At 71.5% G+C, this 43,895-nt stretch carries 49 protein-coding genes and 2 pseudogenes (1 of these 51 cut by a window edge); 16 read left to right on the top strand and 35 right to left on the bottom strand.

Annotation, left to right across the window (positions count from 1 at the left end; all coding sequences use genetic code 11):
* Positions 1-438 (bottom strand): annotated as a pseudogene (locus tag MKK49_RS19545) (hypothetical protein); the annotation flags it as partial.
* Positions 439-728: 290 nt separating this feature from the next.
* Between MKK49_RS19545 and MKK49_RS19540 the strand changes: the two are divergent.
* The 7 genes from MKK49_RS19540 to MKK49_RS19510 all read left to right on the top strand — a co-directional run bounded on the left by MKK49_RS19540 (position 729) and on the right by MKK49_RS19510 (position 6,575).
* A complete protein-coding gene (locus tag MKK49_RS19540; protein WP_244031412.1) occupies positions 729-1,283 on the top strand; it encodes a gluconokinase in 555 nt (184 codons plus the stop codon).
* Positions 1,284-1,290: 7 nt separating this feature from the next.
* Positions 1,291-2,115: a Cof-type HAD-IIB family hydrolase gene (locus MKK49_RS19535; protein WP_244031410.1), complete on the top strand. Its 825-nt coding sequence runs from the start codon at positions 1,291-1,293 to the stop codon at positions 2,113-2,115.
* Positions 2,116-2,328: 213 nt separating this feature from the next.
* Complete coding sequence (locus MKK49_RS19530) at positions 2,329-3,249, top strand: lytic transglycosylase domain-containing protein (RefSeq protein WP_244031408.1); 921 nt, start codon at positions 2,329-2,331, stop codon at positions 3,247-3,249.
* A gap of 464 nt (positions 3,250-3,713) precedes the next feature.
* A complete protein-coding gene (locus MKK49_RS19525) occupies positions 3,714-4,604 on the top strand; it encodes a helix-turn-helix transcriptional regulator (protein ID WP_244031405.1) in 891 nt (296 codons plus the stop codon).
* Between the two features lie 286 nt (positions 4,605-4,890).
* Positions 4,891-5,748, top strand: coding sequence for a serine O-acetyltransferase (gene cysE, locus MKK49_RS19520; RefSeq protein WP_056096482.1), 858 nt, complete (start codon positions 4,891-4,893; stop codon positions 5,746-5,748).
* A gap of 150 nt (positions 5,749-5,898) precedes the next feature.
* Entirely contained in the window at positions 5,899-6,111 is a 213-nt protein-coding gene (locus MKK49_RS19515) for a DUF3126 family protein (protein WP_056096383.1), read from the top strand.
* 134 nt (positions 6,112-6,245) lie between these two features.
* Positions 6,246-6,575 carry a DUF6949 family protein gene (locus MKK49_RS19510; protein WP_244031434.1) on the top strand — a complete coding sequence of 110 codons (330 nt, stop codon included), beginning with the start codon at positions 6,246-6,248 and terminating at the stop codon, positions 6,573-6,575.
* A 3-nt stretch (positions 6,576-6,578) separates the two neighbouring features.
* Here MKK49_RS19510 and MKK49_RS19505 read toward each other — a convergent pair whose 3' ends face one another.
* The 4 genes from MKK49_RS19505 to MKK49_RS19490 all read right to left on the bottom strand — a co-directional run bounded on the left by MKK49_RS19505 (position 6,579) and on the right by MKK49_RS19490 (position 10,022).
* On the bottom strand, positions 6,579-7,280 hold the full coding sequence (locus tag MKK49_RS19505; RefSeq protein WP_244031404.1) for a transglutaminase-like cysteine peptidase: 702 nt from the start codon (positions 7,278-7,280) through the stop codon (positions 6,579-6,581).
* Positions 7,281-7,645: 365 nt separating this feature from the next.
* Positions 7,646-8,293, bottom strand: coding sequence for a transglutaminase-like cysteine peptidase (locus MKK49_RS19500; protein ID WP_244031403.1), 648 nt, complete (start codon positions 8,291-8,293; stop codon positions 7,646-7,648).
* Between the two features lie 218 nt (positions 8,294-8,511).
* A complete protein-coding gene (locus MKK49_RS19495; RefSeq protein ID WP_244031402.1) occupies positions 8,512-9,138 on the bottom strand; it encodes a PilZ domain-containing protein in 627 nt (208 codons plus the stop codon).
* 278 nt (positions 9,139-9,416) lie between these two features.
* Positions 9,417-10,022, bottom strand: coding sequence for a PAS domain-containing protein (locus tag MKK49_RS19490; RefSeq protein WP_244031401.1), 606 nt, complete (start codon positions 10,020-10,022; stop codon positions 9,417-9,419).
* A gap of 303 nt (positions 10,023-10,325) precedes the next feature.
* On the opposite strand from MKK49_RS19490, the gene MKK49_RS19485 reads away from it, so the two are divergent.
* Positions 10,326-11,141: a rhomboid family intramembrane serine protease gene (locus tag MKK49_RS19485; protein WP_244031400.1), complete on the top strand. Its 816-nt coding sequence runs from the start codon at positions 10,326-10,328 to the stop codon at positions 11,139-11,141.
* Between the two features lie 189 nt (positions 11,142-11,330).
* On the top strand, positions 11,331-11,762 hold the full coding sequence (locus tag MKK49_RS19480) for a CBS domain-containing protein (protein WP_244031398.1): 432 nt from the start codon (positions 11,331-11,333) through the stop codon (positions 11,760-11,762).
* A 49-nt stretch (positions 11,763-11,811) separates the two neighbouring features.
* Here the strand turns inward: MKK49_RS19480 and MKK49_RS19475 are convergent, their stop codons facing one another.
* The 3 genes from MKK49_RS19475 to folE are packed head-to-tail and all read right to left on the bottom strand — an operon-like array spanning position 11,812 to position 14,149.
* A complete protein-coding gene (locus tag MKK49_RS19475; RefSeq protein ID WP_244031433.1) occupies positions 11,812-12,816 on the bottom strand; it encodes a patatin-like phospholipase family protein in 1,005 nt (334 codons plus the stop codon).
* A gap of 11 nt (positions 12,817-12,827) precedes the next feature.
* Positions 12,828-13,277 carry a phosphoribosyl-AMP cyclohydrolase gene (hisI, locus tag MKK49_RS19470; protein WP_244031396.1) on the bottom strand — a complete coding sequence of 150 codons (450 nt, stop codon included), beginning with the start codon at positions 13,275-13,277 and terminating at the stop codon, positions 12,828-12,830.
* A gap of 8 nt (positions 13,278-13,285) precedes the next feature.
* On the bottom strand, positions 13,286-14,149 hold the full coding sequence (gene folE / locus MKK49_RS19465; protein WP_244031394.1) for a GTP cyclohydrolase I FolE: 864 nt from the start codon (positions 14,147-14,149) through the stop codon (positions 13,286-13,288).
* A gap of 244 nt (positions 14,150-14,393) precedes the next feature.
* Between folE and MKK49_RS19460 the strand changes: the two genes are divergently transcribed.
* Positions 14,394-14,852, top strand: a complete 459-nt coding sequence (locus tag MKK49_RS19460) for an iron-sulfur cluster assembly scaffold protein (protein ID WP_244031392.1) — start codon at positions 14,394-14,396, stop codon at positions 14,850-14,852.
* A 2-nt stretch (positions 14,853-14,854) separates the two neighbouring features.
* Complete coding sequence (gene yidD, locus MKK49_RS19455) at positions 14,855-15,232, top strand: membrane protein insertion efficiency factor YidD (RefSeq protein ID WP_244031390.1); 378 nt, start codon at positions 14,855-14,857, stop codon at positions 15,230-15,232.
* Here yidD and MKK49_RS19450 read toward each other — a convergent pair.
* On the bottom strand, positions 15,192-16,505 hold the full coding sequence (locus MKK49_RS19450) for a 2-hydroxycarboxylate transporter family protein (RefSeq protein WP_244031388.1): 1,314 nt from the start codon (positions 16,503-16,505) through the stop codon (positions 15,192-15,194). The two genes, yidD and MKK49_RS19450, sit on opposite strands and share 41 nt — an antisense overlap.
* Before the next feature lie 432 nt (positions 16,506-16,937).
* Here MKK49_RS19450 and thrS point away from each other — a divergent pair, with 432 nt between their 5' ends.
* On the top strand, positions 16,938-18,950 hold the full coding sequence (gene thrS, locus MKK49_RS19445) for a threonine--tRNA ligase (RefSeq protein ID WP_244031386.1): 2,013 nt from the start codon (positions 16,938-16,940) through the stop codon (positions 18,948-18,950).
* 117 nt (positions 18,951-19,067) lie between these two features.
* Here the strand turns inward: thrS and cysC are convergent, their stop codons facing one another.
* Genes cysC through MKK49_RS19430 form a run of 3 tightly spaced genes read right to left on the bottom strand, consistent with a single transcriptional unit; the run spans position 19,068 to position 20,954 of the window.
* On the bottom strand, positions 19,068-19,586 hold the full coding sequence (gene cysC / locus MKK49_RS19440) for an adenylyl-sulfate kinase (RefSeq protein WP_244031384.1): 519 nt from the start codon (positions 19,584-19,586) through the stop codon (positions 19,068-19,070).
* Between the two features lie 28 nt (positions 19,587-19,614).
* Positions 19,615-20,016 carry a hypothetical protein gene (locus MKK49_RS19435; RefSeq protein ID WP_244031382.1) on the bottom strand — a complete coding sequence of 134 codons (402 nt, stop codon included), beginning with the start codon at positions 20,014-20,016 and terminating at the stop codon, positions 19,615-19,617.
* A 26-nt stretch (positions 20,017-20,042) separates the two neighbouring features.
* Positions 20,043-20,954, bottom strand: a complete 912-nt coding sequence (locus MKK49_RS19430; RefSeq protein WP_409565108.1) for a hypothetical protein — start codon at positions 20,952-20,954, stop codon at positions 20,043-20,045.
* Between the two features lie 170 nt (positions 20,955-21,124).
* Here MKK49_RS19430 and MKK49_RS19425 point away from each other — a divergent pair, with 170 nt between their 5' ends.
* Both MKK49_RS19425 and MKK49_RS19420 read left to right on the top strand, forming a co-directional pair.
* Positions 21,125-21,688 (top strand): nitroreductase, encoded by a 564-nt coding sequence (locus MKK49_RS19425; protein ID WP_244031381.1) that lies wholly within the window; start codon positions 21,125-21,127, stop codon positions 21,686-21,688.
* Between the two features lie 107 nt (positions 21,689-21,795).
* The gene (locus tag MKK49_RS19420) at positions 21,796-22,410 is read left to right on the top strand and encodes a flavin reductase family protein (protein ID WP_244031431.1); all 615 of its coding nucleotides are present in this window, start codon (positions 21,796-21,798) and stop codon (positions 22,408-22,410) included.
* 10 nt (positions 22,411-22,420) lie between these two features.
* Here MKK49_RS19420 and MKK49_RS19415 read toward each other — a convergent pair whose 3' ends face one another.
* The 14 genes from MKK49_RS19415 to MKK49_RS19350 form a co-directional block, all read right to left on the bottom strand.
* Positions 22,421-23,062, bottom strand: a complete 642-nt coding sequence (locus tag MKK49_RS19415) for a response regulator (RefSeq protein WP_244031379.1) — start codon at positions 23,060-23,062, stop codon at positions 22,421-22,423.
* Complete coding sequence (locus MKK49_RS19410) at positions 23,059-23,664, bottom strand: hypothetical protein (protein WP_244031378.1); 606 nt, start codon at positions 23,662-23,664, stop codon at positions 23,059-23,061. The genes MKK49_RS19415 and MKK49_RS19410 overlap by 4 nt, the downstream gene beginning before the upstream one ends.
* Positions 23,661-24,596 carry a YncE family protein gene (locus MKK49_RS19405; protein WP_244031377.1) on the bottom strand — a complete coding sequence of 312 codons (936 nt, stop codon included), beginning with the start codon at positions 24,594-24,596 and terminating at the stop codon, positions 23,661-23,663. The genes MKK49_RS19410 and MKK49_RS19405 overlap by 4 nt, the downstream gene beginning before the upstream one ends.
* A gap of 181 nt (positions 24,597-24,777) precedes the next feature.
* Positions 24,778-25,341 carry an SRPBCC family protein gene (locus tag MKK49_RS19400; protein ID WP_244031376.1) on the bottom strand — a complete coding sequence of 188 codons (564 nt, stop codon included), beginning with the start codon at positions 25,339-25,341 and terminating at the stop codon, positions 24,778-24,780.
* 5 nt (positions 25,342-25,346) lie between these two features.
* Complete coding sequence (locus MKK49_RS19395; protein WP_244031375.1) at positions 25,347-26,339, bottom strand: vWA domain-containing protein; 993 nt, start codon at positions 26,337-26,339, stop codon at positions 25,347-25,349.
* A gap of 10 nt (positions 26,340-26,349) precedes the next feature.
* Positions 26,350-26,970 carry an MxaK protein gene (locus MKK49_RS19390; RefSeq protein ID WP_244031374.1) on the bottom strand — a complete coding sequence of 207 codons (621 nt, stop codon included), beginning with the start codon at positions 26,968-26,970 and terminating at the stop codon, positions 26,350-26,352.
* 268 nt (positions 26,971-27,238) lie between these two features.
* Positions 27,239-28,303, bottom strand: coding sequence for a vWA domain-containing protein (locus MKK49_RS19385; protein ID WP_244031430.1), 1,065 nt, complete (start codon positions 28,301-28,303; stop codon positions 27,239-27,241).
* Between the two features lie 14 nt (positions 28,304-28,317).
* Positions 28,318-29,256 (bottom strand): nonribosomal peptide synthetase MxaA, encoded by a 939-nt coding sequence (locus MKK49_RS19380; RefSeq protein WP_244031373.1) that lies wholly within the window; start codon positions 29,254-29,256, stop codon positions 28,318-28,320.
* A complete protein-coding gene (locus tag MKK49_RS19375; RefSeq protein WP_244031372.1) occupies positions 29,256-30,116 on the bottom strand; it encodes a DUF58 domain-containing protein in 861 nt (286 codons plus the stop codon). Before MKK49_RS19375 ends, MKK49_RS19380 begins: the two co-directional genes overlap by 1 nt.
* On the bottom strand, positions 30,113-31,144 hold the full coding sequence (locus tag MKK49_RS19370; protein WP_244031370.1) for an AAA family ATPase: 1,032 nt from the start codon (positions 31,142-31,144) through the stop codon (positions 30,113-30,115). The genes MKK49_RS19375 and MKK49_RS19370 overlap by 4 nt, the downstream gene beginning before the upstream one ends.
* A gap of 223 nt (positions 31,145-31,367) precedes the next feature.
* The gene (locus MKK49_RS19365) at positions 31,368-31,673 is read right to left on the bottom strand and encodes a methanol dehydrogenase [cytochrome c] subunit (protein WP_244031368.1); all 306 of its coding nucleotides are present in this window, start codon (positions 31,671-31,673) and stop codon (positions 31,368-31,370) included.
* A 90-nt stretch (positions 31,674-31,763) separates the two neighbouring features.
* Complete coding sequence (moxG, locus tag MKK49_RS19360) at positions 31,764-32,369, bottom strand: cytochrome c(L), periplasmic (protein WP_244031366.1); 606 nt, start codon at positions 32,367-32,369, stop codon at positions 31,764-31,766.
* An 83-nt stretch (positions 32,370-32,452) separates the two neighbouring features.
* Positions 32,453-33,340, bottom strand: a complete 888-nt coding sequence (gene moxJ / locus MKK49_RS19355; protein ID WP_244031364.1) for a methanol oxidation system protein MoxJ — start codon at positions 33,338-33,340, stop codon at positions 32,453-32,455.
* Between the two features lie 161 nt (positions 33,341-33,501).
* Positions 33,502-35,385 (bottom strand): methanol/ethanol family PQQ-dependent dehydrogenase, encoded by a 1,884-nt coding sequence (locus tag MKK49_RS19350; RefSeq protein WP_244031362.1) that lies wholly within the window; start codon positions 35,383-35,385, stop codon positions 33,502-33,504.
* Positions 35,386-35,741: 356 nt separating this feature from the next.
* Between MKK49_RS19350 and MKK49_RS19345 the strand changes: the two genes are divergently transcribed.
* On the top strand, positions 35,742-36,629 hold the full coding sequence (locus tag MKK49_RS19345; protein WP_244031361.1) for a trypsin-like peptidase domain-containing protein: 888 nt from the start codon (positions 35,742-35,744) through the stop codon (positions 36,627-36,629).
* Between the two features lie 13 nt (positions 36,630-36,642).
* On the opposite strand, the gene MKK49_RS19340 is transcribed toward MKK49_RS19345, so the two are convergent.
* The 4 genes from MKK49_RS19340 to MKK49_RS19325 form a co-directional block, all read right to left on the bottom strand.
* A complete protein-coding gene (locus MKK49_RS19340; protein WP_409565107.1) occupies positions 36,643-37,575 on the bottom strand; it encodes a DMT family transporter in 933 nt (310 codons plus the stop codon).
* A gap of 112 nt (positions 37,576-37,687) precedes the next feature.
* Positions 37,688-38,806, bottom strand: a complete 1,119-nt coding sequence (gene ada / locus MKK49_RS19335; protein WP_244031360.1) for a bifunctional DNA-binding transcriptional regulator/O6-methylguanine-DNA methyltransferase Ada — start codon at positions 38,804-38,806, stop codon at positions 37,688-37,690.
* A 5-nt stretch (positions 38,807-38,811) separates the two neighbouring features.
* Positions 38,812-39,741 (bottom strand): DNA-3-methyladenine glycosylase family protein, encoded by a 930-nt coding sequence (locus MKK49_RS19330; protein ID WP_244031359.1) that lies wholly within the window; start codon positions 39,739-39,741, stop codon positions 38,812-38,814.
* 82 nt (positions 39,742-39,823) lie between these two features.
* Positions 39,824-40,123 (bottom strand): hypothetical protein, encoded by a 300-nt coding sequence (locus tag MKK49_RS19325; RefSeq protein ID WP_244031358.1) that lies wholly within the window; start codon positions 40,121-40,123, stop codon positions 39,824-39,826.
* A 405-nt stretch (positions 40,124-40,528) separates the two neighbouring features.
* Between MKK49_RS19325 and MKK49_RS19320 the strand changes: the two genes are divergently transcribed.
* Positions 40,529-41,389 carry an SGNH/GDSL hydrolase family protein gene (locus MKK49_RS19320; RefSeq protein ID WP_244031357.1) on the top strand — a complete coding sequence of 287 codons (861 nt, stop codon included), beginning with the start codon at positions 40,529-40,531 and terminating at the stop codon, positions 41,387-41,389.
* A 56-nt stretch (positions 41,390-41,445) separates the two neighbouring features.
* Here MKK49_RS19320 and MKK49_RS19315 read toward each other — a convergent pair whose 3' ends face one another.
* The 5 genes and pseudogenes from MKK49_RS19315 to metG all read right to left on the bottom strand — a co-directional run.
* Positions 41,446-42,249, bottom strand: a complete 804-nt coding sequence (locus MKK49_RS19315; protein ID WP_244031356.1) for an MBL fold metallo-hydrolase — start codon at positions 42,247-42,249, stop codon at positions 41,446-41,448.
* 43 nt (positions 42,250-42,292) lie between these two features.
* Positions 42,293-43,090: a TatD family hydrolase gene (locus MKK49_RS19310; protein WP_244031354.1), complete on the bottom strand. Its 798-nt coding sequence runs from the start codon at positions 43,088-43,090 to the stop codon at positions 42,293-42,295.
* A 75-nt stretch (positions 43,091-43,165) separates the two neighbouring features.
* Complete coding sequence (locus MKK49_RS19305) at positions 43,166-43,459, bottom strand: BrnA antitoxin family protein (RefSeq protein WP_244031352.1); 294 nt, start codon at positions 43,457-43,459, stop codon at positions 43,166-43,168.
* Positions 43,449-43,703 (bottom strand): annotated as a pseudogene (locus MKK49_RS19300) (BrnT family toxin); the annotation flags it as partial. The pseudogene MKK49_RS19300 and the gene MKK49_RS19305, both read right to left, overlap by 11 nt.
* An 89-nt stretch (positions 43,704-43,792) precedes the next feature.
* Positions 43,793-43,895 carry the end of a methionine--tRNA ligase gene (metG, locus tag MKK49_RS19295; RefSeq protein WP_244031350.1) on the bottom strand. Its footprint extends 1,466 nt past the window's final position, so only the last 103 of its 1,569 coding nucleotides appear in the window; the start codon falls outside the window, past its right edge; it ends in the stop codon at positions 43,793-43,795.

Genomic DNA, 43,895 nt, shown 5'->3' with positions numbered 1-43,895 from the left:
GACGATGGTGGTGAGCGGCACCGTGGCGGTGAGGTTGCCGCGCGAGAGCCGGACGAAGGTCTCGTTGACGGGCGCCTTCACGCCGCCGGCGGTGGCGACGACGTCGAGGAGGCGGTCGCCCTTGCCGGACAGGGGCACGCGCGCACCGCTCACGGCCTCGCCCGAGACGGTGACGAAAGCGGCGGCCCCGATGAACGGCGCCAGGGAGGGCCGGTGTTCGCCGGAGGAGGCCAGCAGGATGTCCCGCGGCCGTCCGCGCAGAGCCGCGACGGGGGCGGGGGGGAGATCGACGATCTCGTAGCGCGCGACGGTGCCCTCGCTCGTCGAGACGTCGGCCCCGGCCACGATGGCGCCCGTCGTCGGACCCGCACCGGGGAGGATCGAGGAGCAGCCCGACACCGCCAGGGCGGTGCAGAGGGCCAGGGGCAGAACGCGCATGCAGGATCGCCTGTCGGTTTCTCTCATCCGCTGCCTAGACCATCGCCACCGCCCTGTCCGTGGCGGGGGGGTCACAGTCCCACCAGGACCGGCCCGGCGCCGGAATCGTCCCCGCTGTGCACCGGGGTCGCGATGCCCGCATGTGCCTCCCGGCGCCACCACCGTCCATCCCCTCGATCGGCGGCGTGGACCATTCCCCGTGGGCGGGCCACACTCCACCGGCTCCCGCCGCTTCCCCGCCCACGCCCTTTCCGCCCGCCCCTTTCCCCGACTTCGGACCCGAGATCACCATGCAGGCAGGCCCCCTCCCTTCCCTCGACCGGGGACCCGGCGTGATCGTGGTGATGGGCGTCTCGGGCTCGGGCAAGAGCACCGTGGCGGCCTGCCTGGCGGAGCGCCTCGGCTGGGCCTTCGTCGACGGGGACGATTTCCACAGCGCCGCGCACGTCGCCAAGATGCGCGCAGGTCATCCCCTGGACGACGACGACCGGACGCCCTGGCTCGCCGCCATCGGCGCCTGGATCGACACCCGGCTCCAGACCCGCGAGCCCGGAATCGTGGTCTGCTCGGCCCTGCGGCGGGCCTATCGCGACGCCCTCGTGCGCGGACGCCCCGAGGTCAGGATCGCCTATCTGGCGGGTGACCGCGACCTCATCGAGGGGCGGCTCGCCCATCGCCGGGGGCACTTCATGCCGGCCGCCCTCCTCGACACCCAGTTCGCCATCCTGGAACCGCCGGCAGCGGAGGAGAACGCGGTCGTGGTCGGCATCGACGCGCCCGCCGACGCCATCGCCGCAACGATCGCGGTCCGTTTGGGATTGGAGGAGGGCCAACAGGAGACATAGACCGCCCATGGACGCATCCGCCCCGCCCATCGCCCTCGTCATCTCCGACGTGGACGGCACCCTGGTGACCACGGACAAGCGCCTGACGCCGGCCACCCGCGCGGCGGTGCGGCGCCTCGGAGAGGCCGGCATCGGCTTCACCGTCGCGTCGAGCCGGCCGCCCATGGGCCTCGCCGCCCTGGTGGCGGATCTCGACCTGCGCCTGCCGCTCGGCGCGTTCAACGGCAGCACCGTCGTCGCCCCCGATTTCGGCGTCCTGTCGGAGACCCTGATCCCGGCCGCCATCGCGCGGGACGCCGTCGCACGGCTGGCGCGGGACGGCCTCGACATCTGGGTGTTCGCGCACGGGACCTGGAACCTGCGCGACCCGCGGGGCCCCTACACCGACCTCGAACGGCGCACCCTCGGGGCGGAGCCGACCGTGGTGGCCAGCCTCGACCCGCTCCTCGAGCACGCCGCCAAGATCGTCGGGGTCAGCGCGGATACGGCGCACCTCGCCACCTGCGAGACCCGTCTGGCCGCCGCCCTGGGGGAGGGGGCCGACGTCCACCGCTCCCAGCCCTACTACCTCGACGTGACGCCGGCCGGCGCCGGGAAGGGGGGCTTCGTCGACGCCATGAGCCGGCGCCTCGGGATCGACCGCGCCCGCATCGCCACCCTGGGGGATGCCGGCAACGACGTGCCGATGTTCGCCCGCAGCGGCCTGTCCATCGCCATGGGCAACGCCGCCCCGGCCGTGCGGGCGGCGGCCCGTGCCGTGACCGCGGACAACGACAGCGATGGTTTTTCCCGCGCCATCGACGAATTCGTTTTGCACCGCCTTCCGGCCTGAGGTCCCCGGCGGGCCGCCGTCGCGCCAGACCCTTGCGCGGACTGCGAAATTCGACGCGGGCGCGCCGCGCATGTTTCCAGAGCGTGTATCATGTGCGCCACAGCACACGGGGAAAGCCCGGGCCTGCCGCCGCAATCGGGGCAGGGAGCCGCTTTCCAGCCTCATTTGGCCCCGACCTTGACCGTTCAGAACAAGGACGATCCGGGTCACCGCATGAACCAGCGCCTCCTGCTCCTCGCCGTCGCCGCGTTGGCCATCCCGGTCCAGATCCTGCCCGCTCCGGCCCTCGCCCAGGGCAAGGCCGCACGGGACAACATCGACGCGCTGATCGAGGAGCAGGCCCGCGCCGCCGGCGTTCCGGCGAGCTTCGTCCACGCGGTCGTGAAGCGCGAGAGCAACTACAACCCGAACGCCAAGGGCGGCAGCGCGCTCGGCCTGATGCAGATCAAGCCCGCCACGGCCCGCGGCCTCGGCTATCAGGGCGACGCGGCCGGGCTGTTCGATCCGGCGGTGAACCTGCGCTACGGCATCGCCTACCTCGCCGGCGCCTACAAGACCGCCAAGGGCGACCTCGCCCGGGCCTACGGCTACTACAACCGCGGCTACTACTACGCCGCCAAGCGCCTCGGCATCGAGGCGGACGTGCCCGAGGGCGTGACGACCGTCGCCTCCGGGGCCAAATCCGGCGCCGCCTTCACCAGCGCCTTCGACCGCACGGCATCGGTCGGCTCCAATCCCGTCGATCCCAATCTCGCCGCCGCCAACACCGCCCTGGCCTACGCGCCGAGCCCGACGGCCAACGCCATCCCGACGGAGCGCGTCGAGGTTCCGCTGCCGCCGCGCCGGCCGGCCGGCCTCTCGGGTTCGGTCGCACCCACGGCGATGGCGAGCCTCGACCCGGCGCCGGCCGCCATCGCGCCCCTCGCGCCCGCCCCGGCCCCCATGGCTTCACAAGCGCCGGCGGCCTCGCAAGCGCTAGCGACGGAGACGGCGCCGAGCGAGCGCGTCGAGGTGCCCCTGCCGCCGCGCCGGCCCTCGGCCGTCCTGCTCGCCTCGGCAGGGCGACCGATTGTCGCGAAGAAGGCCGCCGCCGCGCCGGTCCTCGAAGCCTCGGCGCTGCCCGCCGACCAGTAGGGCGGCACTTTCCGCGCCGCGAAACCGGCCGGGCACACCTGCCCGACGAACTTTCCCTCGCGATTCGACACGGCTCGAGTCTTTCGCGCCGCCCCTGCGGGGCCATTCCCGCTTCCCGGCGGAACAGGCCGCGCTGCGCCTTGTCCCGTTGGGCCCGGATTTTCCCTTCGCGTGCGGAGGCCGGACCGCTTGCACTCGCCCGTCCCACGCCTCACATGCTGCACCGCACAGGATTTTTGGCCCAAGCGGTTTTCGGTACGCCGCCGCAGGCTTATTAATCCTGTTTCGTACAGTGCCGCATCGACATAATTTTTCCGGATCTGGACCTGATAGAGATATCGATCCTTCCGCCGAAGCATTATCGCTCCGACCTACCACTTTATGGTGTCGGAGAGCGGTGGGCCTGAGATCAAGAGTTGCGCAGGCCCCCGGCCTGTCCGCCAATCGAGAAGACGAACGACGGCATGGCCGGCGCGGCAGAACAAGAATCGACCTTCCTGGCAGAGCTGGGCCGGCGCGTCCGGCACGCCCGCACCGTCCGCGGACTCTCGCGCAAGCTCCTGTCGCAGACGTCCGGCCTGTCCGAGCGCTACATCGCGCAGCTCGAGAGCGGGCAGGGCAACGTCTCGATCATCCTCCTGCGCCGGGTCGCCAACGCCATGGGCGTGCGCCTCGACGACCTCATCGCCGGCCAGGACACGACGCCGGACTGGCACGTGGTCCGCGATCTCCTCGGCCAGGCGTCGAGCGAGCAGATCGCCCTGGCCAAGGGCATCCTGTCGGGGCAGGCCCCGGCCGGCGGTGACGCGCCGCAGCCCCGGGTCGCCGTGATCGGCCTGCGGGGTGCGGGCAAATCGACCCTCGGGCGGCGAGTCGCCGAGCGCCTGGGCTGGGCGTTCATCGAGCTGAACGCCGAGATCGAGCGCGAGAACGCCCTGTCGGTCAAGGAGATCTTCGCGATCTATGGCCAGGAGGGCTACCGCCGCCTGGAGCAGGCGGCCCTGCGCCGCCTCACCGAGCATCCCGGGCCCCTCATCCTGGCGACCAGCGGCGGCATCGTCGCCGAGCCCCTGACCTACGATCTCCTGCTGCAGGCGTTCTTCACGATCTGGCTGCGGGCACGGCCCGAGGAGCACATGCAGCGCGTGCGCGAGCAGGGCGACCTCGCGACCACGGGCGACCACCCGTCGGCCATGCAGGAGCTCAGGGCGGTGCTCGCCAGCCGCGAGCCGCTCTACGCGCGTGCGCCCTCCGTGGTCGACACCTCCGACGTTCCCGTCGAGACCATGGTCGATCGCCTCGCCGCCGCCATCGAGGCGCGTTTCGGTGCCGTGGACCAGTCCCGCAACCCCTGAGACGGGCCGCCTCGGCGGGGTGCGTCACCCGCCGCCCTTGATCGGCGCCTCCCGGCACCACACGCTATGGATGATCGCCGCGTCGAGCCGTGGCGGCCAAGGATGCCTCCCGAACTCGAGGGTACTTCCCGAACTCGGTACTTCCCGAACTGAAGGGAGCTCCCCTGGAACATCCGGCCGCGCGGGGCCGTCTGCCGCCGGCGGTGCCCCCGCGGCACCGGCGGCGATCCCGCAAGTTGTGTCACCGTCACGGCATCGGCCGAGTCCCGGCCTCGAGGAGGAGCCCATGTCCGCCCGTTCTTCCCTGACCAGGCCCGCCGACCGGGAGACGGTCGCGACCCTCGATCCGATCTGGACCCGCGTGCGCGCCGAGGCCGAGGCCCTCGTGCGCGAGGAGCCCCAGCTCGCCTCCTTCATCGTCGCGACCATCCTCAACCATCCGAGCCTCGAGGCGGCGGTCGCGCACCGGGTCGCCGCGCGCCTCGGCCACCAGTCGCTCCCGGCCGAGCTCGTGGCCCACGGCTTCCACGAGGCCATCGCCGACGATCCGCGCCTGGGCGAGATCTTCCGCGCCGATATCGGTGCCGTCCTCGACCGCGACCCGGCCACCACCCGCGCCATCGAGCCGGTGCTGTACTTCAAGGGCTTCCACGCCCTCCAGGCCCACCGCCTCGCGCACTGGTACTGGACGCACAAGCGCCGCGACCTCGCCCTCTACCTGCAGAGCCGCTCCTCAGAGGTGTTCCAGACGGACATCCACCCGGCGGCGCGGATCGGGCGCGGGGTGTTCCTCGACCATGCCACCGGCCTCGTGGTCGGCTCCACGGCGGTGATCGACGACGACGTCTCGATCCTGCACGCGGTGACGCTCGGCGGTACGGGCAAGCAGGGCGGCGACCGCCACCCCAAGATCCGCCGCGGCGTGATGATCGGCGCCGGCGCCAAGATCCTCGGCAACATCGAGGTCGGGGAATGCGCCCGCGTCGCCGCCGGCTCGGTGGTGCTGCGCGCCGTGCCGCCCCACACCACGGTGGTGGGCGTGCCCGCCCGCGTCGTCGGCACCGCCGGCTGCGCCGAGCCCGCCCGCGCCATGGACCAGCTGCTCGGCCTCGAAACCTTCATTCACATGGCCGAGGGCATCTGACGCGCGGCCGCTCCCCCGCTTGACCGGACTCGGCTCGCCCGTACTCGGCTTGCCCATGCCCCGGCGGCGTGGCAAGCGGTCCGGGACTCGAGCGCCGCGACCGCCACCGGGCGCGGGCCGATCCGACCCCGAATGCGAGAGGCGATCAGCGTGACCAAGACCGACATCACCAAGGTACAGGACTTCCTCCGCCGGACCTTCGCCAACGCCAACATCCGCCTCGTGCCCCGCCCGAAGAAGGACGATTCGGCCGAGGTCTATATCGGCGAGGAGTTCCTGGGCGTGGTCTCCGTGGACGACGAGGACGGCGACCGCTCGTTCAACTTCGCCATGGCGATCCTCGACATCGACCTCGAGGACTGACGTCTCCAACGCGTCGGGTCATCGGCCGATGGCCTGTGCGCGGGCTTAACCCTGAGGTGAAGAAAGCCTTAACGTTTCGTAAACAGCAGGGCAGAGTGGGCTTCACTATTCTTTAAGCGTGGAGCGTTCGCGTGATGTCCCTCAGCCCCTCGGCCCTCGACTCGATCCAGACCCTGTGCGTCGGCCTCGCCCTGTCCGGGCTGCTCGCCAGTGCGTTCGAATTGTTCACCGAGCGGCGGGCAAGCTTCAGCCTGCTCGAGCGCGGCGGCGTCACCGCCGTGGCGGCCCTGCCGATGCTGGCCTTCGGCGCCCCCTTCATCATCCTGCGCAACACCGTGCGGGGCCGGCGCCTGGAGCGCCGGCCGATCCCGTTCGTGATGATCGCCACGATGATCGCCTGCGGCTGGAGCCTGATGTCGGGCCGCGTCGCCCTCGATCTGGCCCATCTCATCGCGGGCGTGTGACGCTCAGCGGTTGGCCGTCGCCACGGGCGAGGCGCCGCCGTTGAGGGTGACCCAGGCCAGGCCGTCCTGGCCCTCGCGCTTGATGAAGGTGTAGCCCGTGCGCGGGCCGGACAGGATCGCGTTGGTCTTGTTGTCGAGGATGAGGTCGCCGCGATCCGTGCGCACCATGAGGACCGCGTGGCCCTCGCCGATGTCGTCGATCACCACGGTCATCCGCAGGGCGCGCCGGGGCAGGCCGCGCTCCACCAGCATCCGCCGCTTGAGGAGCTGGAAATCCTCGCAATCGCCCGACCCGTCGTCGGGGAAGTCCCAGCGGTCGACGACGCCCCAATGGGCCATGTCGGTGATCGGCCGGATGCGCTCGTTGACCCGGCGGTTGACGCTGTCGAGGGTCGCCCGGACCGCCGGCGTCAGGGTGATGCGGGTCGGCTCCGTGACGTTGACGGCGCACTCGCCGGGATAGCGCGCGCAGAAGGCGTTCCAGGCCGCCACCGGACGGGCCTCGGTGCCCGCGCCGAGGGCGGGCGCGTCGGGCAGGGCGGCCACGGGACGGGCCGTGACGGGCTGCGCTTGCGTACCGGCGCCGCCGAGGAGCAGGATCGACCCGACGAGGGACAGGCGGGCGGCGCGGGCGAGGCGCTCGCGAAGGGTGCCCCTCGTGCCCCTCGCCGGTTCGCCGAGGCTGTGCAGAATCGCGTGCCGCATCCGGTTCGCCCTGCCGTCCATTGCTGATACGGCAAAGTTGGCACGGCGGCGCCCGGCGCTCAATCGTAAAGTTAAACCCCCGTTAACCGCCGAGGGCGCGTCCGGTTCCATTCCGGCACATGATGCATTCGCGCAACCGTGCTGGCACCGGTCCGCCCCCCGTCCGCGTGGCCCATGGTCGGGATCGACGCGGTCAGGCGGGCGACCGCCGCGCGCCGATGCATCGGGCTCATCGCGGCCTGATCCGGCCTCCTCGATCGGAGCGGTGGCTGGATCGCACAAGCCTGCGTGGCGTCCGGGCGAAGCCCGGATCCGCCATCCCCCAATCCGCCGTTCCGAAGGGATCGGCCGGATTTGGTACGATCTCAGCGGTTGGCCGTGGTGGTGGGCGAGGTCACGCCGCCCAGCGACACCCAGGCCACGGCGTCGGTGCCCTCGCGCTTGATGAAGACGTATCCGGTCCGGTGCCAGGGCAGGACGGCACCCGTCTTGTTGTCGAGGACGAAGTCGCCCCGGTCGGTGATGAGGGTGAGGACCGCGTGACCCTCGCCCTTCTCGTCGATGACCACGGTCATCCGCATGGCCCGGCGCGGCAGGCCGGCCTCGGCGAGCAGCTTGCGCTTCAAGAGCTGGAAATCCTCGCAATCGCCCGAGCCGTCCTCGGCGAGATCCCAGCGGTCCGGGGTGCCCCAATGGTCGAGGTCGGTCACGGGGCGGATCGCGGCGTTGATCCGGCGGTTCACCGTCGTGATGGTGGTCCAGGCCGTCGGCGTCAGGGTGATGCGGGCCGGCTCGTTCGCGTCGATGGCGCATTCGGCGGCGTAGCGCTCGCAGAAGGCGACCCAGGCGGCGATGGGACGGGCGGCCCCGACGGGCGCCGCGAGGGTCGCGGGGGCGGGCAGGGCGGCGAGAAGCGTCGGGGAGGTCTGCGCGCGGGAGGCGGTCGTGCCGAGGGCCGTCACGGCCAGGATCAGGGCCCCGAGAACAAAGCCCCCCCGAGCGATCGACTTCATCCCGCGCATCGCAACCCCCGTCGTCAACAGGGTCAGGATGCGGGGACGGCTCCTCCGCCGCGCTGAAGCCGATCCGCGCAATTTTATCGAATCGGCCCGGCCCCCCGGCTCTCGCGCGACAGGACCAACCCGCCGCTTCCACGATCGTTAGCAGTTGCGCGGCGGATTTCAGGAAACGGAAACCATCGTGCTGGCCCGTGGCGGGACCGGAACGATGGTCAGAGCCGAAGGCCCTCGTGGAAGCGGTCCGGGGAGATCGGCAGGAGGAAGTTCACGCCGACGCCCCCCTCGAAATGGCGCACCACGCGCCCGGGGGTCCGCCCGACGACGACGCTGCTGCCCAAAGCCGGGGCGATGCCGGCGCTGAGGGCGACGCCGGACATGGAGACGTCGATGATCCGGGCCGGAATCTCGCGCCCCGTCTCGAGGCGCAGGGTCACGCCGGGCGTATCGGGCTTGAGGCGCTCGTGGGTGCGGCCCTCGGGCAGGCCGAGGCTCTCGCGGTTGGCGAGCCAGGTCAGCTGGGACGCGATCTTCTCGCGCTTGCGCGGGGTGGCGCTGAGGCGCACGGCGAAGCCCTCGGGCATCAGGCGGGCGACGACGCCTTCCAGGCGGCCGATCTCCTCCAGGTACAGCACCACGCGCTCGTCGATGAGACCCGGCTCCGCACAGGTCATGCGGACGCCGCCCGGCGACATGTCCACGGTCTGGCACGGGAATTCCCTGCGATCCGACAGCATGTAACGACCGAGCAGGGCGACCTTGACCCGCTGATGGCGGCGCAGATCCGACGCACGGACACCGCGCGTCAGTTTCACTTCGGGTCGTACGAGGGCCTCAAGCATGATGGACCAAGGTCTCGGTTTCGTAACGGTAACGGACCCTAGGCGGTGCTGGTTACGAAACTCTTCCGCGATCCGATCGGGATCACGCCCTACGTGTATTTTCGCGCCGACGGGTCCCGGCTCGACAACACCTGCGCCGAGCGGACTCTACTCGCCCGGCGGTCTTGGAATCGGACAAGTCGAAGTCGTGAGGACTTGCCTGTGAGGCCATCGGCCGTCGCATCGGACGATCGCGATGGATGACGATCGCGATGAATCGAGCACATCCGGCTCCGTTCTCACCCCCGTCCGCCGGGATGGACGAGGAGGTGCCCGCGGCGGAAGGGCAGGGCGTCGTTGGCGGGGGTCGGCAGGTTGCGCAGGGCCGCCTCGGCATCGTCCGCGCGCCTGGGATGGGGGTCGAGCACCCGCAGGGAGCTGGTGCGCAGGCGCGTGACCGGACGCAGGCCGAGCCAGTGCGGCACGCAATGCGGGCTGAGGGCGCCGAGGATGCGCGTCTGGGTCTGGCCCCGGTGGCGCAGGGGCAGGAGGATGAGTTCGAGGTCGATGGTCTCGTTGCGCACCGTGGTTCCCGTCAGGCCGGCCACGACCCCGAGGGTGTCCACCGCGACGGTCTCCACGAGGCGCCAGGGGTCGGCGTCGGGCGCGCCCCACAGGTCCGAGAAGGCGTTGGTGCGCAGCTCGCGCCCGAACAGCGCGCAGACGCGGGTCCCGGCGAGGCGAATCGCGGCGGCGCTGCCCGGCACGTCGACCTCGAGGATCAGGCTGTCGGCCAGCAGGTGGCGGATCGCGCCGGGCTCGATCTCGCTGCGCTCGGGGGCGGCCCGCTCCCGGCGAAGGCCGTCCCAGTAACTGTGGAGCAGGCGACTCGTCGGATGCTTCATGGTGTCCTGCGATGGCACGGCCCTGGGGGCGTCTGCGGGGCGAGTTCCATTTCGGGACACGGCGGGCCGTACCACGAAGGAATTCTTCACCCTGGCGCATACACTATGCCGCCTCCCCGAAGACCGCCCGCTTAACTGTTATTTAAGGTTAATACCTTTAAGGTTAACGACCACGGCATTCCGCGGCGCCGGAACGCTCGCACGGCCGGAACGCTCGCAGTCGCGGGGGGACTTTCGCACGTGGGGGGCTTTCTCACGCGGGGGGGGCTTGCCGCCTCCGTGAAAGCCCGGACAAGGTGGCGCATGGATGCCATGCCCGACCTGCCGCGCCAGAGCCGCGTTCCGATCTTCAACATGCCGGGCGTGGTCACCGCCTCCATCGCCGTCCTGCTGGCGGTCCACGCCCTGCGCGAATTCGTGCTGCCCGATGCCTGGGACGTCTGGGCGCTCATCCACCTCGCCCTGATCCCGGGACGCTGGAGCGTGGCCATCGACCCGTCGCGGATCGAGGACCTCCTGAAGGCGGCGGCCGGCGCCGTCGGCGACGCGGACGTGGTGGACGCGCGCCAGGCCTTCGCCCGCTACATCGCCGCGGAGCCGTCGGCCAGCCCCTGGACCTTCGCGACCTACGCGCTCCTGCACGGCTCGTGGACGCACGTGATCTTCAACAGCGTCTGGCTCGCCGCCTTCGGCTCGCCCGTGGCCCGCCGCTACGGCGTTCTGCGCTACGGCCTCATCGCCCTGGCCGGCGCCGTGGCCGGCGGCGCCCTGCACGTCCTCCTCGATCCCCTGAGCACGGCGCCCCTCATCGGTGCCTCGGCGGGCGTCTCGGCCCTGATGGCGGCCGCCGCCCGCTTCGTGTTCCAGCCGCCCCCGGCCTACACGGCGGCCCAGCCCTGGCAATTGCCGCCGCGCCAGCGCCTCCAGACCATTCCCGAGCTCATGCGCAACCGCACGGCGGTGATGTTCCTCGGCATCTGGCTCGTGACCAACTTCCTGTTCGGCGTCATCGCCCTGCCGATGGGGGCCGAGGCGACGGCGGTCGCCTGGGACGCCCACCTCGGCGGCTTCCTCGTCGGGTTCTTCATGCTGCCCCTCGTCGACCGCCATCGCGGCTGAGCGTCCCTCGCGAAACCCGCGCGCGGACAGGGTTTCACCCCCCGGGCCCGCTTGCCAGAACGTGATGCTGGCCACACAATCGCCACAGAGGGTCACGGCGTCCGCGGGCGCCGCGGCGCCTCGACCCAAAACCGCGAGCCGGGGCGAACCCGGCCGCAAGGGGCCGTGTGAACCAGGAAGGAAACATCCATGACCGTTGCCCGCATCCTCGCCGAGAAAGGCCGCTCCGTCGTCACGGTGGAGCCGCAGCGGACCCTCGACGAGGCGATCCATCTGCTCGCCGAGAAGCGCATCGGCGCCGTCGTCGTCAGCGATGTCGAGGGCGCGGTTCTCGGCATCCTGTCCGAGCGCGACATCATGCGGGCGCTCGCCCGCCAGGGGGCCGGGGCGCTCGACGCCCTCGTCTCTGAGCACATGACCGCCACCGTCGTCACCTGCGCCCGCGACACCAGCGTCGAGGACGTGATGCACCTCATGACCGACGGCCGCTTCCGCCACGTCCCCGTGCTGGAGGAGGGGCGGCTCGCCGGCCTCATCTCCATCGGCGACGTGGTCAAGCGCCGGATCGCGGCGGTGGAGGCCGAGCATCAGGCCATGCGCGACTACATCACCATGGCGTGATCCGCCCGGACCGCGATGAGCCCGCCCCATCGAGGGCCGCGTCCGACGATCAGACCCTGGCGGCGGCCGACGCGAGGGTCGCGCGGATGGCCGGCAGGGCGGCGCGGGCGGCGTCTCGCCCGAGGGCGATCCCTTCCGCCGCGCGGTGGAACTCGAACAGGCCCATCCCGGCCAAGCGCGGCGAGATGGTCACATCGGGCGGGTCGCCGGCCAGACGCGCCCGCGAGATCTTGTCCTGGGTGATGTTGAAGGCGTCGAGCATCACCCGGGCCATGCCGGGGCTCGGCATGTCCGGCGACGGCCGGCGCCGCCCCCCCAGGAGGTGCCACGGCCGGCGCCGCCGCCGGATCGGCGCGGGCGGCGCCTCGCCCGCGGGATCGACGGGCTCGAGGATCACGGGTCCGCCGGCCTCGCGCGGGTCGCCGTTGAGGTTGATGCAGATCACCACATCCGCTCCGAGGGCGCGGGCGAGGCCGACGGGGACGGGATTGACCAGGGTCCCGTCCATGAGGAGGCGACCGCCGAGCCGCACGGGCGGAAACACGCCCGGCAGGGCGTAGGAGGCCCGCAACGCTTCGACGAGGTTGCCGCGGGTGAGCCAGACCTCCTGGCCGGTCCCGAGATCGGTGGCGACGCTGGCGAACCGGACAGCCAGATGCTCGACGCGGCGGTCGGCGAGGTCCCGCTCCAGGCGCTGACGCAGGCGCGCGCCCGCGATGAGGCCGGAGCCGAGGCGCAGGTCGAGGAGGCCGACGACGCGGCGCTTGGTCAGGGACAGGGCGAAGGCCTTGAGCAGGCCGAGCTGGCCCGCCGCGTAGCAGCCGCCGACGACGGCGCCGATGGAGCAGCCCGTCACCACGCCGGGGTGGATGCCGGCTTCCTCCAGCACCTCGATGGCGCCGATATGCGACCAGCCCCGGGCCGAGCCGCCGCCGAGCGCGAGGCCGATGCGGGGACCGCGCGGGGCCGGGGCCGCGACGGGCTCGACGGCGCCCGCGCCGATTCGCCCGGCGTCGGACGCCGACCCGTCCCAGCTTATCCCGTCCCAGGTCATGCCGCCCCAGGTCATGCGGGATCGTTCACCCGTGACACGACGGGCTGCAGGCGCACCGGCGCGGCCGTTCCGTCGCCGGCGACGGGCCCGAGTTCGACGCGGCGGTAGAAGCAGTCGCGCCGGCCCGTATGGCAGCAGCCGCCGTCGCCCCCGACCGCGACGCGGATGAGGACGGCGTCCTGGTCGCAATCGACCCGCATCTCGACGACGCGCTGGATCTGCCCGGAGGTGGCGCCCTTGTGCCAGAGTTCCGCGCGGGAGCGCGACCAGTACCAGGCTTCGCCCGTCTCCAGGGTGCGGGCGAGGGACTCGGCGTTCATGTGGGCGAGCATGAGCACCTGCCCGTCCACGGCGTCGACGGCGATGCAGGCGATCAGGCCGTTCGCGTCGAAGCGGGGGGTGAGGACGGCCCCCTCCTCGACCTCGGCCTTCGTGCCCGGTGCCGCGAAGGGAATCGTCATCGGGAGGCTCAGGGCTTGTTGCGCACGAGGGTCAGGAAGCGGACCTGCTCGTTGGGGTCGTTCCGGAACGCGCCGCGGAACTGGGTGGTGATGGTCGAGACCCCGGCCTTCTGCACGCCGCGCATGGCCATGCAGAGGTGCTCGGCCTCCACCATCACGGCGATGCCGCGCGGCTTGAGGATGCTCTCGATCACGTCCGCGATCTGCGCCGTCATGGTCTCCTGCGTCTGCAGGCGGCGGGCGAAGGTATCGACCACGCGGGCGAGCTTCGACAGACCGACCACACCCTTGGTCGGATAGTAGGCGATGTGGGCGAGCCCCATGAACGGCACCATGTGGTGCTCGCAGTGCGAGTAGAACGGGATGTCGCGCACGAGGACGATGTCGGAATAGCCTTCGACCTCCTCGAACACCCGCTCCAGGAGCTTGTCGGCATCCTGCTCGTAGCCGCCGAAGAGCTGGCCGTAGGCCTTGACCACCCGGGCGGGGGTGTCGCGCAGGCCCTCGCGGTTCGGATCGTCCCCGGCCCAGCGCAGGAGGGTGCGCACGGCGGCCTCGGCCTCCTCGCGGCTCGGGCGGCCGGTGGCGATGGCCTCGGGCGTGCGCTTGGCGGAAGACGGCAAGGGGGCGATTTCGGGGGCGATTTCCGGGGCAGGCACCGGGACCGGCGCCAAAGTTGGTGCGTTGTCGTTGCGCATGCCGTTGAGGGACGCGGCGCCGTTCGGGCGCGGCGCATCCGGGGTCTTGGGTGTCATCCGCGAATCCTCCGTCTCGGTCAGGCGGTAGGACAGGGACTTGAGCGCGGCATCCATGGCATCTTCCGCCCGAGCGATCCGGGTCGTCATCGTGTTGCTGTCGGGCTTGGCGTACATCGTCGAACCACTGGCCGTCTGAGGCATCGGCCGGCGGGGACGCCCTGGCCGCAGGCGCGACCCCGGCCGTGGGCGCGGCCCGGATCGACGATCCGCCTCCTCGCGAAACGGTGCGTTGGCGCCTATATCGTCGTTATCGCGCCGCCGCGCAATGCGGCCGGCGCGGATCAGACAACCGGGACCGGAAGCCGGCTTCGCCCGAGGCCGTTCCTCCCCTGTGGATCCTGCCGAGAGGACGCCGCCCATGCTCGACGACATCTACAACCGTCGCATCCTCGAACTCGCCGCCGACATTCCCCGCCTCGGGCGCCTGCCCGCCCCCGACGCCAGCGCCACCGCCCACTCGAAGCTGTGCGGCTCCACCGTCACGGTGGACCTCTGCGTCGCGGACGGGGTCGTCACGGACTTCGCCCACGCGGTGAAGGCGTGTGCGCTGGGCCAGGCCTCGTCCTCCCTCATGGCCCGCCACGTCGTCGGCGCCACGACACAGGATCTGCGCGCGGTCCGCGAGGCCATGCGAACCATGCTGAAGGAGAACGGCCCGGTGCCGGAGGGCGTCTGGGCGGATCTCGCCGTGCTGGAGCCCGTGCGCGACTACAAGGCCCGCCACGCCTCGACGCTTCTCACCTTCGACGCGGTGGTCGATGCCCTCGATCAGGCCGCCGCCAGGTCCCAGGCTTCCGAACCCCAGGCCGCCGCCTGACCGTGGTCCGGCGCGCCGCCCACGTCGCGATCCGCGCCTACCAGCTCACCCTGTCGGGCCTGATCGGCCGCCAGTGCCGGCACTGGCCGTCCTGCTCGACCTACACGGACGAAGCGATCGGGCGGCACGGCCTCTGGGCCGGCGGCTGGATCGGGTTTTCGCGGGTCTGCCGCTGCGGGCCGCTGGGGACGCACGGCATCGACCTCGTGCCGCAGGCGCTCGCACCCCGCGCCCGGTGGTTCACGCCCTGGCGCTACGGGCGCTGGCGCGGCGTCAACGCCCCGGTCTCGCCGTTCGCATGCGAGGCGGGCGAGGCGGGCGAGGCGGGCGCCGCCCCGCTCACACCCCCATCCACCGCATCAGCACCAGGGTCCCCGTGACCGTCAGCGCGCCGCCGATGCGGGTGGCGATCTGGGCGAACGGCATCAGGCTCATACGGTTGGCGGCCGTCAGGATGGCGACGTCGCCGGTGCCGCCCTGGCCGCTGTGGCAGGCGTTCACGATGGCGGTCTCGATGGGGTACATGCCGAGCCGGCGCCCGACCACGAAGCCCGTGGCCATGAGTGTCACCACGGTGGCCACGATGGTGATGAGGTTCGGGATCGTGAAGGCGGCGACGAGCTTGTCCCAAGGGGTCAGCGACACGCCCACCGCGAAGAGCAGCGGGTAGGTCATGCTGATCTGCACGAACTTGTAGGCGACGAAGCCGCCGGCCTGGAGGCGCGGCGACACGGCGCTGGCGAGCTTGGCCATCACCGCGAGGAACAGCATCGCCACGGGGGCGGGCAGGCCGGTGAGGTGGTGCATCATCACGCCGAGCAGGTAGAGCGTCACCGCCGTCAGCGCCGCCGCCCCCACGGTGGCGGCGTCGACGGGGATGTCCTCCGCCTTGACCGCGGCGACGTCGTTCTCCCGGTCGGGCTGCAGCCGGCCCTCGCCGGTGAGGTGGGGCAGGCGCTTGCCCACCGCGTTGAGGGTGCCGGCGAGGATGATGGCGGTGAGGCTGCCGAGCATCACCGGCGGCAGCACCTGGGCGAACACGTCGCCCTGGCCCTGGCCGAGGATCGCGGCATAGCCGATGGAGAGCGGGATCGCGCCCTCGCCGACGCCGCCGGCCATGATCGGCACCACGAGGAAGAAGAAGGTGTTGTAGGCGCCGAGCCCCAGCAGGGTGCCCACCAGGGTGCCGACGATCCCGGCCGCCACGGAGCCCACGGCCAGGGGCACGAAGATCTTGAGGAAGCCCTTGATCAGGACGTCGCGGTCCATCCCGAGGATGCTGCCGACGATGATGGTCGCGATGTAGAGGTAGAGGAAGTTGGTAAACTTGGTGAAATCCACGATCGCCTTGAAGATCTGCGGCGGGATCAGTCCGTAGAAGACCAGGGCCGACGGGATGAAGGTCGCGAAGATCGCCCCCGCGCCGATGCTGCGCAGGACCGGCAGGCGCTTGCCGATCTCGGCGCAGGTGAAGCCGCCGAGCACGAGGACGGCGATCATCGTCGGCGCATCCGGCTTGATCTCGCCCTCCTGCGTCAGGATCGCCAGGAGGACCACGAGGATCGCGTAGACCGGCAACGGGATGATGCCGATCTTGACGTCGACGATCCGCCACCAGCCCTGCGGCCAGAATTTTTTCGCGGGCAACCGCATCGCTTGCGACGGCGCGATACGCTCGGGGTGCGTGCCTCCTTCGGGGGTGGCCGCGGGAACTCGGCTCGGCATCGTCGTCCTCCGGCGTTACGCCCGTTTCCCTCGCGGGTTGGGCTTCTTGTTCGGGATCGGGTGCGTGGCACCGGTCCGTCTCCCAGCTTCGCCGGGTTCACGCCGAGGTTGTCAATTCATGCCCGATTGCCGTGCGACACACGAAGTGACGTCCTCCCGCGATTGTCAGGGATGGGGACGCCGTGTCGGACGTGAGGGAGAGTGACGGTCCGGACGGCGCGGGCGTTTGCGCCGGGGCCGATTCCTTTGACAGGCAAATGGGTCTAAACGGCCGGGCGCGGCGCGTGTCGCGCCCGAGCCCAACCCCACCCGGCTTACCTGCTGCGTTCGCAGGAGTGAGCCACCGCGAGAGTGATCCCGATGCCCATCCTGACCTTCCCCGACGGCAACACCCGCAGCTTCGAGAGCGCCGTCACCGGCCGCGCCGTCGTCGAGGGCATCGCCAAGTCGCTCGCCAAGCGCACCGTCGCCATGGCGCTGGACGGCCGGGTCCGCGATCTGTCCGACCTCATCGCGCACGACGCCCGCATCGAGTTCCTCGACCGCGCCGACCCGCGCAGCCTCGAGCTCATCCGGCACGACTGCGCCCACGTGCTGGCGGAAGCCGTCCAGGCCCTGTGGCCGGAGACGCAGGTCACCATCGGTCCCGTCATCGAGAACGGATTCTACTACGACTTTTCCCGCAACCAGCCGTTCACGCCCGACGACTTCCCGGCCATCGAGGCCAAGATGCGCGAGATCATTTCGCGCGATGCCGCCTTCACGAAGGAAGTCTGGACGCGGGACGACGTGCGCACGCTCTTTTCGGACAAGGGCGAGGCCTACAAGGTCGAGCTCGTCGATGCGATCCCGCCCGGCGAGGACCTCAACATCTACCGCCAGGGCGACTGGTTCGACCTGTGCCGCGGCCCGCACATGACCTCGACGGGCAAGGTCGGCACCGCCTTCAAGCTCATGAAGGTCGCCGGTGCCTACTGGCGCGGCGATTCCAACAACCCGATGCTGACCCGCATCTACGGCACCGCCTGGGCCACCAAGGAGGAGCTCGACGCCTACCTGCACCGCCTGGAGGAGGCCGAGCGCCGCGACCACCGGCGCCTGGGCCGCGAGATGGACCTGTTCCACTTCCAGGAGGAGGGACCGGGCGTGGTGTTCTGGCACGCCAAGGGCTGGACGGTGTTCCAGGAGCTCATCGCCTACATGCGCCGGCGCCTGAAGGGCGACTACCAGGAGGTCAACGCGCCCCAGATCCTCGACAAGGCCCTGTGGGAGACCTCCGGCCACTGGGAGTGGTACCGGGACAACATGTTCGTCACGAAGACCGAGGACGAGCGCGTCTTCGCCATCAAGCCGATGAACTGCCCCGGCCACGTGCTCATCTTCAAGCACGGCCTCAAATCCTACCGCGACCTGCCCCTGCGCATGGCCGAGTTCGGCGCGGTCTCGCGCTACGAGCCGTCGGGCGCGCTGCACGGGCTCATGCGGGTGCGCGCCTTCACGCAGGACGACGCGCACGTGTTCTGCACCGAGGATCAGCTCGCCGCCGAGTGCCTCAAGATCAACGACCTCATCCTCTCGACCTACGCCGATTTCGGCTTCGGCGACATCGTGGTGAAGCTCTCGACGCGGCCCGAGAAGCGCGTCGGCTCGGATGCCCTGTGGGACCATGCCGAAGACGTGATGACCCGCGTTCTGGCGCAGATCGAGGAGCAGTCCGGCGGCCGGATCAGGACGGCGATCAACCCGGGGGAGGGCGCGTTCTACGGGCCGAAATTCGAGTACGTGCTCCGCGACGCCATCGGCCGCGACTGGCAGTGCGGCACGACGCAGGTGGACTTCAACCTGCCGGAGCGCTTCGGCGCGTTCTACGTCGATGCCGACAGCGGGAAGAAGCCGCCGGTCATGGTCCACCGCGCCATCTGCGGCTCCCTCGAGCGCTTCACCGGCATCCTCATCGAGCATTTCGCCGGGCATTTCCCGCTCTGGCTTGCCCCCGTGCAGGTCGTCGTGGCGACCATCACGGGGGACGCCGATCCGTATGCCCGCGAGGTGGTGGCCGCCGCCGACCGCCTCGGCCTTCGCGTCGAGTCGGATCTTCGCAACGAGAAGATCAACTACAAGGTCCGCGAGCACTCGCTCGCCAAGGTGCCGGTGATGCTCGTCGTCGGCCGCAAGGAGGGCGAGGAGCGCACGGTCTCGGTCCGGCGGCTGGGCAGCCAGCACACGCGCACGGGCGGCCTCGACGAGACCCTCGCCGCCCTGGTGGCCGAGGCGACCGCCCCCGACCGCATCCGCGCCGACAGCATCGCGGCGAGCGTGCCGAGTGCGGAGGTCAGCCTCGACGCCCAGCACGCGGAAGCGCAGACGCCCTGAGGGGAAGGCCCCTTCCGATCCGCGTGACCGGAAGGGGCCTCATCCGAGTCGAGTAGACCTCTCTCCCTCGACCTCATTCTGAGGTCGAAGATCAGACTTCGAGGAGTGGACGGTCGTTCAGAGCTCACCCAAAGCCGCGGCGACGCGGGCGGCGCCGTCCTGCGGCGTGCCCGCATCCGTGTGCAGGTGGATGTCCGGCTCGGCGGGCGCCTCGTAGACGGAATCGATGCCGGTGAAGTTCGGGATCAGGCCGGCGCGGGCGCGGCGATAGAGGCCCTTGGGGTCGCGCTCCTCGCACACGGCGAGCGGCGCATCGATATAGACCTCGAGGAACGGGATCTCCCCCGCGATGGCGCGGGCGTGGGCGCGCTCCTTGCGGAACGGCGAGATCAGCGAGACGATGGTGACGATGCCCGAGCGCGCCAGGATGCGCGCCACCTCGGCCGCGCGGCGGATGTTCTCGATGCGGGCGGCGTCGCCGAAGCCGAGGTCGCGGCTCAGGCCCTGGCGCAGCTCGTCGCCGTCGAGGATCGTGGCCTGGTGTCCCCGCACGGCCAGCAGGTCCTGCAGCGCTTCGGCCGTGGCCGACTTGCCGGCGCCGGACAAGCCCGTGAGCCAGACGATGGCGGGTTTCATGCGGGACTCCTTCATGCCGCGCGGCCTATCAGGCCGCGCAGTTGGCGGCAAACAGCGCGAGCGCCCGCTGCATCGCCGCGTAGTGCGCCAGGCCGGCGGGGTTGCGGAGCTCGGCGCCGTCCGGGACGATGGCGGCGAAGCCCGCCCCCAGATCGGCGACGAAGCCGCGCGGCCCGACGTGTTGGCCCATCCGGTTGGTCGTGTCCACCTCGCCGCAGACGGCCCCGGCCCGGCCCATGCGCAGCCGGCCGTAGCGGGCTGCGTCCGGCATCTTCAGGCCCTTTCCGAGGAGCGCGACGACGGCCTGCGCGGTCTCGGGCGGGAGAGCGGATTCCTCGACGGGGGCCTGTGCGTGCACGGCCGGCCCCGCCAGCGTCACGGCGGCCAGGGCCAGGGCCAGGGCAACAAGACTCCATCGGTGACGCGTCATGGGACGATCTCGTTTGTGCGGACGGATCAGGACGCCTTGGCGACCACCTCGATGTCCCGGTCCATCCCGCTCTCGACCTTGAACTCGCGGGTGTAGACCTGCCCGTCGTGACGGGCGATGAGGACGTAGTCGCCCTCCGCCAGGATCACCTGCGGGAACGCGCCGATGGCCTCACGGATGGTGTCGCCGCCCGGCGTCAGCACGCTGAAGGCGGTGCCGGCGAAGGCCTCGGCCCCGGCGGCGGCGACGAGCTTCAGGGTCACGGTGGCGGCGTGGTGGCTCAGGGTGGCGTCGGTGACCTTGCCGTTCTCGACCTTGAGGTCGGCGCGCTGGATCGCGTTCGATTCCCCGTAGGTCGAGACCACGTGATAGGTGCCCTCGGGCAGGCGCAGCAGCTCTCCGGCCTTGACGTCGCTGCGCACGAGGCGCCCCTCCGAATTGGTGCCGATGGGCACGAACACCGCGAAGGCCACCTGGGCAGGCGCGATCTTCAGATCGCCGATGGCGCCCGAGAGCTTGAGCGCCCCGGCATTGACCTTGAGCCCGTCGGAGACCGGATTCCCCGCCATGGTGAGGCGCTTCGAGGCGCTGGCGAAACCGTACGTCACCGTGGCGATGTAGGCGCCGGGCGCCAGGGTGAAGCTCGGCTCCGCGGCCTCCGAGCGCGCGACGATGTTGGGCTTCACGCCGTCGGTGCGGTCCTCGTAGATGCGCCAGGCCAGCCCCGAGCGCAGGGGCTTGTCGCTGCCCGCGAACACCGCCTTCAGGCTCAAGGGCGCGTCGGCCTGGGGCGCGGGCGGGGGCAGGTCCGGCCCGGTGACGGAAGGGGTCGGGAGGTTCGGCCCGATCCGGTTGTGGAAGCCGCCCTCCTGCGCGCGGCCGGGGGCCGCGAGCCCCACCACCATCAGCGCGGCGCCGAGCGTCAGGCCCCTCGTCATGCGACCACTCCCTTGCGCGCCGGCCCGTCCGGCGCATCCGCGCCGCGTGCTCTGGAACCGGACCGTGGCGACGGCATGACGGGCGTTCTTGCCTGCGATCCATGCTAGATCGCGGACGACGCCGCAATGCTCAACCCGACTTCGCCTCGATCCGATTCCAAAAGGTCTCGATGAACGCCACCCTCGATCTCCTGCGCACCCGCCGCTCGGTTCCCCCCATGCGCCTCGACGGGCCGGGCCCGACACCGGCCGAACTCGATACGCTCCTGACGCTGGCCGCCCGGGTGCCGGACCACGGCAAACTCGCGCCCTGGCGCTTCCTCGTCATCGCGGGCGAAGCGCGGGCGCGCGTCGGCGGGATCATCGCCGAGGCTTACGCCGCCGACCACCCGGAGGCGGATAGCGCCCGCCTCGACCTCGAGCGCGCCCGCCTCGCCCACGCCCCCGTGGTGGTGGCGGTGGTCTCCCGCGCCGGCCCGCACATCAAGATCCCCGAATGGGAGCAGGTGCTGTCGGCGGGCGCCGCGTGCATGAACCTCGTGGTCGCGGCCAACGCGGCGGGCTACGCCACGTCCTGGCTCACGGAATGGTTCGCCTACGACCGCCGCATCCTCGACGCCCTCGGGCTCGCGCCGCGCGAGAAGCTCGCCGGCTTCATCCATATCGGCCATCCGCAGGAGGTTCCGGGCGACCGGCCCCGGCCGGACCTCGCCGACATCGTCACACGGATCTAGGCAGGTTCGCGGTGGCGAGCCGCCGCTTTCCTCGACTTCGATCTTTTGTATGTCGCAGGTTTTCGACGCAAAACCGGTGACCACTCTTGCGGACCCTGCTGAGCGCCATGCATTACGATTCCGAGACCAGGGGCCTGCCGCACAACCCCCTGAAGGCCCTCGTCGCCCCCCGCCCCATCGGCTGGATCAGCGCGATGAACAAGGCGGGCCAGGTGAATCTGGCGCCCTATTCCTACTTCAACGCCGTGGCGGCGGGCCCCGACATGGTGATGTTCTCGTCCTCGGGCCGCAAGGACGCCATGACCTTCGCGGAGGAGGGCGGCGAGTTCGTGTGCAACCTCGCGACCTATGCCCTCCGGGAGGCGGTGAACGCCACCTCGGCTCCGCTGCCGCGCGGGCAGAGCGAGTTCGGTTTCGCCGGCCTGACCCCGGTCCCCTCGCGAAAGGTGCGGCCGCCGCGGGTGGGGGAATCGCCCGCCGCCATCGAGTGCAAATGGGTGCAGACGGTGCCGCTGACGCCCCTCGACGGCAGCGACGCGACCCACTTCCTGGTGATCGGGCAGGTGGTCTCGATCTACATCGACGACGCCTTCCTCGTGGACGGCGTCGTCGACACCGGGGCGATGCGACCGATCCTGCGCGCGGGCGCCTTCGACTATTTCACCGCCGAGCCGGAGACGCGCTTCTCCCTCGAGCGGCCGGCGGGCGCCGGAGGACGTTAGGGACGCGCCGTCAGCGGGTCGGGCCGCCCTCGCCCTGAGAGACGGCGACGTGGATGAGTTCGGCGAGCGTCCGCACCCCGAGCTTGTGCCGCAGGCTGGCGCTGGCGCCGATCACCGTGCGGTAGCTCACCGCCAGGGCGTCGGCGATGGCTTGGTAGGATTGGCCCCGGCCGAGCAGGGACAGGATCTGGAGCTCGCGGGCCGTGAGGTCGGCGAGCGGCGCCGGCCGGCCGGCGAGGCCGAGCACGGCGACCCGGGTGGCCAGCGCGTGGTCGAGGTAGCTCCGGCCCGCCCGCACCGTCTCGAACGCCTCGTGGAACCGCGCCGCCGGGACGTCCTTCAGCACGTAGCCCGTGGCCCCGCTCTCCAGGGCGCGCGCGACGATGATCGGGTCGTCGTGCATGCTGAAGGCGAGGATGCGGGTGTCGCGCTCCAGGGCGTGGATCTGCCGGATCAGGGACAGGCCCGACAGGGCGCCCGTGCGGAAGGTGAGGTCGGCCACCACGATGGTGGGCCGCAGGCGGTGAAACAGGCGGTAGCCGCCGGCGATGTCGGTGGCCTCGTGGACGGTCTCGACCCCGGCATCCTCCATGATGCGGCGGAAGCCCCGCAGGATCACCGGGTGGTCGTCCACGATGAGGACGCTCGTCATCGCGCGTCCCCGGGGGCCGGGGACGTATCCCCGGGAGCCGGGGCGGCCTTGATGTCACCGCTCCCTTGCGCGGAATACCGCTCGGTGAGGCGCGCCAGGGTGGTGGCCCGGTCCGCCCCCTGGCGGCGGGTGTTGTAGTATTGTTGGCATAGTTCGCCGTAGAGCTGCTTGCGGGCGGTCACCGCCGCCACGGCCGCGAGGCCGTCGAGGAGGTCGGCATAGGGCTCGGGCGTGCCGGCCTCGGCCAGCATCTGCCCGAGCTGCACCGTGCGGTTGGCCACCATGCGCGGATCCTCGATGAACGCCTCCCGGGCGCGGGCGAGGCTGTGGCGCAGGTGGTCGGCCCCCGAGCCGACCTCCGGCGCCGGGCGGCCGAGTTCGCGGCGGGCGAGCCAGCGGGCCGGCTCCATGGGGTCGGTGGGCGAGAGCCAGGTCGGAATGTCGGCGTCGGATTTCGTCGCGACCACCGTCTGCTCCTCGGGGGCACGCGCCGCCTCGCCGGGCTCCTCCGGCTTGTCGCAGGCCGCGAGCCCGGCCGCGAGGCAGAGGACGATCGTGATGCGCGCGCGGGGTCGCGTCGGCGTCATGCACGTCGGACTCATGGGGTCTCCTGCATCAGGACGGCGAGGCCGCGCGGCCCCTCGCCCACGGGGAGACGCGCCGTCTCCGCGAGGGTGGGAAGGTCGATCACCGAGACGGAATCCGAGAACCAGTTCGCCACGTAGGCCTTGTCGCCCGCGACCGCCACGCCCTCGGGATAGCGGCCGACGGGAATCGTCGCGACGGGTTTCAGGGCGGCGTCGAGCACGTGGAGGGTGCCGGCCTGCTGGTTGGTGACGAGGACGCGTGCCCCGTCGCCGCTCACCGCGACGCCGTACGGCATGCCGCCGAGGATCGCGCGACCCGCGGGTTTCAGGGTGGCGGTGTCGATGGCGTGGAGGTCGCCGCTACGGACATTGGCGACGTAGAGCCGGTCCTCGGCCGGGTTCAGCGCCAGGGCGAACGGTCCCTCGCCGACGGGCACCGTGCCGATCCGGGTCAGGGTCGCGGTCTCGACCACGCTGACCTGACGGCTCTCGCGGTCGGCGACGTAGAGGCGGCCCTTCGCATCGAGGACGAGGCCCGCCGGATCGCGCCCGACGCCGACGCCGCCCTCCACGGCGCCGGTGGCGCTGGAGAGGCGCACCACGCGGCCGCCCGACCAGTCGCCGACGAACAGGCTCCGGCCATCCCGGGCCACGGCGACGCCGAAGGGCTGGCCCGCGAAGGGGAAGCGGGCCAGCACCGCGCCGGTGCGGCCGTCCACCACCGAAACCGTGTGGGTGTCGGAATGGGCGAGGTAGAGCCGCCCGTCCGGCCCCGCAGCCACCTGGGCCGGCCCCTTGCCCACGGGAATCGTGGCGCCGGGGGGCGCCACCGGCGTCAGGGTGCTGCCCTCCTGGCTCACCACGTAGACGGCCTGCGCCAGAGCCGGTCCGGAGACCGCGCCGGCGAGGAACGCCGCGAGGGCGAGGGGGGCGAGGCGACCGGTCATACGATTTCCGGGTGATCCGTTCGGCTTCTGGCAGGCGCGGGTCCCCACACCTTCCAGGAGAGGGACAGGCTGAGGTGTGCGAGTTCTCCGAATAGGTCACACACCTCACCCCAACCCTCTCCTTCCAGGAGAGGGAGCCTGTCGCGAGCGCACGATCCGGAGTGTTCAAGCGGAGGCCCTATCATTTGGTGCCGCCGCCCTCGACCTTGGCCTTCAGCCCCTTGAGGCCGTTGCCGAAATAGGCGTTCATCGCCGCCTTGCCGGCGGCGTCGCTCAGCTCCTCCGGCGGTTCGTTGCCGGTGTCGCCCCGGTAGAACCGGCCGAGCCACTCGACCTTCGAGCCCGCGCCATCGGGCGTCACCGTGAGGGTGGCCGAGTAGGACGAGACCGGCAGGGCCTTCAGGTCGGCATCCGACAGGCGGTACGAGTAGGTGAAGGTCTTGTCGTTCATCTCGTCGAGGCCCTCGTCGAGGGTACCGCCGTTCTTGAGGGTGATCTTGCGCCGGCCGCCGGCGGCGTTGCCGTCGACGGCCTCGCTCTTGGCCACGTCGGGATGCCACGCGTCGATGGCCGCGAAGGTGCCGACCACCTTCCACACCGCCTCGGGCTTGGCCGCGATGGTGACGGACTGGTCGACCTTCTGCGGCGTCGGGCCGTGGGCCAAGACGGGGGTGACCAGAACGGTGATGACCGGGACGGCGGTGGCGAGCAGCGCGAGGATGACGGTCGGGGCGAGGAGACGCATACGGATCAGGCCTTCTTCAGGGTCAGGGCGCGCGGGCGGGACAGGGCGCGCAACGTGGGAAGCAGGAACACGGCGAGGACGAGCGCCAGGGCGGCCCCGCCGAGGAAGGGGCGCAGGTCGAGGCGGCCGGGCAGGGGGCGCGGGGTCGCTGCCGCCAGGAGCGGCCCCGCCAGCCCGCCGGGGCCGTCGAGATGGGCGTAGGCGAGGCCGGTCTCGCCCGCGAGTCTCTTGAGGTAGGGCTCACGCACGGAGGAGAGGTGCTCGGCGCCCGTCGCCGCGGCCCCGCCGAAGGGGGCGTTGCGCGGGTTGTAGCCCTCGCGGCTCTCGGCATCGGCCGGGGGCGGGCCGAACCGGTTCTCCTGCTGGACGTCGCCGGCCCCGTAGAACCCGATCTCGCGACCCCGGTCGTTGTAGCGCGGGATCGGCGACAGGGCGTAGGCGCCGGCGCCCACGATGAGCCCGCGCACGGCGCCGGGCTTGCCCTCGAAGGCCGGGCCGCCGGTGCTGGGGAGCGGAGGCGCTTCCTGCCCGTCCGTGAGGAAGATCAGGTCGGTGTCGAGGCTGGCCGCCATCTCCACGGCGCGGAACAGGCCGGCGGAGATGCGGCTGTCGCCCTCCCAGGCCATGCGCCAGTCCAGCGCCGCGAGCGCCCCGTCGAGGGGCGCGAAATCGGCGCAGACCTCGATGGGCGTGAACAGCAGGAACGGCCGGCGCTCGGTGAACAGCCCCAGCGCCACGCGCGAGCCGCAGGGCAGGGCGGTGACGAGGTCGCGCAGGGCGCCGCGCGCCGTGTCGAGGCGGCTCGCGGGCCGGCCGTCGGCGCCGGTGTAGTCGCGCACGTTCATGCTGCCGGTGATGTCGACCACGGCGAGCACCGACACCCCGGTCCGGGTGAGCGGCACGGCCGGCAGCACGAGGGCGAGGGCGGCGAGGACAGCCGCCGCGGCGAGCGCCCGGAACCGGCCGTCGCGCAGGTTGCGGGCGAGATGCGCCCTCATGGCACGCCCCTCATGGTGCGCCCCTCGGCAGGCCGGGGACCTCCGTCCAGATCTGCTTCGGCTCGGCCTTCAGCTCGTCGCCGGTCTTGCGGTCGAATTCGGGGAAATCGCGCAGGAGCCGCGAGGCGACGTCGAGGTTGAACTTGGCGTCCCAGAGGTCGGGCGCGTTCTGCAGGGCGCGGCGGTAATCCTGGCGCGCCAGGGTGATGAGGGGACCGGCCGGGTCGAGGTCGCCGCGCTCCAGATGGGCGAACGCCTGCCGCAGGCGGGTGTTGGCGAGGGCGTAGCGGGCCCGCGCCACCCGGTCGGTGTCGCCGGCGCGCGCGAGGGCCTCGACGAGGGGTTCGATCCCCTCGGGCAGGCCGCGCCGGGCGAGGTGCTGCACCCGGGCCAGCAGCAGGGGGGCCGCCGCGTCCGGCCCCACGGGCACGTCGCGCCCGGCCTGAAGCGCCGCGATCGCGGCCTTGTCCCGCTCCACCCGCCACGCCGCCGCGCCGAAGCCGAGGGCGGCGAGGGCGAGCAGGACCGGCAGGGCGAGGAGCAGGTGCGGCCGGGCGCGGCGCAGGGTTCTGGCGAGGCGGGCGCGGAGGGCGGGGGCGGCGCGTTCGGTGGGGAAGGCGAGCGCCGTCATCGGGTGGCCTCCGCACCGTCACGCATCCGCAAGATCGCCTCTCGGCAGGAAACAGACGTGTCGGCATGAAGCGCGACAGGCCCCCTTTCCTGGAAGGAGAGGGTCGGGGTGAGGTGTGTGGACTCTCCGAACAAGTCACACACCTCACCCTGTCCCTCTCCTTCCAGGAGAGGGGACCCGCGTCCTGTGCGCGATGCGCGAGAGCCGTCACCACCGGACGGGGTGAGGGAGATGCGCGCCGTTGGGATGGAACGGTGCGAGGCCGGGTTCATGCGGCGATCCTCTCCGGCACAGCCGCCTTCGCCCGGGGCGTGAGGGCCCTCTGCCCCCGCCGCACATCCGCCTCGGCGAGCTTGCCCGCCACGAGGACGAGGAGCCCGAGCAGCCCCAGCCCGAAGGCCATCCAGGACAGGTCGAGGCGCGGGCGCCGCTCGGTGTAAGGGATGGGGTCGCGCTCCAGGGCCTCGATCTGGCGGATGGCGGCGGCCACCGCCTCGGGGCCTTCCGCCTCGAAGGCGCGGTAGGGCGTGCCGAGACTCTTGAAGAACAGGTCGAGGTGGCGCTCGGGCGCGGCCTGGGGCGTGTCCTCGCCGGCGGGCTTGTCGGCGATGGAGGGCGAGCCCTTGGTGCGCAGAAACAGCCAGTAGAGATTGGGCCGGATCCTGGCGAACTCGGCCCGCAGGGTGCCCTGGACGCGCGGATCGATCACCGCCGCGCCGTCGGAGACGATGAGGAGCGCCCTCGAGACGTTGGCGGCCTGGGGTCCGAACTGCGACAGGCTCATGGCGAGGCCGCGCGCCACGTTGGTGTAGTCGAGGCCCGGCCGGTCGATGGCGCGGATGGCGGCGCGCACGGCCTCGTGCCGGTCGGTCATCGGCACCACCAGCATGGGCGCCGTCGAGAAGGCGGTGACGGCGAACTGGTCGTGGGCGCGGCTGCCGACGAAGTCGCCGAGCAGGCGGCGGGAGGCGGCGGCCTTCGATTCCTCGGCGCCCGAGGGCTGACGCCCGGCGAAGGTCTCGTTCATGCTGCCCGAGCGGTCGACGAGGATCGAGACCTGGGCGCCGATGCCCGTGCGGGTGACCGTCTCGCCCCGGCGATACGGGCCGGCGATGCCGAGGATGAGGCCCGCGATGGCGAGGCAGCCGGCGATCCGCAGAGCCCAACCGATGGCCCGCGACAGCGGGTCGGCCGGGCCGGCGTCGATCGCGGCCACGGGCACCACGCGCTGGGCCGAAGCCCGGAACGGCAGCAGGGCGAGGGGCAGCAGCCACAGGACCAGGGGAGCGTCGACGGCGAACCGGCCCCAGATCGCCGTCACGGTCGCCGTCATCGTGGCGTCGCCCATCACGCCGCCCGCTCGGCCGCGGCCAGGCGCCGGGCCAGGGCCTCGAGCTGGGGCCAGGGCAGGGCGGCGCGGGCGGCGGCGGGGCCGGGACCGAAGAAGGCGAGACGCGAGACGGAGAGCAGGTGCGCCAGACCCGCCGCGTCCGGGCGGTAGGCGGGGTGGCGCGCGAGGAAGCCCGGCAGATCGTCGGCGAGGACCCGGCGCCCGTCGGTGGCGTCGAGGCCGCGATGGAGGGCGCGCAGGGCGTCGCCGTAGGCGGCCTCCGCGTCGGGATCTTGCACGTCGGGGGTGCGACCGAGCCGGCGCAGCTGCGCGAGGGCGGCCCCGAACGGGCGCCCGCGCCGCGCCCGGAACGGTCCCCAGGCCCGGTCGCGGGCGAGCCCCGCGAAGGCCAGGAGGGCGAGCGCCCCGAAGCCCCCCGCCCGCCACCACAGGGGCCGGGCGTCGAGGGCGGCGACGCGCCCGTCCGGCCGCATGTAATCGGCCGGGTTCTCGCGGGCGGGCGGCACCACCTCGCGCAGGGGCGAGATGTTGAAGGACCAGGCCGGCACCTGCGCCGTGGCTGTGGTGGCGCCGTGGGCGCTGGCGCTCTCGAAGGTCACGGCGAAGCCCGGGATCTCCAGGGCGCGGGCGTCGAGGGCGGCGTAGAAGGTCTGGTAGGTCAGGAACAGGCGGACTCGGCGGACGTCGCCCGTGACCGTCTCCTCGACCCGAAGGTCGCGCAGGTCGAGCCAGTAGGCCAGGGGGCCGGATTGCGGCAGGGAGGCCGCCTGAAGGGTGAAGCCCGCATCCACGACGATGTCGGCCTGCGCCCGCACGAGGTCGCCGAGGAAGTAGCCGAAGGCGCGCGGCGTGCGGACCTCGACGGTGCGCACCTGCGCGTGGGCCGCACCGGACACGGCGAGGAGGAGCGCCAGGACGGAGATGAGGACTCGCATCAGGTCCCGATGAGGTGGCGGGTGAGGGCGTCGGCCTCGAAGCGCCCTTCGAGGCGGAACGGCGGACGGCCGTAGGTCATGGCGATGCGGCGCAGGGTGTCGGCGCGGGCCCGCTCGTGGGCGAGCCAGCGCCGGCGGAGCGACGGCCGCATGAACACGGTCCGGCGCCCGGCCCCTTCGAGATCGTCGAGCTCCATGAGGCCCCAGACCGGCAGCCCCTCGTCCTCGGAGGCGTCGGCCAGCACCACGGGCACGAGGTCGTGGCGGGCGAGGGACGCGAAGACCTCGGCGACGAGGGCCTCGGGCCAGCGGAAATCCGAGACGACGAACACGATCTTGGGCCGCCCGACGAGGCGGCGGCCGGCCTCGCGCATGCCGTCGGCCCGCGCGCCCGTGCAGCGCGCGGCCAGCAGGCGGGCCTGGACGGAGGCGCCGATCCCGCGCCGGCGCGTCGCCGACATCGACACGTCCTCGCGCAGGGTGGCGTCGCAGCCCATGAGGCCGAAGCCGTCGCCGATGCGGGTGGCGGAGGCGGCCAGGCCCCCGCACAGGGCGGCGGCGAGCGCCATGCGGTCGGCCTCGCCCCGGTAGCGCATGGAGGCGGAGAGATCGACCAGCGCCCAGACCTCGATGGCCGTGCGGCTCTCGAAGCGGCGGACATGGGTGCCCTCGAAGGGGTCGCGCAGGGTGGCGCGCACGTCGATGCGGCGCGCGTCCGGCATGCGCAGGAACGGCACCTGGTCGCGAAAGGTGCCGAGCCCCCCGGCGTCGCGGCCGCGATGGGCACCGACGCTGGTGCCCGGCACCCGCCCGCGCGGGCGGTAGACGATGTCGGCCTGAACGGGATCGGGTTCCCTCACGGCGCCGGCACCGTGTCGAACACGGCGCGGCAGAGCTCCGGCACGATGGCGGCGCGGCGCATCTCGTAGACGGGTTCGAGGAAGACGCGGTGGGCCATGACCTCGGGGAACACGGCGCGGATGTCCTCGGGCACCAGCCAGTCCCGGCCCTCCAGCCAGGCGCGGACCTTGGCGGCGCGCACGAGGAAGGCGACGCCGCGCGGCGAGGCCCCGCCCTGCACCAGGGCCTCCATGTCGATGCCGGGAAGCCGGATGCCGGCGCCGCCGGGACGCACCAGGGCCTCCCAAAGGCCGACGACGTAGGCCTCGATGGCGGGGCTCGCCTGGATGCCGTGCTGGATCGCGCGGGCGATGCCCGGGATGGCGGCGTGGTCCAGCACGTCGGCGTCGATCCCGGCGATCAGCGCGTCGGTGTCGTGGAAGCGCGGATCGAACACGAGGGCGCGGCGGCTCTCGGCGTCGCGCGGGGCCTCCATGCCGATTTCCATGAGGAAGCGGTCGCGGGCGGCGGCGGGCAGCTCGAAGGTCTCCTCGCGCTCGACGCGGTTGCGGTCGGCGAAGACCTGCAGGTTGGGGAAATGGTACTCGCGGTTGAACGCGGTCAGGCTGCGCTCGGCCATGAGGCGCAGGAGCAGGGCATGCACCTGGGGCCGGGCGCGGTTGATCTCGTTGAAGAAGAAGATCGACAGGTCCTCGGCCCGGCGCAGGACCGGGCCGGGCTCGACGCGGGGGCGCCCGTCCTCGGCGAGGTAGGTGTGGTAGATCAGGTCCGTGGGCATCATGTCGACGGTGCCCTCGACGCGCTCGTAGGCGCCCCCGAGCGCCCGGGCGACGGCCCGCAGCAGGGTGGTCTTGCCGACGCCGACATCGCCTTCGAGCAGCACGTGGCCGCGGGCGAAGATCGCGATGGTGATGAGGCGGATCGCCCGCGCCTGGCCGACCACGGCGCCGCCCACGGCCCGCTCGAACCGGCCGGCGGCCTCGCGCCAGTCGGTGAGCATCGCGTCGCCGGGGCGGGTCTCGTTCATCACGCGGGGGCCTTGATTTCGGTCTCTTGGCGAGGCGGTCGCGATCACCTCGCGTGCCGTCGAGGCGGCTCTCCTCCCCCTTGCGGGGAGGAGAGGGAGGTGGGGGTGGTGCCGGAGACGGCGCGTCTCTCTCGGAGCCACCCCCACCCTCGCTCCCTCCCCGCAAGGGGGAGGGAGGCGCGCCGTCATCGCACCGTGGCGCTTGGCCGGGCGCGCAGCGGCTTCAGTTCGACGACAGCTTGGTGACGTCGTACTCGAACTTGCCGGACTTCTTGGCGGCTTCGATGCGCCGGGCGTTGCGCTCTTCCATGCCCTTGATCGACTCGGACTGCTTGTTCAGCTCCTTCGGGTCGTGCTTGGGGTCGTACTTCGAGCCGGCGATCTTCTCCGGGAAGCCGGGCTTGGGCTCCCAGCAATTGCCGGCGGCCTTGCACTTGGTGCCGTCGTAGGCCATCGCCGAAGTGGTCATGGCCGGAGCGGCCAGCACCGCGCCCGCACCGAGCGCCACCGCAAAAATGAACGTCCGCATGTTCGTCTCCTCCGTTTATGGTTGGCGCGGCGCGTGTGCCGCTCATCGTTCACCGCGCGGTTGGTTGCGCGGCGTGACTTCCCAGGAACGCTAGTTCTCCAGCGGCTTGCACTGGCCCTTGACGTCCGTGGGGAAGGTCTCGCCCTGCTTGTAGGGCGTGTAAGTCTTCTTCTGATCGGCGCTGAGCCAGACGGCATCCTTGGCCGGACCGGTATAGAGATGGCGGATCCAGGCGATGGTCTGCAGCATCTCGTCGGGGGTCAGGTTCTCGTTGTGCGGACCCATCATGCCGTTGGCGCCGCCGAAGATGGTGGCGAACAGGCCGGTATCCTCGGTGTTGGCCGGATAGGTCCAGTAATTGTCGTTGAGGCCGGGTCCGAGCTTGCCCTCGGCCAGATGCCCGTGACAGCCCGAGCACGAGGTCGCGAACAGGGACTCGCCGTTGCGCAGGCAGGACTTGTCGTCGATGTAGGTGTTCTTGCCGGTCTGGAAGAACTCCTTCACGGCCGGCGTGTCGCGACCGCCCTCCTTGCCCTGGGACACGTCGAGCTGCTCGCCCGTGACGGTGTTGCGGAACACGAACCCGCTCTGCGGGCCGGACGCCGGCTGCGCCAGGGCGGAGAGCCCGGCCGAGAACCCGGCGGTGACGAGGCCGAGGCCGACGAATCCGGCCAGAAGGCCTTTGAGATGACGCATGAAATTGCTCTGATGGGGTTCTCCGACCGTCCGGTCGGGTTCTGGGCGGGCCGCCCCTTCGAGCGGCCCGGGACTGGCGCGGATCAGTTCGAGGCGGTCGCGAGGGGCACCCCCTCCTGCTTCAGGATCGCCTCGATCTGGGGCTTGGCCTTGGCGATGCCGGCGTCGAGGGCGGCCTTCAGGGCGGTGTCGTCCCGGCGCACGCCCATGGACTGGTCGAAGCTCTGGGGCATCTTCTGGCCGTCGCTGCGCACGGTGTCGTCGGGCACGGGCGTGACCCGCAGGGGCGTGCTCGAATCCTTGACGTAGCGGGCGACATCGGGGCCGAAGGCCACGGCGACGTCGGCCTTGCCGCCGGCGACCTCGCTGATCATCCGGGCGGGGTCGATCTGGGTGTACTGATTGCGCGGCGCGCGAAAGTTCACCAGCGAGTAGAGGTAGGCCATGTCCTCCTCGTAGCGGCCGATATCCTTCAGCATCGCCTCGCCGGGGGTGCCGAAGCCCACCACCATGTGGTCGACGCTCTTCAGGCGCGGATCGGCCCAGGACTTGATGTCGAGGTCGCGGTCGGCGCGGGTGATGAAGACGTAGCCGCTGCGGTAGTAGGGCTTGGTCACGAGGACGCGGGGATCGTCGCTGTCGAGGCCGACCACCACGTCGCAGAGCTTCTTGTCGAGGCCGTCGCGGACGAGGTAGATCGCCGGCTTCTCCGACCAGACGAACTGGACCTTGCGGTCCATGGCCTCGGCCACGGCGCTCGCGATCCGGTTCTCGAGGCCCGACCCGTCCTTCAGGGAGAGGGGCGGCTGCACCGCCGCGCAGACGCGCAGGGTCTTGTCGTCGGCGGGCGCCGGGGCCTTCGCGTCCTCGGCGGCATGGGCGGAGGACAGCTGGGCGGAGGACAGGAACCCCAGCGCCAGGAGGGAGGTGGCCGAGAGCGCCGCGCGGCGACGTCCGGTGACGAGCGACATGGGGGAGATCCGTTGTTCGGTTGTTTTCTGGGCTGCGCTCGGGCGGGACATCTCGGGTTCGGACATGGCGTGTCCTCCCGCTGGCCTTCGCGCGCGAACTCTCGGGCGTCGGGGAACCCCGCCGGCCGGGGGCCAGCGAGGTTCCGTCGTAGTCGTGAGACTTACTTCTTGGCAGCCGTCTGGTACTCGCCGACGTTCGGATCGTCGTACGGACCCTTGCCGTTCAGGGAGAACACCATCACGCCGCCGCCCATCTGGGTGTAGTTGGCGAGCTTCTTGAAGGCGCCCACCGCGCCGAGGCCGGCGGTCGGGTCCTGCAGATCGAACACCAGGCCGACGCCCGGCCATCCGCCGACGCCGTAGTAGATGGCGACGAACTGATCACCCTTGTGGCTGTAGGTCATCGGGTAGCCGATGGCGCCCGACGGCAGCTTGAACTTCCACAGAAGGTCGCCGTTGTCGGAGTGACGGGCCTTGATGTAACCGTCCAGCGTTCCGTAGAAGACGAGGTCGCCGGCGGTGGCCATCGTTCCGCCCCACACGGCGAAACGCTCCATCTTGTCCCACTTATACTCGCCCGTGATGGCGTTGTAGGCCTTGATCTGGCCGAGACCCTCGTAGTTCTGACGGTCACCCTTCGGGCCGGGGTACATGTTCAACGTCGCACCGACGAAGAACTGGCCCGCACGGTACGGAAGCATGAAGGGCTCCCAGTCCATGCAGATGTGGTTGATGCCCATGTAGAAGAGCTTGCGCTCCGGATCGTAGGAATCGTGGCCCTGGTTGTGGTAGCCCATGGCCGACGGACAGACGTCCTTGGCGAGGTGGTCCATCCGGGTGCCGTACTCGGGATCGCGCACCGGCTGGCCGGTCTTCAGATCGACGGACTTGAAGACGTTGACGGTGTCGTCGATCTTGTTGGCCGAGACGAGCGAACCGTCGGTCCGGTCCAGCGTGTAGACGATGCCGTTGCGGTCCGGATGGGTGAGGAGCTTGCGATCCTTGCCGTCCTTGTCCTTCTGGTTCGACAGCATCATCACGTTGACGCCGGCGTAATCCCACTCGTCGTGCGGGGTCTTCTGGTAGCCGAACTTGGCCTCACCCGTATCGGCGTCGCGGCCGAAGATGGTCATCGTCCACTTGTTGTCGCCGGGACGCATGGTCTCGTTCCACGGCGCCGGGTTGCCGGTGCCGAAGTAGATCAGGTTGGTGCCGGGATCGTAGGCGTACCAGCCCCAGTTGGTGCCGCCGCCGATCTTCCAGGCGTCGCCCTCCCAGGTGGAGGTGCCGAGGCCCTTCTGGCCGTAATGGGCGTTCTTCACGTTGAAGTCGGGCCCGAGCAGCAGGTCCTTGTCGGGGCCCGTGGCGTAGGCGCGCCACACCTGGGCACCGGTCTTCACGTCGTAGGCGGTGAGGTAGCCGCGCACGCCGAGCTCGGCGCCGGACGAGCCGATGATCACCTTGTCCTTCACCACGTAGGGGGCGATGGTGAGCGTCGAGCCCATCTTGATGTCGGAATTCTCGACCTTCCACACCGTCTCGCCGGTCTCGGCGTTCAGCGCCGCGACGTTGCCGTCGAGCTGCGTCTTCAGGATGAGGGACGGCACCTTGCCGTCGCCCGGCCAGTAGGCGAGGCCGCGGTTCACGAGATCGCAGCAGGCGACCGCGCGGGCGGCGGGGTTCTGCTTGGGCTTGTCCTGCCACAGGATCAGGCCCGGATCGTCGAGGCCGAGGGCGAACGTGTTGTTCGGGAACGAGGTGTGGATGTACATCTTGCCGTCGACGACGAGGGGCGCGCCCTCGTGGCCGTTGAGCAGGCCGGTGGAGAACGTCCACGCCGGCTTCAGCTGCTTCACGTTGCTGGCGTTGATCTGCTTGAGCTTGCTGTAATTGTCCGAGTCGTAGTTCTTGCCCGGCATGATCCAGTTCTCGTCGCTCTTCGACAGCTCGACGAGCTTGTCGTTGGCGGCCGCGCTGGTGGCCATCCCGATGGGCGCCAGGGCCATCACGGCCAGCACCGACACGGAACTCAGGTACCTCATCATCGTGCGTCTCCTCAGCTGCCGCCCCGTCTCTCGACCCTGCGGTCGTGCGTGGCTGTTTCTCCCGCCGTTTCGGAACATCGGTGCCGCGCTCCTCAGAAGAACCGCCGCGCTCTTAAGCTTTTATCAGACTAACGTAGTCTTATAAGAAGCTTATTACTGTCCCTTCAGCCCTTATTTCTAGCCATCTTCCTGTCGCAAAGTCTCTAGACGATCCGACATTTATAGTCGGGAAACTTCGGCAAATAGAGCGTGAGAATCGCGCAGCGGCGACCCGACGCTTGACCGCCCCTAGGGGGCCGTCGCACCACTGTCGCAACGGCGCGGGCGAACGGGCCGGTCGAGGGGAGCGGGGACCGATGGCGCCAGGGGCTGGGCGGAGACGCGGAACCGCGCGCGGGGGCCTCGCGAGAGGGCTCGGCATCGCCCTCGCGGCCCTGCTCTGCGCCCCCGCACCGGCCCCGGCGCGGGATGGGCCGATCTCGAACGCCCCGGTCGCGAAGCACGCCCCGGTCGGGACTCTGGCCGCCCTCTATCCCCGGGACGGGCGCCGGGACCTGACGGGCGCGGACATCGACCGCTATCCGGGGGCGGGCGTGCTGTTCTGCCACGGGCCGGACGGCATTCCGCGCAAGGCCGCCGCCGCCTGGCTCGTCGGCGATCCGTCCGTGGTGGTGCTCAACGCCCACAACTTCCGCAACCGGCGCCTCGAGACCACGCGCGAGGTGGGCGACTGCTTCTTCCAGATCGGCGGGCGCAACTACGACTTCGTGCCGGGCAGCATCGAGCTCGGGGCGGTGCCGGCGTCGCAGGCGCTCCACATCACCGACGACTGGGCGATCCTGCGCCTCGTGCGGCCCGTGGAGGGCGCCCGGCCGCAGCCCCTGCCGGCCGCGCCCGAGCTGGGGGAGGGGCCGATGCGGCTGCCCGTCGTGATGGTGTCGCCCGGCGGGCACGAGAACTATCGCGGGCCGGCGAGCCTCGAGGCCTGCGCCATCCGCCAGGTCGATCCGCCGAGCGAGGGCGGCATCCGGCGCCTGCGCCACGATTGCAACGACGGCTTCGGCGGCTCGGGCTCGGGCCTGTTCGACGAGGCCGGCCGGCTCATCGCCATGCAGAGCGCGTCCCTCTCCATGAACGCCCGCAAGCCGTTCGACATCGAGTTCCATTACGGCTCGGCGCTGGCCTTCGAGGGCGCCCTGCTCGCCGCCCTGCGCAAGGCCGTGGCGGGGCCGGCGGGTCCCTGATCCGCCGGCGGCGTCAGCGCCGCCGGCCGAGGCGCTCGGCGATGGCGATGCCGCCGATGACGAGGCCGAGCGCCAGGGCGTCGTTCCAGCGGAACGGCTCGCCGAGGAAGAGGACGGCGAGGCCCGCCCCGAAGATCGGCACGAAATTGACGAACAGCCCCGCCCGGTTCGGGCCGATGAGCTCGACCCCGCGCATGAAGCCGAGCTGGGCCAGAAGACTCGGCCCCAGGGCCACGAACGCCACGATGAGCCACCCCTTCGGCGTCGGCCAGATCGTGTGGCCCAGCGCCCATTCGGCGGCGAGCGGCGGCAGGGAGGTGAGGAAGGCGGCGAGCGCCATGGCGGTGAAGAAGGTCAGGCCGGAGACCTTCGGCCGGGCGCCGAGCGCCACGGTGTAGCCGGCATAGAACAGGCAGGCGGCGAGCATCAGCACGTCGCCGAGATTGAAGCCGAAATGGGTGAGCACCCGCCAGTCGCCGTGGGTCGCCGCCACCACCGCCCCGGCCAGGGTCACGGCGACGCCGAGCGCCTGCGCGCCGCCCACGGCCACCCGGTGGACGCCGTAGTTGATCAGGATGACGAGGACGGGGATCGACCCCTGGAACAGGGCGATGTTGATGCCCGTGGTGAACAGGCCGGCGGCGTAGAACAGGCTCGCGTAGAGGGTGTAGCCGCACCCTCCCATGAGCAGCACGTAGGGCCAGTGGGCCCTGAGCCGGCCCCACTCGGCCCGCAGGCCGGCGCGGGCCGGGAGCGCCAGGACGAGGCAGGCGATGGCCCAGCGCAGGCAGGTGAGCACCTGCGGCGAGACCTCGCCCACCGCCCATTTGCCCGCCACTACGTTGCCGCCCCAGAGCAGCATGGTGCCGGCCAGGATCGGGTAGGCGGCCAGGGCCGCCGGCGGGCTCCCGGCGGGCCGGGCGGGGGAGGGCGGTGTCGCGCGCAACGGATCGGGGCTCTTCTTCGCGGGCCGGGGCCCCTCTTCCCCCGCCCGGGCCTCACAGACAAGCCTTCCAGACCAACCGCGCGGACAGGGGTGGCCCGTGCGGGACGCCCCGTCACGCCGGATCGGGTCCCTCGCCGTCCTCGGCCGCGCGGCTGCCCTCCCGGGCCAGCAGCGCGGCCTTGCGCGCGGCGCCCCAGCGGTAGCCCGAGAGCGCCCCGTCGGCGCGCACCACCCGGTGGCAGGGGATCGCCACCGCATGGGCGTTGGCGGCGCAGGCCAGCGCCACGGCCCGCACGGCGGCGGGCTGGCCGATGCACTTCGCGATGTCCGTGTAGGTCGCCGTCCGTCCCGCCGGGATCGTGCGCAGGGCCTCCCAGACCCGCTGCTGGAAGGCGGTGCCGCCGATGTCGAGGGGGAGGGCGAGGCCGCGCCGCGGCGCCGCCACGAAGGCCACGACCTCGGCCACGTGCGCCGCGAACCCGGCCTCGTCCCGCGTGATCGCGGCCCGGGGGAACCGCGCGTGGAGTTCCCGGACCGGCCCCTCGGGATCGTCGCCGAGCAGGATGGCGCAGAGCCCCCGTTCGGTGGCCGCCACCAGGACGAAGCCGAGGGTGCAGGCCGCCACGGAGAAGCGGATGGCGACGCCGGCCCCGCCCTTGCGAACGGCGCCGGGCGACATGCCGAGGCGCGGTCCGGCGGCGGCGTAGAACCGGCCCGCCGTGCCGTAGCCCGCCGCGTACGCGGCCTCCGTCACGGTCCCGGCCGTGGGAAGCGCCGCGGCGAGGCGCTCCGCCCGCACGGCTTCGGCATAGGCCTTGGGGGTCACGCCGGTGACGCTCCGAAACACCCGGTGGAAGTGGAACGGGCTCAAGGCCGCGGCGCGGGCCAGGGCCGCGAGGGCAGGGGGCTCCTCGGCCTCTCCGATCAGCCGGCAGGCCCGGGCAACCGCCTCGGCGTGACGCTGCGCCTGGGGCGGATCGTCGGGGCGACAGCGCAGGCACGGGCGGAAGCCCGCAGCCCGTGCCGCCGTGGGGGTCAGGTAAAAGCTCACGTTCGCCCGGCGCGGGGTGCGGGCGCCGCAGCCCGGCCGGCAATACACGCCCGTGGTGCGCACGGCGTAGACGAAGCGCCCGTCGGCCGCCGGATCGCGGGCGGCGACGGCGGCCCAGCACGCATCCGGATCGGAGGCGGGGGCGGCGGGGAGGGGGCAGGGGGAGAGGGGACTCGTCATGCCCCCTACCCTGGCGCCTTCGGGGCGGCCGCGCATCCCGGTTCTTGCGGCCGAATCCCGCCCCGGTCGGCCTCGCTCGTCCAGAGGTGGAGCACGGCGTAGGACCGCCACGGCCGCCACGCCCGCGACCGCGCCGCCAGGCCGGCGGGACTCGGGCGCCCGCCCCCATCGTCGAGGGCGCGCAGGAGGGCGAGGTCGCCCGCCGGCAGGGCATCGGGCGCGCGCAGGGCCCGGAGCGCGATGTACTGCGCCGTCCAGTCGCCGATCCCGCGCAGGCGGGTGAGGGCGGCGATGGCCGCCTCGGGTTCCCGGCCCGGCGCCAGCAGGCCGGGCGCCTCCGCCACGGCCGCCGACAGGGTCCGGATCGCCTCCCCCCGGGCGCAGGGCATGCCCAGCGCCGCCGCGATGTCGGCCTCCGCCAGGCGCTCCGGCGCCGGGAAGACGTGGCTCAGGCCCGGCGCGGACGCGTCCGCGGCCAAGGGCGTGCCGAAGGTGGCGACCAGCCGGCCGGCGAGGCGGGTCGCCGCCGCCACGGAGACCTGCTGGCCGAGGATGGCGCGCACGGCGAGCTCGAACCCGTCCCAGGCCCCGGGCACCCGCAGGCCCGGCCGGGCGGCCACGAGGCGCGCCAGATGCGGATCGCCCGCGAGGCCCGCCCGGATCGCCATGGGATCGGCGTCGCAGTCGAACATCGGCGCCAGGCGGGCGCGGATCGCCGGCACGGCCTCGGGGTCGGGATGGTGGATCGTCGCCACCAGGGCATCGTTCGGGCCGGGGCCGACGGCGACGTGGCCGTGCCGTCCGGAGAGGTCGATGGTCCGGCGATAGGCGAGCCGCGTGACGGCCTCGACCCCCGGGATCGCGCGGGCGGCGAGGTAGTCGCGCAGGGCCGGCCAATCGTAGGGCGGGGTGTAGGGCAGACGGATCGGCGTCACCGCGGGGCGGGGCCGACGGGCTTGTTGGCCGCCGCGAGGTATTCCGACAGGAGCTGGAGACCGAGGGGGCGATCCACCTCGGTCACAGGGCGACACCGGTCTGAATCGCGACGCGATCGATGGTGCGCGGTGTGTAGGCGGGCGGCCGCAGGATCACGTCGATGCGCTGCTCGCCGAGGCGGTCCTGCAGGTCCGCCCGGAACGCCAGCTCGTTCGACAGATGCGCCCGGTCGGGCCGGTCCGCCTCGACATGGAGATCGATATCACCGCCGCGCAAGGCGTCGTCCGTCCGCGATCCGAAGAGCCGTACGACGCATCCCTCGCCGAAATGGCGTCGGGCGCAGGATCGGATCGCTTCGACTTCGGCTCCGGTCAATCGCATGGCGGGCTCCTGCACACGACGGGCTCCTAGGGGAGGGTGCGGCGCGCAAAGCCGCGGCGCAAGGGGCCGCCGAGCCATTCCGACCGGTGGACGCGAGCCCCGAAGGCCCCTCCTAACCCCAGGCATACCATTCGCATAAGATATATTATGGAACGTACGATGGGAAAAATTCGGGGCAGGGGGGTTCGCATCGCATTCGGGCGATCGCGCAGAACCCCGGATTCACCCTATCCGTGTTCGAGGGACCCGGGGTTTCGGGCATAACCCCGACAATCGCGCCCCGCTGTGGCATAAGCGTCGCTCAAGGCCCTCGCCTTCGTCATAATCCGGGCTCAGTATACATGATACACGCTGGGTTCAGATCCAGGCGTCGAGTGTCCGGATACCTGTACCGAAGCGAACCTGATGCCGATCTCAGCGCGCCGCCCCCTCGTCCCGATTCTCGGTCTCGCCCTCCTGGCCCTCGGTGCTCCGGCCCGGTCCGAGCCGGTTCCGGTCCAAGTTCCGGTCCAGGCCGGAGCCGTCCATGCCGGACTGGACGCGCCCGCGGCGGTGCGGACGCCCGCGGCGGGGCGCCCCGCGCTCCACGCCCGGACCCTGGCGCGATTGCCGCGCCTCGCCGGACTCGTGGCCAAGGGCGCGGATATCCGCATCGTGGCGTTCGGCTCCTCCTCGACGGAGGGCATCGGCGCCACCTCCCTGGCCTCGACCTATCCGGCGCAGCTGCAGGAGGATCTCGAGGCGCGGCTGGACAGGTCCGGCTCGGCCCACCAGTTCGTTACCGTGCTCAACCGGGGCAAGGGCGGGGACGATGCCGAGGCCATGGCCCGGCGCCTCGAGCGCGACGTGCTCGCGGAGAAGCCCGACCTCGTGGTCTGGCAGACGGGCAGCAACGATCCGATGACCGGCGTCAGCGTCGAGCGCTTCGCCGAACTGACCCGGGCCGGCATCCTGGCGATCCGCGCCACGGGGGCGGACGTGATCCTCATGGACCAGCAATGGTGCAAGCGCCTGTCCGGCACCGCCGGATCGGAGCTCTACGGCACCGCCCTGCACGCCGTCGCCAGCGAACTCGGCGTCCCGGTGATCCGGCGCAACGCGATGATGCGGGCCTGGGTGGCCAAGGGCTTGCTCACGCCGACCCAGATGATCGGCCCCGACGGCCTCCACATGACCGACGCGGGCTACAACCACCTCGCCAAGGCGGCCATGACCCAGATCCTGGTCAGTGCCGGCCTGCCGGAAGAGGCCCCGGCCCGGAACTGACGAGGGGCCCCGGCCCGGAACCGATCCACCCTCCCCCGGCGTCGCGAGCCCGCCGGTCAGAGGTCCACCGTCACGCGCAATCCATCATACGCCGGCACCACGTGCGGCGGGAGCTTGCGCGCCAGGGTGGCGTAGTCGAGATCCGTGTGGAGGTTGGTCAGCACCGCGCGGCGCGGCCGCACCGTCTCGATGAGGGCGAGCGCGTCCGAGACCGAGTAGTGCGTCGGGTGCGGCGTCTCCCGCAGGGCGTCGATGATGAGCAGGTCGAGGCCGTGCAGCTGCGTCTCGGCCGCCGCCGGCATCAGGCTGACATCGGGCGCGTAGGCGGCCGGGCCGAACCGGAATCCCAGCGCCGCCTCGTTGCCGTGCTCCATGGCGAAGGGCAGGGCCGTCACCGCGCCGCCCGCGCCCGCCACCCGCACCGCCTCGCCCGGGCACAGATCGTTCATGTCGAGGATCGGCGGATACTCGCTGCCCGGCGGCGTCTCGAAGCAGTAGCCGAAGCGCCGCTCCAGGAGGGCCCGGGTGAGGGCGTCGGCGTAGACCGGGATGCGCCGGCGCATGTGGATGACGAGGGGCCGGACGTCGTCGATGCCGTGGGTGTGGTCGGCATGCGCGTGGGTGAACAGCACGCCGTCGAGGTGCCGCACGCCGGCGCCGATGAGCTGGTCGCGCAGGTCCGGCGAGGTGTCGACGAGGACGCTGGTGCGGCCGGCGGCCTCGCTGCGTTCCACGAGGAGCGAGCAGCGCCGCCGCCGGTTCTTCGCCTCGGCCGGATCGCAGGCGCCCCAGCCATAGGCGACCCGGGGCACGCCGCCGGACGAGCCGCAGCCGAGGATCGTCAACGTCAAGGAACCCATCGCCACCTCCGGCTCCGTTGGTATCGGAGGGGGCAGGGGCGTGTCACGTCCCCTCCCCGGCTCTCACCCCTGCCTTGTGGAACAGGCGGTGGAAGTTGGCCGTGGTCAGGGCGGCGAACGCGTCGAAGTCCATCTCGAAGGTCTTGGCCAGGGACCGCGCCGTGTCGGCGGTGTAGGCCGGCTCGTTGGTGCGGCCCCGGTGGGGTTCGGGCGCCAGGAACGGCGCGTCGGTCTCGACCAGCAGGCGGTCCCGGGGCACCGCCAGGGCGATGGCGCGCAGGTCGTGCGAGCGCCGGAAGGTGACGATGCCGGAGAACGAGACATAGAGCCCGAGTTCGACGCCGACCTCGGCCAGGCGCGCGCCCGACGAGAAGCAGTGCAGCACCGCCGTGAAGGCCCCCTGCCCCATCTCGTCCACGAGGATCGCCTCCATCTCGGCATCGGCGTCGCGCGAATGGATGACGAGGGGCAGGCCGGTCTCGCGAGCCGCCGCGATGTGGCGGCGGAAGACGCGCTCCTGCACGGCTTCGGGCGCGGCGTTGTCGTAGTGGAAGTCGAGGCCGGATTCGCCGATGCCGACGCAGCGCGGATGCCGGCTCAGCGCCACGATCGTCTCGGTCGGCACGTCGGGCTCGTCCCCGGCCCCGTCCGGATGGGTGCCGATGGTGTGCCAGATCTCGGGGTTCGCCTCTGACAGGGCCTCGTAGGTCTTCGCCTTGGCGACGCGCGTCGCGATGGTGACCATGCCGGTCACGCCCGCCGCCCGCGCGCGGGCGATGACGCCCGGCAGGTCCTCGGCGAAGTTCGGGAAATCGAGGTGGCAGTGACTGTCGACCAGCATTGTTGGCTCAAAGTTTCTTGATTGGGTCGGCGCGGATTCGGCGGAGCTGAAAATCTACGAGGACGGGCCGGTGCCTTAACCCGCATTCTCCTTGGCCCGAACGTAGCTCTTGAGAACGGCATTGATCCGCGACTGATAGCCTTTGCCGAGCCCCCGGAAATGCCGAAGCACCTCGGGGTCGAGGCGCAGGGTGATCTGCTCCTTGGTCTCGGCGGCCACGGACGGCAGCGCGTCCCAGAAGCCGGGTGGGATGACGCCGGCGTCCGGATCGGCGGCGGCGCGGCGTGCCGCGTCCTCGTCGCTCAACGCCTTGAAGGCTGCGCTGAGGGGGGTGGCCGGCGGCATCGCGTCGAGGCTGTCAAACCTCACGGTCCCGGGCTTGGATGTACGCTTCCCGTTCATGCCGCCCCGCCTTCCATGCCGAGATGATGCGAATGTCGTCGTCCCGCAGGGTGTAGATCACGCACAGTACCGTCCCGTCGTATTGGCCCAGGGTGACGAACCGCCGTTCACCGTAGGACCGACGGGTGTCCTCGCGGGTGACCCGAAATCCGCGAAAGATCTCAGCCGCCTGTCGGAAGCCGACGAGGTGCTTGGCCTGATTGGCTGCATCCTTGCCGGCATCTCACTGGAAACCCATCACCGCTCCGTCACTGCAAAATGTAGTGCCGAAACGGTTATCCGCCCAGCCCCCGCATCACCTCACCCCGCACCGGCCTCCGGCTCGACGAAGCGCGGGAACAGCCCGACGGGGGCGGGGAGCGGCGTGCCGGGGACGAGGCGGCCGCCCTCCCCCACATCGGCG

This window comes from Methylobacterium sp. J-090 (genome assembly GCF_022829345.1).
GTDB lineage: Bacteria > Pseudomonadota > Alphaproteobacteria > Rhizobiales > Beijerinckiaceae > Methylobacterium.
Note: the sequence above shows the minus strand (reverse complement) of the source record. Positions and strands in the feature narration are given on the sequence as shown.

Excerpts from the sequence above, each read along its gene's own strand:
- MKK49_RS19540 (WP_244031412.1), top strand. The coding sequence starts at position 729 with ATGCAGGCAGGCCCCCTCCCTTCCCTCGACCGGGGACCCGGCGTGATC.
- MKK49_RS19535 (WP_244031410.1), top strand. The coding sequence starts at position 1,291 with ATGGACGCATCCGCCCCGCCCATCGCCCTCGTCATCTCCGACGTGGAC.
- MKK49_RS19530 (WP_244031408.1), top strand. The coding sequence starts at position 2,329 with ATGAACCAGCGCCTCCTGCTCCTCGCCGTCGCCGCGTTGGCCATCCCG.
- MKK49_RS19525 (WP_244031405.1), top strand. The coding sequence starts at position 3,714 with ATGGCCGGCGCGGCAGAACAAGAATCGACCTTCCTGGCAGAGCTGGGC.
- cysE (WP_056096482.1), top strand. The coding sequence starts at position 4,891 with ATGTCCGCCCGTTCTTCCCTGACCAGGCCCGCCGACCGGGAGACGGTC.
- MKK49_RS19510 (WP_244031434.1), top strand. The coding sequence starts at position 6,246 with ATGTCCCTCAGCCCCTCGGCCCTCGACTCGATCCAGACCCTGTGCGTC.
- MKK49_RS19505 (WP_244031404.1), bottom strand. The coding sequence starts at position 7,280 with ATGCGGCACGCGATTCTGCACAGCCTCGGCGAACCGGCGAGGGGCACG.
- MKK49_RS19500 (WP_244031403.1), bottom strand. The coding sequence starts at position 8,293 with ATGAAGTCGATCGCTCGGGGGGGCTTTGTTCTCGGGGCCCTGATCCTG.
- MKK49_RS19495 (WP_244031402.1), bottom strand. The coding sequence starts at position 9,138 with ATGCTTGAGGCCCTCGTACGACCCGAAGTGAAACTGACGCGCGGTGTC.
- MKK49_RS19490 (WP_244031401.1), bottom strand. The coding sequence starts at position 10,022 with ATGAAGCATCCGACGAGTCGCCTGCTCCACAGTTACTGGGACGGCCTT.
- MKK49_RS19485 (WP_244031400.1), top strand. The coding sequence starts at position 10,326 with ATGGATGCCATGCCCGACCTGCCGCGCCAGAGCCGCGTTCCGATCTTC.
- MKK49_RS19480 (WP_244031398.1), top strand. The coding sequence starts at position 11,331 with ATGACCGTTGCCCGCATCCTCGCCGAGAAAGGCCGCTCCGTCGTCACG.
- MKK49_RS19475 (WP_244031433.1), bottom strand. The coding sequence starts at position 12,816 with ATGACCTGGGACGGGATAAGCTGGGACGGGTCGGCGTCCGACGCCGGG.
- hisI (WP_244031396.1), bottom strand. The coding sequence starts at position 13,277 with ATGACGATTCCCTTCGCGGCACCGGGCACGAAGGCCGAGGTCGAGGAG.
- folE (WP_244031394.1), bottom strand. The coding sequence starts at position 14,149 with ATGTACGCCAAGCCCGACAGCAACACGATGACGACCCGGATCGCTCGG.
- MKK49_RS19460 (WP_244031392.1), top strand. The coding sequence starts at position 14,394 with ATGCTCGACGACATCTACAACCGTCGCATCCTCGAACTCGCCGCCGAC.
- MKK49_RS19450 (WP_244031388.1), bottom strand. The coding sequence starts at position 16,505 with ATGCGGTTGCCCGCGAAAAAATTCTGGCCGCAGGGCTGGTGGCGGATC.
- thrS (WP_244031386.1), top strand. The coding sequence starts at position 16,938 with ATGCCCATCCTGACCTTCCCCGACGGCAACACCCGCAGCTTCGAGAGC.
- cysC (WP_244031384.1), bottom strand. The coding sequence starts at position 19,586 with ATGAAACCCGCCATCGTCTGGCTCACGGGCTTGTCCGGCGCCGGCAAG.
- MKK49_RS19435 (WP_244031382.1), bottom strand. The coding sequence starts at position 20,016 with ATGACGCGTCACCGATGGAGTCTTGTTGCCCTGGCCCTGGCCCTGGCC.
- MKK49_RS19430 (WP_409565108.1), bottom strand. The coding sequence starts at position 20,954 with ATGACGAGGGGCCTGACGCTCGGCGCCGCGCTGATGGTGGTGGGGCTC.
- MKK49_RS19425 (WP_244031381.1), top strand. The coding sequence starts at position 21,125 with ATGAACGCCACCCTCGATCTCCTGCGCACCCGCCGCTCGGTTCCCCCC.
- MKK49_RS19420 (WP_244031431.1), top strand. The coding sequence starts at position 21,796 with ATGCATTACGATTCCGAGACCAGGGGCCTGCCGCACAACCCCCTGAAG.
- MKK49_RS19415 (WP_244031379.1), bottom strand. The coding sequence starts at position 23,062 with ATGACGAGCGTCCTCATCGTGGACGACCACCCGGTGATCCTGCGGGGC.
- MKK49_RS19410 (WP_244031378.1), bottom strand. The coding sequence starts at position 23,664 with ATGAGTCCGACGTGCATGACGCCGACGCGACCCCGCGCGCGCATCACG.
- MKK49_RS19405 (WP_244031377.1), bottom strand. The coding sequence starts at position 24,596 with ATGACCGGTCGCCTCGCCCCCCTCGCCCTCGCGGCGTTCCTCGCCGGC.
- MKK49_RS19400 (WP_244031376.1), bottom strand. The coding sequence starts at position 25,341 with ATGCGTCTCCTCGCCCCGACCGTCATCCTCGCGCTGCTCGCCACCGCC.
- MKK49_RS19395 (WP_244031375.1), bottom strand. The coding sequence starts at position 26,339 with ATGAGGGCGCATCTCGCCCGCAACCTGCGCGACGGCCGGTTCCGGGCG.
- MKK49_RS19390 (WP_244031374.1), bottom strand. The coding sequence starts at position 26,970 with ATGACGGCGCTCGCCTTCCCCACCGAACGCGCCGCCCCCGCCCTCCGC.
- MKK49_RS19385 (WP_244031430.1), bottom strand. The coding sequence starts at position 28,303 with ATGACGGCGACCGTGACGGCGATCTGGGGCCGGTTCGCCGTCGACGCT.
- MKK49_RS19380 (WP_244031373.1), bottom strand. The coding sequence starts at position 29,256 with ATGCGAGTCCTCATCTCCGTCCTGGCGCTCCTCCTCGCCGTGTCCGGT.
- MKK49_RS19370 (WP_244031370.1), bottom strand. The coding sequence starts at position 31,144 with ATGAACGAGACCCGCCCCGGCGACGCGATGCTCACCGACTGGCGCGAG.
- MKK49_RS19365 (WP_244031368.1), bottom strand. The coding sequence starts at position 31,673 with ATGCGGACGTTCATTTTTGCGGTGGCGCTCGGTGCGGGCGCGGTGCTG.
- moxG (WP_244031366.1), bottom strand. The coding sequence starts at position 32,369 with ATGCGTCATCTCAAAGGCCTTCTGGCCGGATTCGTCGGCCTCGGCCTC.
- moxJ (WP_244031364.1), bottom strand. The coding sequence starts at position 33,340 with ATGTCGCTCGTCACCGGACGTCGCCGCGCGGCGCTCTCGGCCACCTCC.
- MKK49_RS19350 (WP_244031362.1), bottom strand. The coding sequence starts at position 35,385 with ATGATGAGGTACCTGAGTTCCGTGTCGGTGCTGGCCGTGATGGCCCTG.
- MKK49_RS19345 (WP_244031361.1), top strand. The coding sequence starts at position 35,742 with ATGGCGCCAGGGGCTGGGCGGAGACGCGGAACCGCGCGCGGGGGCCTC.
- ada (WP_244031360.1), bottom strand. The coding sequence starts at position 38,806 with ATGACGAGTCCCCTCTCCCCCTGCCCCCTCCCCGCCGCCCCCGCCTCC.
- MKK49_RS19325 (WP_244031358.1), bottom strand. The coding sequence starts at position 40,123 with ATGCGATTGACCGGAGCCGAAGTCGAAGCGATCCGATCCTGCGCCCGA.
- MKK49_RS19320 (WP_244031357.1), top strand. The coding sequence starts at position 40,529 with ATGCCGATCTCAGCGCGCCGCCCCCTCGTCCCGATTCTCGGTCTCGCC.
- MKK49_RS19315 (WP_244031356.1), bottom strand. The coding sequence starts at position 42,249 with ATGGGTTCCTTGACGTTGACGATCCTCGGCTGCGGCTCGTCCGGCGGC.
- MKK49_RS19310 (WP_244031354.1), bottom strand. The coding sequence starts at position 43,090 with ATGCTGGTCGACAGTCACTGCCACCTCGATTTCCCGAACTTCGCCGAG.